This is a genomic window from Bradyrhizobium sp. LB8.2 (assembly GCF_040548035.1).
Classification (GTDB): domain Bacteria; phylum Pseudomonadota; class Alphaproteobacteria; order Rhizobiales; family Xanthobacteraceae; genus Bradyrhizobium.
Genome location: NZ_JBEPQV010000005.1, coordinates 167,577 through 223,087 on the forward strand (window position 1 = coordinate 167,577; position 55,511 = coordinate 223,087).

Annotated in this window: 56 protein-coding genes, 1 tRNA gene and 1 pseudogene (2 of these 58 cut by a window edge); 16 read left to right on the top strand and 42 right to left on the bottom strand. The window is 61.0% G+C overall.

Going from position 1 to position 55,511, the window contains the following annotated elements:
- Positions 1-572 carry the 3' portion of an invasion associated locus B family protein gene (locus ABIB06_RS08960; RefSeq protein WP_247345826.1) on the top strand. Its footprint begins 1 nt before the window's first position, so 572 of the gene's 573 nt are visible here — the last part of the coding sequence; the start codon is cut by the window's left edge — 2 of its three bases fall inside, at positions 1-2; the stop codon is at positions 570-572.
- A gap of 191 nt (positions 573-763) precedes the next feature.
- Here the strand turns inward: ABIB06_RS08960 and ABIB06_RS08965 are convergent, their stop codons facing one another.
- Positions 764-3,052 carry an arylsulfatase gene (locus tag ABIB06_RS08965; RefSeq protein WP_354046726.1) on the bottom strand — a complete coding sequence of 763 codons (2,289 nt, stop codon included), beginning with the start codon at positions 3,050-3,052 and terminating at the stop codon, positions 764-766.
- A 107-nt stretch (positions 3,053-3,159) separates the two neighbouring features.
- On the opposite strand from ABIB06_RS08965, the gene ABIB06_RS08970 reads away from it, so the two are divergent.
- Complete coding sequence (locus ABIB06_RS08970) at positions 3,160-3,846, top strand: TetR/AcrR family transcriptional regulator (RefSeq protein ID WP_354046724.1); 687 nt, start codon at positions 3,160-3,162, stop codon at positions 3,844-3,846.
- On the opposite strand, the gene ABIB06_RS08975 is transcribed toward ABIB06_RS08970, so the two are convergent.
- The 6 genes from ABIB06_RS08975 to ABIB06_RS09000 all read right to left on the bottom strand — a co-directional run bounded on the left by ABIB06_RS08975 (position 3,828) and on the right by ABIB06_RS09000 (position 9,047).
- The gene (locus ABIB06_RS08975; RefSeq protein WP_354046722.1) at positions 3,828-4,547 is read right to left on the bottom strand and encodes an ABC transporter ATP-binding protein; all 720 of its coding nucleotides are present in this window, start codon (positions 4,545-4,547) and stop codon (positions 3,828-3,830) included. The genes ABIB06_RS08970 and ABIB06_RS08975 overlap by 19 nt on opposite strands.
- On the bottom strand, positions 4,544-5,311 hold the full coding sequence (locus ABIB06_RS08980) for an ABC transporter ATP-binding protein (RefSeq protein ID WP_354046720.1): 768 nt from the start codon (positions 5,309-5,311) through the stop codon (positions 4,544-4,546). The genes ABIB06_RS08975 and ABIB06_RS08980 overlap by 4 nt, the downstream gene beginning before the upstream one ends.
- Positions 5,301-6,272: a branched-chain amino acid ABC transporter permease gene (locus ABIB06_RS08985; protein ID WP_354046718.1), complete on the bottom strand. Its 972-nt coding sequence runs from the start codon at positions 6,270-6,272 to the stop codon at positions 5,301-5,303. The genes ABIB06_RS08980 and ABIB06_RS08985 overlap by 11 nt, the downstream gene beginning before the upstream one ends.
- 13 nt (positions 6,273-6,285) lie before the next feature.
- The gene (locus ABIB06_RS08990) at positions 6,286-7,149 is read right to left on the bottom strand and encodes a branched-chain amino acid ABC transporter permease (protein WP_247345807.1); all 864 of its coding nucleotides are present in this window, start codon (positions 7,147-7,149) and stop codon (positions 6,286-6,288) included.
- A 64-nt stretch (positions 7,150-7,213) separates the two neighbouring features.
- Positions 7,214-8,467 (bottom strand): ABC transporter substrate-binding protein, encoded by a 1,254-nt coding sequence (locus tag ABIB06_RS08995; RefSeq protein WP_354046716.1) that lies wholly within the window; start codon positions 8,465-8,467, stop codon positions 7,214-7,216.
- Between the two features lie 217 nt (positions 8,468-8,684).
- Positions 8,685-9,047, bottom strand: a complete 363-nt coding sequence (locus ABIB06_RS09000) for a DUF1428 domain-containing protein (RefSeq protein WP_247446782.1) — start codon at positions 9,045-9,047, stop codon at positions 8,685-8,687.
- A gap of 297 nt (positions 9,048-9,344) precedes the next feature.
- Here ABIB06_RS09000 and ABIB06_RS09005 point away from each other — a divergent pair.
- A tRNA-Gln gene (locus ABIB06_RS09005) sits at positions 9,345-9,418 on the top strand.
- A gap of 238 nt (positions 9,419-9,656) precedes the next feature.
- Here the strand turns inward: ABIB06_RS09005 and ABIB06_RS09010 are convergent.
- Both ABIB06_RS09010 and ABIB06_RS09015 read right to left on the bottom strand, forming a co-directional pair.
- Positions 9,657-9,833 (bottom strand): hypothetical protein, encoded by a 177-nt coding sequence (locus ABIB06_RS09010; protein ID WP_354069091.1) that lies wholly within the window; start codon positions 9,831-9,833, stop codon positions 9,657-9,659.
- Positions 9,834-9,848: 15 nt separating this feature from the next.
- Positions 9,849-10,868, bottom strand: coding sequence for a hypothetical protein (locus ABIB06_RS09015; RefSeq protein WP_354069089.1), 1,020 nt, complete (start codon positions 10,866-10,868; stop codon positions 9,849-9,851).
- Positions 10,869-11,276: 408 nt separating this feature from the next.
- On the opposite strand from ABIB06_RS09015, the gene ABIB06_RS09020 reads away from it, so the two are divergent.
- Complete coding sequence (locus ABIB06_RS09020; protein ID WP_354069087.1) at positions 11,277-11,636, top strand: hypothetical protein; 360 nt, start codon at positions 11,277-11,279, stop codon at positions 11,634-11,636.
- Between the two features lie 880 nt (positions 11,637-12,516).
- Here ABIB06_RS09020 and ABIB06_RS09025 read toward each other — a convergent pair.
- The 7 genes from ABIB06_RS09025 to ABIB06_RS09055 all read right to left on the bottom strand — a co-directional run bounded on the left by ABIB06_RS09025 (position 12,517) and on the right by ABIB06_RS09055 (position 20,703).
- The gene (locus ABIB06_RS09025; protein ID WP_354069085.1) at positions 12,517-12,759 is read right to left on the bottom strand and encodes a hypothetical protein; all 243 of its coding nucleotides are present in this window, start codon (positions 12,757-12,759) and stop codon (positions 12,517-12,519) included.
- Between the two features lie 1,339 nt (positions 12,760-14,098).
- Complete coding sequence (locus tag ABIB06_RS09030; RefSeq protein ID WP_354125574.1) at positions 14,099-15,385, bottom strand: hypothetical protein; 1,287 nt, start codon at positions 15,383-15,385, stop codon at positions 14,099-14,101.
- A gap of 890 nt (positions 15,386-16,275) precedes the next feature.
- Positions 16,276-16,785 (bottom strand): ribonuclease H family protein, encoded by a 510-nt coding sequence (locus ABIB06_RS09035; protein ID WP_354125575.1) that lies wholly within the window; start codon positions 16,783-16,785, stop codon positions 16,276-16,278.
- 241 nt (positions 16,786-17,026) lie between these two features.
- On the bottom strand, positions 17,027-17,740 hold the full coding sequence (locus tag ABIB06_RS09040; protein ID WP_354125576.1) for a recombinase family protein: 714 nt from the start codon (positions 17,738-17,740) through the stop codon (positions 17,027-17,029).
- Between the two features lie 934 nt (positions 17,741-18,674).
- Positions 18,675-19,364 (bottom strand): DUF3800 domain-containing protein, encoded by a 690-nt coding sequence (locus ABIB06_RS09045; protein WP_354125577.1) that lies wholly within the window; start codon positions 19,362-19,364, stop codon positions 18,675-18,677.
- A 371-nt stretch (positions 19,365-19,735) separates the two neighbouring features.
- Positions 19,736-20,284: a hypothetical protein gene (locus tag ABIB06_RS09050; protein WP_354125578.1), complete on the bottom strand. Its 549-nt coding sequence runs from the start codon at positions 20,282-20,284 to the stop codon at positions 19,736-19,738.
- A gap of 203 nt (positions 20,285-20,487) precedes the next feature.
- The gene (locus ABIB06_RS09055) at positions 20,488-20,703 is read right to left on the bottom strand and encodes a hypothetical protein (protein WP_354125579.1); all 216 of its coding nucleotides are present in this window, start codon (positions 20,701-20,703) and stop codon (positions 20,488-20,490) included.
- Between the two features lie 365 nt (positions 20,704-21,068).
- Here ABIB06_RS09055 and ABIB06_RS09060 point away from each other — a divergent pair, with 365 nt between their 5' ends.
- From ABIB06_RS09060 to ABIB06_RS09070, 3 genes are read left to right on the top strand one after another with little or no spacing between them, the layout of a single operon-like run.
- Complete coding sequence (locus ABIB06_RS09060; protein WP_354125580.1) at positions 21,069-21,590, top strand: helix-turn-helix domain-containing protein; 522 nt, start codon at positions 21,069-21,071, stop codon at positions 21,588-21,590.
- A gap of 15 nt (positions 21,591-21,605) precedes the next feature.
- Positions 21,606-21,821, top strand: coding sequence for a hypothetical protein (locus ABIB06_RS09065; RefSeq protein WP_354125581.1), 216 nt, complete (start codon positions 21,606-21,608; stop codon positions 21,819-21,821).
- Between the two features lie 5 nt (positions 21,822-21,826).
- Positions 21,827-22,267, top strand: a complete 441-nt coding sequence (locus ABIB06_RS09070; protein WP_354125582.1) for a hypothetical protein — start codon at positions 21,827-21,829, stop codon at positions 22,265-22,267.
- A 246-nt stretch (positions 22,268-22,513) separates the two neighbouring features.
- Here ABIB06_RS09070 and ABIB06_RS09075 read toward each other — a convergent pair whose 3' ends face one another.
- The 4 genes from ABIB06_RS09075 to ABIB06_RS09090 form a co-directional block, all read right to left on the bottom strand.
- On the bottom strand, positions 22,514-22,708 hold the full coding sequence (locus ABIB06_RS09075; RefSeq protein ID WP_354125583.1) for a hypothetical protein: 195 nt from the start codon (positions 22,706-22,708) through the stop codon (positions 22,514-22,516).
- A gap of 40 nt (positions 22,709-22,748) precedes the next feature.
- Complete coding sequence (locus ABIB06_RS09080) at positions 22,749-22,901, bottom strand: hypothetical protein (RefSeq protein WP_354125584.1); 153 nt, start codon at positions 22,899-22,901, stop codon at positions 22,749-22,751.
- A 126-nt stretch (positions 22,902-23,027) separates the two neighbouring features.
- Positions 23,028-23,471, bottom strand: a complete 444-nt coding sequence (locus ABIB06_RS09085; protein WP_354125585.1) for a hypothetical protein — start codon at positions 23,469-23,471, stop codon at positions 23,028-23,030.
- A 93-nt stretch (positions 23,472-23,564) separates the two neighbouring features.
- The gene (locus tag ABIB06_RS09090; RefSeq protein ID WP_354125586.1) at positions 23,565-24,470 is read right to left on the bottom strand and encodes a DUF4258 domain-containing protein; all 906 of its coding nucleotides are present in this window, start codon (positions 24,468-24,470) and stop codon (positions 23,565-23,567) included.
- Between the two features lie 400 nt (positions 24,471-24,870).
- On the opposite strand from ABIB06_RS09090, the gene ABIB06_RS09095 reads away from it, so the two are divergent.
- Complete coding sequence (locus tag ABIB06_RS09095; protein WP_354069752.1) at positions 24,871-25,038, top strand: hypothetical protein; 168 nt, start codon at positions 24,871-24,873, stop codon at positions 25,036-25,038.
- Here ABIB06_RS09095 and ABIB06_RS09100 read toward each other — a convergent pair.
- Together ABIB06_RS09100 and ABIB06_RS09105 are read right to left on the bottom strand one after the other, a co-directional pair.
- Positions 25,035-25,793, bottom strand: coding sequence for a hypothetical protein (locus ABIB06_RS09100; RefSeq protein ID WP_354069750.1), 759 nt, complete (start codon positions 25,791-25,793; stop codon positions 25,035-25,037). The genes ABIB06_RS09095 and ABIB06_RS09100 overlap by 4 nt on opposite strands.
- Positions 25,780-26,388 (bottom strand): hypothetical protein, encoded by a 609-nt coding sequence (locus ABIB06_RS09105; RefSeq protein ID WP_354069748.1) that lies wholly within the window; start codon positions 26,386-26,388, stop codon positions 25,780-25,782. The genes ABIB06_RS09100 and ABIB06_RS09105 overlap by 14 nt, the downstream gene beginning before the upstream one ends.
- Positions 26,389-27,066: 678 nt before the next feature.
- Between ABIB06_RS09105 and ligD the strand changes: the two genes are divergently transcribed.
- The 4 genes from ligD (at position 27,067) to ABIB06_RS09125 (ending at position 29,004) form a co-directional block, all read left to right on the top strand.
- Positions 27,067-27,963 (top strand): non-homologous end-joining DNA ligase, encoded by an 897-nt coding sequence (gene ligD, locus ABIB06_RS09110; protein WP_354069746.1) that lies wholly within the window; start codon positions 27,067-27,069, stop codon positions 27,961-27,963.
- 18 nt (positions 27,964-27,981) lie between these two features.
- The gene (locus ABIB06_RS09115) at positions 27,982-28,182 is read left to right on the top strand and encodes a hypothetical protein (protein ID WP_247551471.1); all 201 of its coding nucleotides are present in this window, start codon (positions 27,982-27,984) and stop codon (positions 28,180-28,182) included.
- A 13-nt stretch (positions 28,183-28,195) separates the two neighbouring features.
- Complete coding sequence (locus ABIB06_RS09120; RefSeq protein WP_354069741.1) at positions 28,196-28,600, top strand: hypothetical protein; 405 nt, start codon at positions 28,196-28,198, stop codon at positions 28,598-28,600.
- A 281-nt stretch (positions 28,601-28,881) separates the two neighbouring features.
- Complete coding sequence (locus ABIB06_RS09125) at positions 28,882-29,004, top strand: hypothetical protein (protein WP_354069739.1); 123 nt, start codon at positions 28,882-28,884, stop codon at positions 29,002-29,004.
- Between the two features lie 207 nt (positions 29,005-29,211).
- On the opposite strand, the gene ABIB06_RS09130 is transcribed toward ABIB06_RS09125, so the two are convergent.
- From ABIB06_RS09130 to ABIB06_RS09160, 7 genes are all read right to left on the bottom strand, one after another.
- Positions 29,212-30,597 carry a site-specific integrase gene (locus ABIB06_RS09130; protein WP_354069737.1) on the bottom strand — a complete coding sequence of 462 codons (1,386 nt, stop codon included), beginning with the start codon at positions 30,595-30,597 and terminating at the stop codon, positions 29,212-29,214.
- Between the two features lie 317 nt (positions 30,598-30,914).
- The gene (locus ABIB06_RS09135) at positions 30,915-31,886 is read right to left on the bottom strand and encodes a Bug family tripartite tricarboxylate transporter substrate binding protein (RefSeq protein ID WP_354046714.1); all 972 of its coding nucleotides are present in this window, start codon (positions 31,884-31,886) and stop codon (positions 30,915-30,917) included.
- A gap of 59 nt (positions 31,887-31,945) precedes the next feature.
- On the bottom strand, positions 31,946-33,076 hold the full coding sequence (locus ABIB06_RS09140) for an iron-containing alcohol dehydrogenase (RefSeq protein WP_354069735.1): 1,131 nt from the start codon (positions 33,074-33,076) through the stop codon (positions 31,946-31,948).
- A 16-nt stretch (positions 33,077-33,092) separates the two neighbouring features.
- Positions 33,093-34,127 (bottom strand): 4-hydroxythreonine-4-phosphate dehydrogenase PdxA, encoded by a 1,035-nt coding sequence (pdxA, locus tag ABIB06_RS09145; RefSeq protein ID WP_354046710.1) that lies wholly within the window; start codon positions 34,125-34,127, stop codon positions 33,093-33,095.
- Positions 34,124-35,230, bottom strand: a complete 1,107-nt coding sequence (locus ABIB06_RS09150; RefSeq protein ID WP_354069733.1) for a four-carbon acid sugar kinase family protein — start codon at positions 35,228-35,230, stop codon at positions 34,124-34,126. Before ABIB06_RS09150 ends, pdxA begins: the two co-directional genes overlap by 4 nt.
- On the bottom strand, positions 35,227-36,672 hold the full coding sequence (locus tag ABIB06_RS09155; protein ID WP_354046706.1) for an FAD-binding oxidoreductase: 1,446 nt from the start codon (positions 36,670-36,672) through the stop codon (positions 35,227-35,229). Before ABIB06_RS09155 ends, ABIB06_RS09150 begins: the two co-directional genes overlap by 4 nt.
- Before the next feature lie 22 nt (positions 36,673-36,694).
- Positions 36,695-37,615 carry a dihydrodipicolinate synthase family protein gene (locus tag ABIB06_RS09160; RefSeq protein ID WP_247345730.1) on the bottom strand — a complete coding sequence of 307 codons (921 nt, stop codon included), beginning with the start codon at positions 37,613-37,615 and terminating at the stop codon, positions 36,695-36,697.
- Positions 37,616-37,736: 121 nt separating this feature from the next.
- Here ABIB06_RS09160 and ABIB06_RS09165 point away from each other — a divergent pair, with 121 nt between their 5' ends.
- Positions 37,737-38,570 carry an IclR family transcriptional regulator gene (locus ABIB06_RS09165; RefSeq protein WP_247345726.1) on the top strand — a complete coding sequence of 278 codons (834 nt, stop codon included), beginning with the start codon at positions 37,737-37,739 and terminating at the stop codon, positions 38,568-38,570.
- A gap of 6 nt (positions 38,571-38,576) precedes the next feature.
- On the opposite strand, the gene rnz is transcribed toward ABIB06_RS09165, so the two are convergent.
- A complete protein-coding gene (rnz, locus tag ABIB06_RS09170) occupies positions 38,577-39,488 on the bottom strand; it encodes a ribonuclease Z (RefSeq protein ID WP_354046704.1) in 912 nt (303 codons plus the stop codon).
- A 445-nt stretch (positions 39,489-39,933) separates the two neighbouring features.
- Here rnz and ABIB06_RS09175 point away from each other — a divergent pair.
- A pseudogene (locus ABIB06_RS09175) lies at positions 39,934-40,140 on the top strand (amidase); the annotation flags it as partial.
- A gap of 194 nt (positions 40,141-40,334) precedes the next feature.
- Here ABIB06_RS09175 and ABIB06_RS09180 read toward each other — a convergent pair.
- The 3 genes from ABIB06_RS09180 to ABIB06_RS09190 form a co-directional block, all read right to left on the bottom strand.
- Positions 40,335-41,540: a calcium-binding protein gene (locus ABIB06_RS09180; protein ID WP_354046702.1), complete on the bottom strand. Its 1,206-nt coding sequence runs from the start codon at positions 41,538-41,540 to the stop codon at positions 40,335-40,337.
- Positions 41,541-41,776: 236 nt separating this feature from the next.
- Positions 41,777-42,979, bottom strand: coding sequence for a calcium-binding protein (locus ABIB06_RS09185; protein WP_354046700.1), 1,203 nt, complete (start codon positions 42,977-42,979; stop codon positions 41,777-41,779).
- Between the two features lie 272 nt (positions 42,980-43,251).
- A complete protein-coding gene (locus ABIB06_RS09190) occupies positions 43,252-43,857 on the bottom strand; it encodes a TetR/AcrR family transcriptional regulator (RefSeq protein WP_247345715.1) in 606 nt (201 codons plus the stop codon).
- 200 nt (positions 43,858-44,057) lie between these two features.
- Here ABIB06_RS09190 and ABIB06_RS09195 point away from each other — a divergent pair, with 200 nt between their 5' ends.
- Positions 44,058-45,314 carry an efflux RND transporter periplasmic adaptor subunit gene (locus ABIB06_RS09195; RefSeq protein ID WP_247345712.1) on the top strand — a complete coding sequence of 419 codons (1,257 nt, stop codon included), beginning with the start codon at positions 44,058-44,060 and terminating at the stop codon, positions 45,312-45,314.
- Positions 45,315-45,465: 151 nt separating this feature from the next.
- The gene (locus ABIB06_RS09200) at positions 45,466-48,654 is read left to right on the top strand and encodes an efflux RND transporter permease subunit (protein WP_354069730.1); all 3,189 of its coding nucleotides are present in this window, start codon (positions 45,466-45,468) and stop codon (positions 48,652-48,654) included.
- Here ABIB06_RS09200 and ABIB06_RS09205 read toward each other — a convergent pair.
- The 9 genes from ABIB06_RS09205 to ABIB06_RS09245 all read right to left on the bottom strand — a co-directional run.
- Positions 48,651-49,379 carry a sulfite exporter TauE/SafE family protein gene (locus ABIB06_RS09205; protein WP_354046696.1) on the bottom strand — a complete coding sequence of 243 codons (729 nt, stop codon included), beginning with the start codon at positions 49,377-49,379 and terminating at the stop codon, positions 48,651-48,653. The genes ABIB06_RS09200 and ABIB06_RS09205 overlap by 4 nt on opposite strands.
- 14 nt (positions 49,380-49,393) lie before the next feature.
- Positions 49,394-49,570 carry a hypothetical protein gene (locus tag ABIB06_RS09210; RefSeq protein ID WP_354046694.1) on the bottom strand — a complete coding sequence of 59 codons (177 nt, stop codon included), beginning with the start codon at positions 49,568-49,570 and terminating at the stop codon, positions 49,394-49,396.
- On the bottom strand, positions 49,563-49,820 hold the full coding sequence (locus tag ABIB06_RS09215; protein WP_354046693.1) for a hypothetical protein: 258 nt from the start codon (positions 49,818-49,820) through the stop codon (positions 49,563-49,565). Before ABIB06_RS09215 ends, ABIB06_RS09210 begins: the two co-directional genes overlap by 8 nt.
- Positions 49,821-50,038: 218 nt before the next feature.
- Positions 50,039-51,157, bottom strand: coding sequence for a helix-turn-helix transcriptional regulator (locus ABIB06_RS09220; protein WP_354046691.1), 1,119 nt, complete (start codon positions 51,155-51,157; stop codon positions 50,039-50,041).
- A 112-nt stretch (positions 51,158-51,269) separates the two neighbouring features.
- Positions 51,270-52,388 carry a helix-turn-helix transcriptional regulator gene (locus ABIB06_RS09225; RefSeq protein WP_354046690.1) on the bottom strand — a complete coding sequence of 373 codons (1,119 nt, stop codon included), beginning with the start codon at positions 52,386-52,388 and terminating at the stop codon, positions 51,270-51,272.
- 441 nt (positions 52,389-52,829) lie between these two features.
- The gene (locus ABIB06_RS09230; protein ID WP_354046688.1) at positions 52,830-53,078 is read right to left on the bottom strand and encodes a DUF6894 family protein; all 249 of its coding nucleotides are present in this window, start codon (positions 53,076-53,078) and stop codon (positions 52,830-52,832) included.
- Positions 53,079-53,123: 45 nt separating this feature from the next.
- Positions 53,124-53,225 carry a DUF3455 domain-containing protein gene (locus ABIB06_RS09235; RefSeq protein ID WP_354046977.1) on the bottom strand — a complete coding sequence of 34 codons (102 nt, stop codon included), beginning with the start codon at positions 53,223-53,225 and terminating at the stop codon, positions 53,124-53,126.
- 23 nt (positions 53,226-53,248) lie between these two features.
- Positions 53,249-54,220 (bottom strand): AraC family transcriptional regulator, encoded by a 972-nt coding sequence (locus tag ABIB06_RS09240; protein WP_354046686.1) that lies wholly within the window; start codon positions 54,218-54,220, stop codon positions 53,249-53,251.
- Between the two features lie 219 nt (positions 54,221-54,439).
- A protein-coding gene (locus ABIB06_RS09245) for a helix-turn-helix transcriptional regulator (RefSeq protein WP_354046684.1) crosses the window boundary here: on the bottom strand, positions 54,440-55,511 show its 3' portion. The gene runs 86 nt beyond the window's last position; only the last 1,072 of its 1,158 coding nucleotides appear in the window; its start codon lies beyond the right edge, outside the window; it ends in the stop codon at positions 54,440-54,442.

The window sequence follows — 55,511 nt, forward strand, 5'->3', positions numbered from 1 at the left end:
TGTCCATGCAATCCAGACTTGCCGCCCTTGCCGCCGCGCTCCTGTTGTCGACGGGTGCCGCGTATGCCCAGCAGGGCGCCAAGAAGAACGCAGCTCCCCCTGCCCCGGCGGCACAGCCCGCACCGGCTCCGACGCAACCGCAGGCTGAGGGCTCTCCGGCGCAGCAGGCCGGCTGGGTCGTGCGCTGTACAAGCGTCAGCCGCGATGCGCCGCTCGAATGCGCGATGGAGCAGAACGCGGTGCTGACCAAGACCGGCCAGACCATCGTCCTGATCAACATCCGCATTGCGCCCGACACCCGCACACCGGTGGCGCTGCTGCAATTGCCGCTCGGCCTCAACCTTCCCATCGGCGCCAAGCTCCAGGTCGACGAGGGCAAGACGGTCGATCTCCCCATCCAGACCTGCGAGAACCGCGGCTGCTACGCCTCGACCCCGATCGCGCCGGACCTGCTTGCGACCTTGCGGTCGGGCAAACAGCTCAAGGTCTCCTTCCAGAACATGGCGAAGGAAACGATCGCGATCCCGATGCCGCTCGGCGATTTCGCGGCCGCTTACGACAAGATCAAGTAGCGCGCTTCTTTTTCGCCGATTGCCGCAGGAGTTTTCCTTGCGGCCCATCCTTCGAGACGCCCGCTTCCGCGGGCTCCTCAGGATGAGGTTTCAGCGCACGGCAAATCCCAAACCCTCATGGTGAGGAGCCCGCCAGGGCGGGCGTCTCGAACCATGAAGGCCGAGCGCTCTCGCAGCCCGCAAGCCTGCCGTTACTGCCGAGCCATCTGCGCGTTGCCGACGGCGTCGCCGTCGAGCTTCTGGTCGTTGTGCATGGTCACGCTGACGCGCGAGAGCCGTCCTTCGAATTCGAACGGCGCCTCGTAATGCGACACCGGGCTGCCGCGGTCGCGGCCGATGTCGAGGCCGGACCACGAAATCAGCGTGTGGAATCCGAGCTGGGTCTGCAGCGATCCCGCCTTCTCACCGTCGATCAGGAGCGTGTAGTCGGTGACGCCGGTACGCGAGCCCTTGGCCGGCGGCTCCTTGCGCACAAGACGCTCAACGTGAACGCCGAGCCGCCGCGCGCCTGACGGCACCTTGCGCTCCGAGCGGACGATCTGGTGACTGCCGCCGATGTTGAGGTCGTGCACGAGATGGCCGTCCTTGACGTAGAGGCTATAGCCGGACGTCGCGTCCCCATGCGAGATCAGCACGCCGTCGGCACCCGCCTCGTCGATCTCGACATGCGCCTCGATCGTGTAGCTGCGGCTGCGCACATCAGGCGCGACATCGGTCGGCACATGACCCATGCCGGCATGGAAGACGAAATGATGGCGCGCACCATGGAAGCGCGCGGCATTCTCCGCAAAGCGCGGCCCGAAGCGGTCGTCGAGCGGCAGCACCTTGTGCTTCCCGGCTTCCTCCCACCATGCCGCGATCATCGCTGCCAGGCGCTCCGGTTCTTTCGCCGCAAGATCATCGGTCTCGGAGAAATCCTCATCGAGATGGAACAGCTCCCATTTGTCGCTATCGAACGGCGTGCCCGATGGATGGAAGGCGACCGCCTTCCAGCCGCCCTGCCAAAGGCCGCGATGGCCGAACATCTCGAAATATTGCGGCGAGCTCCTTGAAGGAGCGGACGCGTCCGCGATCGAACGCGCAAAGCTCTCGCCTTCCAGCGGCATCTGCCGGCAGCCCGCGATCTCGGCGGGCGCCTCGATGCCGATCAGCTCCAGCAGCGTCGGCGTGAGGTCGGTTGCGTGCACGAACTGGTGCCGCAGCTCTCCCTTGGCCGCGATCTGCTTCGGCCAGTTGATGACGAAGGGATCACGGATACCGCCGCCATGGGTGTTCTGCTTGTAGCGCCGCAGTGGCGTGTTGGACGCCATCGCCCAACCATGCGGAAAATTACTGTGGGTATCGGGCCCGCCGATGTCATCGATACGGCTCAGCTTCTCCGCGATCGGCTCCGGCTTGAAGTTGAACGGACCCATCGCGTTGACGAAGCCGAGCGGTCCGCCCTCCTGGCTGGCGCCGTTGTCAGACATCACGATGATGACCGTGTTGTCGCGGATGTTGGCCGTCTCCAGGAATGAGACAAGGCGCGCAAGATGACGATCGGAATGATCGAGCATGCCGGCAAAAGCCGCCTGCAGGCGCGTGAAGACGCGACGCTCGTCGGCCGAATGATCTTCCCAGGCCTTCACGCCGTCATTGCGCGCCGGCATCCGCGTTCCCTCCGGCACCAGCCCCATCGCCTTCTGACGCGACAGCCGCTGCTCGCGCTCGATGTCCCAGCCGTGTGAGAACGTCGCGTCGTAGCTCCTGATGATCTCGGCCGGGGCCTGGTGCGGCGCGTGGCAGGCCCCCAGCGCCACCCAGGTGAGCCACGGGATGTCGGGACGATCGGCGACGTGATCACCGATGAAGCGGATCGACTGGTCGATCAGGTCCTCGGTCAGATGATAGCCATCGCCAGACGTCCCCGGGGGATCGATATGCGTGTTGTCGGAGACGAGCTCCGGCGCGTACTGGTCGGTCTCGGCATCGAGAAAGCCGTAGAAGCGATCAAAACCGCGGCCGAGCGGCCAGCCGTCGAACGGGCCGGTGGCGCCGCTTTCGGTCAGCGGCGTCACGTGCCATTTGCCGACCATGTAGTTGCGATAGCCGTGGGTGCGCAGCATCTCGGCGAGTGTCCCCGCCTCGCGCGCGATTTTGCCGCGGTAGCCGGGATAGCCGGAATCGAAATTGGCAAGGCATCCGACGCCGACGGAGTGATGGTTGCGCCCGGTGAGCAGTGCCGCGCGCGTGGTCGAGCACATCGCGGTGGTGTGGAAGCCGGAGTAACGCAGCCCTTCGGCGGCGAGCCTGTCGATGGTCGGCGTCTTGATCGCGGAACCATAGCAGCCGAAATCGGAGAAGCCGACGTCGTCGAACAGCACGACCAAAATGTTCGGCGCGGCCTCGGGCGGCCTCGGCGCCTCCGGCCACCAGGGCTTTGAGTCCGCAACCGTCTTGCCGACGGTGCCGCGGAACGGCGTGTTGCTGCCTGCGCTCATCTGATCCTCCCTGTCGGCTGGCCTGGATGGCCGCCGACGGCCATGGTTGACCTGCGGCTCGTCCCCGCCTAAACTATAATCCGAATTATGGTTATGATTTGACCCAGATGCAAGCGCGGAAGCAGCCAGGTTCGGAACAGCCCGGGTTTCGTGATTTCGACCTGCCCGGCGTCGTCCCGTCGCGCCAGAAGCGCAGCCGCGAGACGACGCTGGCGCTGCTGCGCGCCGGCGCGGAGATGCTGCGGAGGCGCAGCCTCGCCGAGCTTTCGATCGAAGCGCTCTGCACCGAAGTCGGTGCCACCGTCGGCGCCTTCTACAGCCGCTTCGAAAGCAAGGAAGCCTATTTCAACGCGCTGATGGCACTGGCCGCGCGCGACGGCGAGCAGCGGCTGGCCGAGATCAGGCGGCCGTCGCCCGATGCGGGCCTCGACAAGCTCTGCCAAATCATCGTCAGCGACATCATCATCTGGATGCGCAACCACGAGGGTGTGCTGCGCGCAGCGCTCCAGCATGACGACACCCGCCCGGACAAATGGACAGCATTCAAGGCTCTTGCGAAAGCGACCACCGAACGCGCCACCCCTCTCCTGCTGCCGGCGATGGGCAAAGGGCGTAAGGCCGCCAAGGTCCGCACCATCGCGTTCGGCTTCCAAATCGTGCTGGGCACGCTGGTGAATGCGATCCTCAATGATCCCGGGCCGCTGTCGCTCGGGACGAAGGAGATGGAGACGCGGCTCGCCGGCTGCCTGTTGCTGCTGCTTCAGGCGAAAATCAGTCAGTCCACCCCAAGATAAGCCTTCTGCACCTGCGGGTCCTGCGCGAGCGCTGCGGCCGTGCCTGACAGCACGCTCTTGCCGACCTGGAGCACGGTGGCGAAATCCGAGACTTCCAGCGCGAGCTCGATCGATTGCTCGGCGAGCAGGATGGTCAGACCCTCGCGATGCAGGCGGCCGAACGTCTCGTACATGGATTCGACGATCGCCGGCGCAAGACCGAGCGAGGGTTCATCCAGCATCAGCAGTTTCGGATCGCTCATCAGCGCGCGGCCGACCGCGAGCATCTGCCGTTCCCCGCCGGACATGGTGCCGGCGCGCTGGTTGCGGCGCTCCTTCAACCGCGGAAAGAACTCGTAGACGCGCTCCAGCAGCGTGGCCCGGCGCGACTTGTCGTGCAGCGGCGTTGCGCCGAGCAACAAATTGTTCTCCACGCTCTGCTGCACGAACAGCCGCCAGCCCTCCGGCGACAACGCCAGCCCCTTGCGCACGATCGCAAACGCCCTCTCGCCGGCGATGTCCTCGCCGCGAAAGTGGATCAATCCGGAATGCACGGGAATGAGGCCGGCGATGGCGTTCAACGTCGTGGTCTTGCCGCCGCCATTGGAGCCTAGCAGTGCGACGACGCTGCCTTCGGGAACCTCCAGCGAGACGTCGGAGACGCCGATGAGATCGCCGTAGCGCACCTCCAGATGCTCGATCCTGAGCAACGCCCCGCTCATAGGTCCGGCCCGCCCATCAATTCGACCGGCGTGTGGCCGGCGGCCGCCTTGGCCGCGCGCTTGCCGAGATAGGCCTCGATCACCGCCGGGTTGGACGTGACCTCGCGGGGTGACCCACGGGCGATCTCCTTACCCTGGTGGAACACCATCACGCGGCTCGCGAGCGACATGATCACTTCCATGATGTGCTCGACGATCACAAGCGTAATGCCGGAACGGTGGATATCGCGGACGAGGTCGATGGCGAGCCTCACTTCATGCGCGTTGAGACCGGCCATGGCTTCGTCGAGCAGCAGCACCTTTGGCTCGGTCGCGAGCGCGCGCGCGATCTCCAGCCGCTTGCGGCCGGGCGTGCCGAGCGAGCGCGCCGGTGCATCCGCAAGCCTGATCATGCCGACCCGCTCGAGCACGGCGCGCGCCTTGGTCTCGGCCTCCTTGCGATGCGCCGTGCGCAGGAAGGCGCCGATCATGACGTTCTCGAGCACCGTCATGCCTTCGAATGTCTGCGGCACCTGGAAGGTGCGGGCGAGCCCAAGCCCGGCGCGCAGCTCCGGCGTGAAGTCGGTGATGTCGCGGCCCTCGAACAGGACGCGGCCAGACGTGGTCTTGAGATCGCCGGTGAGGCAGTTGAAGAACGTGGACTTGCCCGCGCCGTTGGGGCCGATCAGGCCGAGGATGTCGCCCTGCTCCAGCGTGACGGAAGCATCGTCCACTGCCTTGAAGCTGCCGAACGCCTTGGTGATCCCGCGCGCCTCAAGGAGCATGGCCTGCTCCTGTATCCTTGCCGGATTTGCTGCGGCGTGTGAACAGGCTGAGCAGACCGCCCGGCTGGAAGCGCGCGATCACCACGATGATCGCGCCATAGAGCACGAAGGTGAGCCCGGCGCCCTTGCCGCCGAGCCAGCTGTTGGAGATCTCCTCCAGCGGCACCAGGATCGCGGCGCCCACCAGCGGTCCGAACAGCAGCCCTGCCCCGCCCAGCGCCGCCATGATCAGAATTTTCACCGAGATCAGGATGCCGAACCCGGACTCGGGATCGACGAAGCCGAACATCATGGCGTAGAGCGCGCCGGCGACGCTCGTCAGCGCCGCACTCAGCATGTAGGCATAGAGCTTGGTACGGCTCGCAGGTGCACCGAGCGAGCGCGCGGCCCGTTCGGAATCCTTGATCGCGCGCAGGTAAAACCCCATCCGGCTGTTGGTCATCCACCACGTGATCAGAAGCGTGATCGCGAGGATGAGCAAGAAGAGATAATAGTACGGCAGCGACGACAGGAACGAGAGATCGAAGATGTTGCGCGGGACAGTTGGACCAGAGAGCCCGACGGCCGCGCCTAGCCAGTCGGTGTTGGTGACGATCAGCCGCATCGTCTCGGCGACCGCGATCGTCGCCATGCTGAAATAATGGCCGGACAGACGCAGCGTCGGCACACCGATGATCGCAGCCAAGCCCACGGCCAGCACGATCCCGCCGGGAATGCCGAACAGGGGCGACAGGCCAAATTTTACATAGGCCCCCATCGCGGCATAGGCGCCGCAGCCGAAGAACACGACGTGTCCGACCGAAACCTGGCCGGCATAGCCGCCGACGATGTTCCAGGCCGACGCCGCAATCGCATAGAGCAGCACCAGTGCGCCCAAGCGCTGCTGGAACGGCGAGGACAGCAGCAGCGGATAGGCGATCGCAATCGCTGCGACGACCGAGAGCCAGATCAAGCGCCGCATCACAGCTTTCTCATCACATCTTCCCCATTAGGCCCTGTGGCCGGAACCAGAGGAAGAGCAGGAACAGGACATAGACGACGATGTCCTTGTAGATCGCGCCGATCAGATAGCCGGATAGTGACTCGATCACCCCGATCAGGAGCCCTGCGACGAGCGCGCCGGGCACGCTCCCAAAACCGCCGAGCGACACCGTGACGAAGGCGACGATGCCGAGCGTCTCGCCGACGGTCGGCACGATGTAGAAGAAGTTCGCAATCAGCGCGCCGGCAAGCCCGGTGGCGCCGGCCGCAATCGCCCAGGCGATCGCCTGCATGGTGTCGGGCCGGATGCCCATCAGCTGAGCCGCTGTTTGATCCTCCGCCACCGCCAGCATTTTCGAGCCGAGCGAGGTCCGCGTCAGCAGCAGATGTAGCCCGAGCGTCACGAGCAGCGCGACCACGCCAGCAAGCAGCCGCGAGGCCTCGATGCGCAAGCCGGCAAACGCATAAGTGCCGCCCACGATATTCGGGGGCATCGACAGGAAGTTGGCGCCGAACCACCAGAACACGGAATAGCGCAACAGCAGCGCCAGGCCGAAGGTGCCGAGGATCTGCGCCAGCATCGGCCCCTTCATGATGTCGCGGATCAGGGCGAAATAGACCACGACACCGACCGTCGCGAGCACCAGCGTCGCCAGCGGCGCGCCGAGGATCGGCCCTCCGCCCAACAGCGTGTAGACGACGTAGGCGACGTACATGCCGAGCATGACGAAATCGCCATGCGCGAAATTGACGATGTTCATCATGCCCCACACCAGCGTGAGGCCGGAGGAAAACAGGGCGTAGACGGCGCCAAGCAGAAGCCCGCCGACGATCACCTGCACGAGTACAAAGGACATGAGCCGCGTTGCTCTGATCAAATTATCATGGGAATGGCGGAGCGCGCAGCCCCGCCTTTAAATCTCACCAGCCCTTGTAAGGCAGCACAGGCGCCTTCTCGGCATTTCCCTTGGGCCACACCGCGGTGTAGTTCTCGCCGTCCTGGAGCTGGATGATGAGGCCGGAGGCGAGCACGTTCTGGCCCTTGTCGTCGAACTTCACGCCCTTGTAGCCCATCATCAATTGCTCGGGCTTCAGATCCGTCGCCTTCAGCGCGGCCTGGATCTTGGCGGGATCGGTCGAGCCGGCGCGGTCGATCGCATCGGCCAGCACGAAAAAGCCCTGCATCTGGCGGCCGACCGTGTCATCCATCTCCTCGCCGCTCTTCTTCTTGTACATGTCGGCGATGATGGCGGACGGCGAGCCGGATGGACCCACCGCCCAGGACGAGCGATTGAAGACGCCCTGCGAAATCTTGCCGACCGCCTTGATGAAGGACGGATCGGAATAGCCTGCGTCGTCGGCGAGCAGCACGGGCGGCTTGTAGTCGAGCGACTGCATGGTCTTGGCGAACAGGATCGCGTCCGACGTGTAGCTGATCATGATGATGACGTCGGGCTTTTTCTCCTTGAGCTGGAGCACCTGACCCTGCAAATCGGTCGCATTGACGGGATAGGCGACGTCAATTGCGATGGCCTGCCCCTTGTCCTTGAAGGCGGCGCTGATGGTGTTGGCGACCGAGGTGCCGTATTCGGTGTTGTCGTGAACCAGTGCGATTGCATCGGTCTTGGCACCCTGCGCCTTGATGTCGGCGAGGAAGTCGACATAGGCCTTGGCGAAGTCGGTGGCGATCGGCGTCGTGCGGAAGAACCATTTGAAGCCGCGCTCGGTGAGATTGGCGGCGACCGACTCGGAGTTCAGGAAGGGAATGCCGTATTTCTCGGCGATCGCGCTCGAGGTCAGCGTGACGCCGGACTGATAGGAGCCGAACAAAGCGGCCACCTTGTCCTCCGTGATCAGACGCAGCGCCTGGTTCTGGCCCGTCGCCGGGTTGCCCTGGTTGTCCGCGAACACGATCTCGATCTTGGCGCCGCCAAGGCCGGAAAGGCCTGCGTTCTTCGCCAGCGGCAGATTGCCGAGCTCGGGATGGGCGTTGTTGATGATGTCCATGGCGACCTCGAGCGCCGCCTTGGCATGCGCGCCGATCGAGGCGGTGCCGCCGGACATCGGCAGGATCGCGCCGATCTTGACGACCTTGTCCTGCGCTCGCGCGCCTGAAGCGAGCACAAGGGACATCGCGGCCGCGCAAAGCAGCCCCGTGACGTGCTTCAATCTCATGAAATCAGACCTCCCAAAGGGTTTCCCCAACCAGGTTTTTTTTGGAAAGCTCGGCTAAGCGCCCGCCTCCGTTTGATTATGCCTGGTGATGAGAGGATGGCATGCCAGCCCGATACCGGCAAGGTGAAACGAATTGCCACGATGCTGCATAAGCAACACCGTTTATAGGGTGGGTTAGCGCCAGCGTACCCACCCTACGAGGCTGCGCAGCGTGCGCTCACCCCACCACGTCGCTCGCCCTCAGCAGCGTCGTGAAGCCGCCATAGATCATGCGCTTGCCGTCGAACGGCATGCCGTCCAACTTCAGCCGGGGGTCCGCCATCACCTTCTTGTTGACGGCGTCGCGAGTTTCCCGGTCGCGATAGACGATCCAGGAGAACACCACGATCTCGTCCTCCTTGGCCATCACCGCGCGCGGAAACGAAGTGAGCTCGCCATAGGGCACGTCGTCGCCGATGCATTCGACATAATCCAGCGCGCCGTGCTCCATCCAGATCGCGCAGGCCGTTTTCGCCAGCGCCTTGTAGGGCTCGATCTTGTCCTTCGGCACGGCCAGCACGAAACCATCGACATAGGGCATCACCGATCTCCTTGGGTTGCATGTCCAAGGACGATGCAGCGGGCGCCGATCCGACTGGGAAACGTGATTTTCCGATGAGGCAAACCGTCGCGCGCCGCTGCGGCGCGCCGCCGGAGCCTGAGATCCGGCCGCTCACGCCCCCGATTGGACCGCAAAACACACCTGCACCGGAGCGCTTGCCAGCCCACAGCCGAGCGGGTAGAAACCCTCCACGCCTGAGCCGTGATTTGCGCGATAAGCGCCGTCGGCCACGGCCGGACAAGTCAACAAGTCATTGAATTTGTTCGGCTATTCCGTTGGGGAATGGTGTAACGGTAGCACAACAGACTCTGACTCTGTTTGTCTAGGTTCGAATCCTAGTTCCCCAGCCATCTGTTGCACTATGGCGTAACCTCTTCAAATCTCTGAATTGTTTTAGGCTGGGCGCCTGCTGTACCCCAACGCCGCCCCTAACGCTTGCCCCTAACGGATGTCTGAATTTTTAATGTCCGATGCAGACCGCGATTGCGACCGCCTTGCTGATATCCTGCAAAGTGGCGAGCTACCTGACCTTGCGGAGTTCGCGCGTCTCTTGGGCTTAGGGGACGAGTATTTGCCACCAAGGAAAGACTATCCCACAAACCCGCGATGCAGACACTGGAGCGGCTTCGTGCTGACCTTCACGGGCGCATCTTTAGCAACAAGGCTGAGGGGAAAGCCCTGCGGCAAAAGTTGCAGCAGGTTGAGGCTGTCCTGAAAATGCTCGACCAGACCTAAAGCGTCCGGGCATCCGCCGTGTGATTCCAAGGCGCATCCCGAATCCTAGTCGATCTCGACAGATTTATCTCCGCCTTTGCCCTTCAGCGAAAAGCGCCTGACTTTGATCCCGAGGTACGAAATCGCTCGATCCAAGTCTTCTGGGACGCTCTCGTCAGAGGGAAGCACGAGAAACTTAGTCACTTGCCCACTGCCGTTCGTTGCGTGCGTTACGAGCTGTCCGATCGCGGTGTAAAGCATCTGTCGTCCCACGCCAGTCTTTACTTCGTAAACTTCCGAGAGAATCCCGTCTCTCTTCACGAACAGATCAATGAGGGTAGAGTTGAACACCTTCTCACCGCGTGAAAGCTTGGATGTCCTCTCTTCATAAAGCCTCTGCACAATATCACCATGGTAGGTGAGGTATTCGAAGTGGTCGTCTCGTGCGCCGCGTTTCTTGCCGGAAAACTCTCTGCTGTAGCGGTCAAATTCTTCTACTCGCCGCTTAAATTCGGCCGTTTGCAATGCGCCCTGCGCTACTTGGTCCTTGAAACTGTAGACGCTCCCGACGAACGCTTCGATGCGGCTAGCTAAATCGGCGCCGTTGATTTTGGCCACAGCTATGCCCATTCGTCGCCCCTTACCCTGGTCCATAACTTCGACAAGCTTTGCTTTTGACCAAACAAGAAATGCAGTCTTGCCAATCCCGGGACGGCCACCGCCTATTCTGCCGCTGTGCATCAGGAAGAGGTCGCCGGTTGCAGTATCTTCGGCAAAAAAACCGGACACTTGGGCGCCAATGCTCACGGTCGGTATGTTGATTTCGACCGTTATTGATTGCGCATGGTTTTCAGGCTGATACACACCGAATGCATTCCAATAACGGGGGATTGGAGCGTCTTGCGAGGCGCCACCGAACGCAACCCAAAGTCGGCCCGCCCCAGCCGAAAACAAGGGCAAATCAAAATTGCCGCCGGGGAAGCCGATGGTGTGAAGTCCATGCGGCCTGAGAGCGGCCTTTAGATTTCTTTCTAACGCCGCCTGAGCGACCTTCTTCTGCTTTGTGTCTTCCAGCACGACCAGCATGACCGTCGCTTTCCCTGACGATGAACGATTCCTTAGCCAACATTACCTTACGTTGAGGGCGCGCCATGAGGCAATCCGTCTCACCAAGAGCGTCCCATGGCTCGGTAGGGTGCGTTCCGCCTTCAACGCCGACTGTTGCATCGGCGCGAGCACATCCGTCAGAATCCTTGTTGAGCGATACGCGTCGCTCCGGGGCGTGGAAACCCTGAATAAGCGGTTGGTGTCGCCGGGTTTGGCACCGAGTCCTTGACCGTTATGGTCGGGGAGCCTGCGACGTATGTCCAGGTTCTCCGGAACTAAAAGTCGTAGGGACCGGCTTGTTCGGTTTTCCAACTCCCCGATCACCAGGGGTCAAGAGGCAATTGCTTACGGGGGCGCACCGTGGGCCAGCCTCCGGGAGTTGGAACGATGGATGCGACGGCAACTGCGCTCACCGAGAAGAAACAGGCTGCTGCTGGCCGGACCGCCTCGTTGCTTTGGATCGCGACCGGCATTTACTATTTCGCGACGACCGAGACGGCGTCCTTCCTGTCTTGGCAAGGGGCAGTGTTCTTCATCGGCGGAATGTTTGGTGCTGCGCTCATATTCGGAGCTGCAAGTCACTATCTCTTCGCTGCACATCGGGACTTCTATCTCAACCGTGCACGCAGCAGGCCCGTGCTGGCGCTCCTAATGGGTATTGCAAGTCTGTTTCTCAATGTGTTCGAGATCGCGGTGCCGATACTGGCTGCGAGGTGGGCCTTCATGGGACTATTCGGTCTGATCTAATATCGCGGCAACACCTCGTAGAGCGTCGCTCATTCATGTTGGCCCGTTTCAGGGTGGAAGACGAGGCAGGCATCATCGGGGTGGTGGCGGAAGGCCCAAGAGTCTCGGGCTGTCCCAAAAGGATTTGGCCTTAGAGGCGGTGTTCGCACCTATGTCAGTCCGGTCTAAAGGGGCAACCGCAATTGCACCATCGTTGTGTTGGCGCGCCCGGCGCGTGCTCTAACGATGTTTTCGCTCCAACGAAGAAAATGCGGGGCTGATCCCAAAATTGTGCCCGGTGTCAGGCAGGTGACTTTGAGCACGGACCGCGAGGAGTAGTGTCTGTCGCCTGTGGCGGGACGCGTGCTCCTGTCACCTTTCGTGACCCGATCGAAGATTCAATTGATCACGTAGTCTGGTGGTGTTTAGACTAGATCGTTCTCTGGGGTTGGGCCTCATGCTTTTTCAGGTTCGGAGGATCGGCAATGCTTCTTGCGAGGACTGTTTTTCTGGCGTCGCTAGCATTCCTCACTTCCATGAGCTTGGCGTCGGCTCAGGAGTGCGGTGGTTCTGGGTCAAACGGAATGACGAACTGCACCAGAGGTGATCCCAACGTGCCGCTGGTGCCCAGGCCATTCAACCCCCGCCCGGCGGGCGCGGATACGGTTGGTCCAGGCAGCGCGGCGCCAGCTAGTGGGCCACCCCCGCAGGATCGTGGCAAGATGCGTGGTAAAACGCCACCCGGCACTATTGCTAGGTGAACCAGCGCCGCTCGTCGATGCGCAATTTTTTAGTACTGAGGGCGCGTAACGACGAAGCCCCCGCGTGCCGTTAAGAACCGCGTAATTCAACCGGCGTCGGAGACTTGTGATCGCACAGTTTGTCTCCCGTGAGGAAGGGCCTATTGACCGCGGGTGGTCCGTACATTCACGCCACCCTTATTGACACCGAGGGAAGTATCTTTGTTGATCATCAGCCGATTGTCGTGCGATTTGTCGCGCATCATTTCTTTGTCGCGTTCTTTCTGCTGACGCTCCGTAACTTCTTTGGCGTTCTTCATGTTGTTGTCGAGAGTTTCTTGGGCAGTCTGGGCATGCGCTGGCAGCTGCATGGCCAGAAAGAACAATGCAAGTATCAATCGCATTACCACCTCCCGCTCTAGTTCTTTCCCCCGTAGCTGTTAGGCCCCCAATAGGAGCATCTAGCTGGGCCCATACCGGTCGCCGAACAAGTCTTATTGATACCTCGTGGAGAACCATCAAAGTTGTAGAACGAGTGCTTCCCATCGGGCGTAACGACTTCCTTTGATCCGTCTGGATGCGTCGTTGTTGTGCTTGTCGGTCGGCCGACAACGGCCACCTGAGCGAAAGCTAATCCCGGTATTGATGCGGTGAAGACGAAAAGCGACAACGTCGCTGCAGAACGCGCAACTGCCTTGTTCATATACATTCTCCTAGCACCAACGTAATCGTGGATTGCTGTGGAGTGTCAAAAATAAAGAACTATCTTTAGTCCAGATCGCGCCCAGAATGTGGTGGCATTGTCCTACAACTTGGTCGGGGAGGCAAGTGCTTTGACTTGTCCTGCTGGGCGATGGCCTGGTTCGACCCTCAGCGGCCAAATTCGAAAATGGCAGGGTTTGGCCCAGCTCTCGTGCAAGCGCAGGCTTGTCTTTTGGCAGAAGACGATATTAACTTCAGGTTGCATTTCAGCGGGAGGGGCATATGAGAAAATTAGCAGTTGCGATCGCAATACTTGTCGTCAGTGTCACCACTGCATCGGCTGAAATTTGCAGCTTCGCATACATTTCGGATTGGTGGTGGCATACGGGTGGCCAAAAGGTCTGCATGACTCGAAACAATCACCCCACCCGATCGGTATGGGTCAAGTACGTCACACAGCCTCCTCGCCAGTATCCGGCGCAAACCTTGGGGCCCGGCGTGACGGGCCGCGTGGGTGCTTGGGACGAAGGTGTGGACGCCCGATGCGTGCTGATTGAGTGCCTGTTCGCAGATGACAAACGGAGTCGGCAACGAGGGAATCGGCCTGTCGATTAGAAGTACTCGGTCAATTGCATGTCGCCTGATGGTCCTCAGCAGACCTTCCTGGTGCTGAGGCAGATGTCAGCTTCTAACCAGGGCAGACTCTTCGGACGCCCGGTTTGCATCGCACTGGCCTATTAGAGCGATTCAAGAGGTGACCACAGCCAACCAAGTGAGCCCCAGCCCCGTATATTTCCCAATTGAGCGTCCTAAGCCAACCTGCACAGCCAATCAGTTCTAGCGACCTCGATGAGACTCTTGGCCCCTCATAAGTGACGTCGATGGAGGGCGTGCCGATGGTCTAATAAGGAGGATGGTGAGCAATCACCCTCGCTCGAAGGCAACAAATAAAGGAGAGAACTTGGAAGCAACCCCTTATGCCTCTAAGTCTCCCCCTCTGTTGCTCCTCCATTAGCGGAGGCATAAGAAGTTAAGTCATTGTCAAGACTGCCAGAATACCGTCGAAACAATCGCGCCTGGAGAGGCCGTCCCTCGCTCAAAATGGGCTTGCATCGCCCTCGCTGCAAAGTCGGCCTTGGATTCCGCGACAAGCACGGCATCGTGGAGCGGCAACGCTGTGATCCCGGCTTGGGCCAGATAAGTCGTGACCTCGATGATCATGTCGCTCTCAATGCGCATCAACTGAAATCCCAGGCCAGCACCGAACAAATGCTTGATCGGCGCGTGCTTCTCTTCAAGCATCTCAATGGCATCTCGCAATTTGGTGCCGGTGGGAAAATGCTGGCGCGTGTCTTCGGGCCAGTTCCTTAGCGGTCCATCTGAGAACACCATCGCGTTCATCAGCTTTTTCCAACCATCGCGTCCGGTGCCATCTCCGGCCACATCATAGATATCGCTTTCGGGCTGGGCTTCCCTGGCTCGTACGTAGGCTAGGCGCGGGAATAGCTGCCGATAATCCACGTTCGCGATGTGCTCGCCGTCAATACGGATGCGGCCTCGCTCGGCTCTCTCCATCGACATCCAAAAGCCGCCCGCGAGACGGCCGCCGTGTTGCCATGTGCCATTGTTGAAGATGCGGCGCAGTGAGCGGCGATAGGGTGCAATGATATACCCATCCTTGCCTAAGGAGAGGCCGGTGTCCTGGCCCGTTACCTCAACGTCCGCCTCGCGCAGGAATTTGTTTAAGCGTCGGACTTGGTTCGCAAACTTGCGAGATTGGGCAGTCTCCCGAAACGCGATAGGGGCGGCGTGTCCATGTTCATCCTTTCCTTCCTTCAAGATTATGAAGATGGGGTCATCAATCTGTTGGACGCTTTGCCAGTCTGGCGGCGCAAGCGGGAGATGCTGCGTAAGACTATCCGTTGGTCCGATAAGCGACGGCATTCTTGACTTGGCGGAGATCCTATAGCCGCGCCGCGCCTCCGTGATAAAGCCCAACGATGCCAATAGGTCGATCGCTGTCAAGAAATGCTGACCATAGACAGGGTTCGCCCTGGTGCTGCCTTGCCAGAGAAAGCCGTGTGAGCGGGGCACAGCCAGCTTGGCATTGGTGCCGGTGGCCTTCAGAAGGATGAGATTGCAGGCCAGCGCCTCCACGGCCGCATAGAAATTTTTGCGGTCGGCGTCCTTCCGCGCTCGCTCACGGAGGCCGGTCGCTGTTTCGTGCTCTAGCAGCGTGTTCGATAACCGACTTACTGCGCCCAGAAGCTCGTCGCTCTTCGCGCGAAGCTGCGGGTCGAACCACATAGGCTTGGGCTCAGGATTCATTGTAAGCGCAGCCTGTCTATCGTCTATGTTCAAAGTGATCGGCTTCGACCTTCAACATGTGCGTACCCTTCAAGTCCGACCAGATGTCTCGGGAATGATGCTGCATTCGAAAAACCGACGCCAAATAGTCAATCAGCCAGCAGCACAAGCTGAATGCCGCCCATAGCGCTTCCTATGCGCCAAGACGCCCGCGAGGTGCTTCTCAATGACCCACTCGCAGGGCTCTTCAAGCATCCGACCCATCAAGCGGAGCACGGGACCAGATGACTTTGGATAGGCACGGGTTCTGGACCGATGCTCGCGGCCCTGAGAGTCATAGATCACCCATCCTGTGCCGCTGGCCAAACGGTGGACTGCTTTGCAAATTTGGACCGTGCGGAACTCCTTTGTCCGGTGGGACGCAGGGTCGTCCTCGATCAGCGCCGACACGGCGAGCACAATTGAGACGACGCGCTCGGGCGGAATGCCTGCGGCTCTCAGCCTGGCGATACCGATCTTTGCCCGCTTCGCTGCCGACATCCCTTTCAGCCGCGTGGCAATCTCAACCGGCCCGGCTTCCGCTAAGGTTAGCCGCACGGCCTCGATAGCCGACGCAATGAACCGATCGTTCGCAGCCCGTAAGCGGACATACGAAGTCGCTGCGGACAGATACGGCTTTAACTCCGCAGCGGTGTAGGTGCCGTGCCAGTGGCTCCCGTGACGTGCCCGGTGCTCGACATGAGGTCGGCAGTGGAACGGAGCTAACCCGGTACCAGCCGCTCTCATGGTGGGGCGGCCGCAGCCCGGAATCGCGCACGAAGTGAATGTGTCGGAGGCGTTAGCGTTTACCCGCTTGGAAATAGCCTGCGTCCGCGCGTCTCTTGGATTGAGCGTCATGACAGGAGGCTCTCTTAGCGCGTTCGAGCCGAACGAACTTTGGTTCTCATGGCACGCCGAATCGACTTGTGCTGTCCCTTTGGCCAAGGGCGCACGATGATGTAATGGTCACGCTCCTCGCAAAGCTGCAGGAAGCGAGCCCATGCATCTGGATTTTTCGTCACTTCCTTTAGATTTCGGCGCCAGCCTCGCTCGCGCCAGGCTTCGGCGTATTCGACCCCATCGCTAATGTATGTGCCAGCCGCATAGACGATGACGAAGCTATTGGCTTCAAGGGACTCCAAGACCCCGATCAGCCCAGCAGCCAAAGCTCGCTTCTCGTCGCTGAATTTGCGGCGGCTGATTTTTGGGGGAGATCGATACTCAATCTCGCCGTCAGTGCTCCGTATCAACCAACTGCATACCGACTGCCCAGGCGAGCCATCAGGCTTTGGGTCATCGGTTGAGGCTATCCACGCTACATAATCTCCGGCCGGGAGATCGGGTTCAGCCGCGCGATACGGCCAACGTTCGATGGACTTCATAGTCATTTCCTTTCGCGCATGCGTATGGCCCGCAATGGCGGAGCGTCCGCTACGGAATTATTGGCTTGGTTTCCTGGGGGACACAGGATGAACGGCCCGGTGACCGTTCTTCCCCCGCGAGGCGAAATGACTATTCGTTAAATGTAAGAATCAAGCGCAATCAAACAAGACCAGTTCTGCGATTTTCAGACGCCAGGGAGATGATCAAGCCGCAGGGCGATTCCAAGAAGTGTGCCAACCTTTAGCCTCTTCTCTGGAGCTCCCGCGTGGCTCGCTGCAGCCGAGCCTCGATGCGGATGATCTGTGGCGCCGACCACTCTCGGTGTCCTCGCGCGGTTGGAATACCGCGTTCTGTGAGTGCTCGGGCTATCTCAGTGGGCGACTTGTGCCCAGCAGCCCGCACCTCCTCAATCAAAGGAGCCAAGTCATTGGCCCGCCGTTGAGCAATAGCGGCTTGTCGATCCCTCCCGCTTGCGCGCGCCTTGCTGGACAGGGTGCTTCCGCGATTGCCTCCAAGGCTTTGTCCTCTGGCCTTTGCCGCTTCTAAGGCTGCCTTGGTGCGCGAAGAGATCAGGCCGGCCTCTAGCTCGGCTACCGCCGCCATCTGTTGCAGCATGAAGCGGCCCGTTGGTCCCTCCATCGCGGGGAGGTCAGCGAACCGGACATCAACACCTGCCTCCAAGAGGCGGGAGAGGAAGGCTACTGAGCGAGTGAGGCGATCCACCTTAGCTACCACTAGGGCCGCTTGATGTACCCGTGCTGCCGTTAGTGCACGCTCCAGCGCCGGCCTATCACTTCGCCGTCCACTCTCTACCTCAGTGAACTCCACGACCACCCGAGCTGTCCGACCACCAAGATAGGTCGCAACGGCAGTCCTCTGTGCTTCAAGACCTAGGCCCGAGGCCCCCTGTTTGCGCGTGGAAACGCGGTAGTACGCGACGAACTTGCCCTTCATTGCCGTGATCCTTCGCTCACGCTCCTCAATTACAACTTAGTCAACGAGCGTTGACACCATTGTTAGTGGCGGTCTGAGCCTCCGACAAATCAAGATGAATGCGGCTTATTGACTCACGCGAAGCAAGCGATCGCACCAGCCTTATTCGATTGCGTGTCCGCACGCACCGCGTTTCGCACGTGACCAGGTGCCGCGTTTGTTGCTTTGAACTTAGATTTCAGTTTCCAACCGGCTACACGGGGGAAACCGGCGAGTAGTCGCCACAAGGTCACTTCTGAGATGCGGGACCCTTTCCGTAATATCGGCCGGGCTTTCTAATTGCTCTCGCGTGTTTCAGATATTTGCGCTGCGAAATGGCTTTGAATCAGAGAATTCGTTCTCGACTGTTGGTTTACAAAACCACTTTGCAGTACGTGCACCGTAGTGCTTTCAAGCTCTTAGCGCCTCCTGCATCGGCAGGACAGGGCACTAAAACTCACTACGGTGCGCAAGGTCGGGGACAGTTCGGGGATAGTGTATCCGAAATGGAGAATTCCATTCTCCTCGGGTTTCTCGGCATGGGGTAGCGCAGAATCTAGCCCGCATACAGCTCTATCCGTCGCCCCGTGTCTTGAGCCCCAAGCCTCTTTGAACGCCCACCGGGCAGGCGGCGTGGGGTCTAAGGTCCGCGCAGCGGATTGGCCTTCCGATAACTCATACCGCAGGCGGCGGGACAGGGATTTCAGTCTCATCATCAGGCTTGCACGGCTGAATGGTGTAGCCGTCTTCCAGAACCGTCTTCGACGCAGCCTGGATGCTAATCCACGGAATAGAAGACGGCTGGCTACACCGCACTCGCAGCGGCCTTCTTCTCATGCCTGTCGCTGTGAAAGCACGCACCGAAGCAGAACTTTCAACCAACGATAAGCCAAATGCGAATCGCGCAAACATGAACTCAGTTAAGCGGCCAGACTTTGTAGCGTGTCGGAAATAGATTGAATTCCTTCAGAACGCCCGAGTAAGCATCAGCAAACCCACCCTTCCGACTGCCGTAGAGGTGCGAGACTGTGTACAGGTAGATGTCGGCAAGCTGGATCATGCGGGAGTGGTGCGATCGCGCGAAGTGCACCGAGTCCACGATACTGGTGATCTTGATGCCCCAATCCCACGGCGTACCTTTTGTTCGGTAACGGGCGAAGTCCGCGATCATGTTCTTGAACTCCTGATTGTCCAGGTCGCCGATCAGGATTGTCCGCTCTGCTTGATTCATCGCCATCTCGACACGCTCGCAGAAGTGGGCGAACGCGATCTCCGCGATTTTGTGCTTTGCCTTTAGTTTTTCGTAATCAATGGCCACGTAGACCCGCTTCACAGGCGCGTTCGCCAGGATCTCGGTCAGGCGCTTCAGGACTGCTAGGCGTTCCGGAAAATCCATGTTGCCGAAAGGCCCCTTCTTGAAGTGGATCAAGCGAGCGTGGAAGCAAGTCTCCGGCGTAAGGTCTGCCGTTTCAAACAGCTCGATGGCAAGGTTATTCAGTTGGCTTTCAATCTCCATGATCTTGTCCATGGGCACGCAGATGCCGCCAACGAAATAGTAGTTCTGGCCCTGTGATGGCTGGGACTTCACTTCGTCGAAATAGGTCACGTACACAGCACAATCTCACGGGTTAGCAGGGAAGAATGCTCAGAACAGTTACACCGGCCTGAAGCAGAAACTTCCAGTCGCATGTTGTCCAGGACGGCAGTTCGATCGACTAAGCCCGCACACCGCAAAGGCCCCCACGACGGGGCCTTGTTGTTTGGCGAGTTGAGGACGGCGGATAGGACAAACGGCCAAAGCTGCTCCTGGTGCCCTCTCCTTGTTCCCGTTGCTGGACACGGTGGACGGGTCCATTCAGCCTACGCGGGGTAAAATACCCTCACAGCCGTTTCCCGACTTTGGACTTTCCCGTGCGAGAGGTGATCGCCCGGCCGGGACGGTACAATTCTGCGCACAGCAACACAGAAGCTGGCAACTTAGAACAGCATCTTGATGTCCTGCGTCAGCGTTTGCCAGAGTATTAGGGCCACTCTCCAGAATACGCCTGCTGACGGAACAAGAAGGCAGACAAAGCCGATGGAGTACAAAACCGCGACCACGACGCGGGATATGGGATGAAGCTCGTCGAGGTATCTGTAATGCAGATGCAAGTATCCGATATACATCTCTCGCTTCTGTGCCTCTGTCTCCGTCTGCCCGCTCGGGTTTGTCTTTTTGTAGCGCTCCCTGATTCCCCAATACTCTTTGAAGTACTTATCGTTGTTGTGAGTGAACGCTTTCTCGATATCAACCATCGGAAAGTCGCCGCTTACATCCTTCACTGCTGAAACGTAGGCATTGGCAGAGCCGTAGTATTTGACAGCGTTTGGACAGCGCCACGAGTAAATAGCGACTGCCGCCGCGATAGCGCAGAGTCCGAAATATATGAGCAGCAACCTGGGCGAGACAGACACCTCGTTCGGCGAGCCGCCCAGCTCACGAATGACATGCAGATACTCCGCGATCTTTGCGTTGAAGATGATCAAGTAGCCTATCAAGGGAATAAGCACCGTCATACGGGCTGCTGGCGAGCTGCTAACCGCCCAAAAACGCGACCACACCACGGGGCGTAGGTGAAGCAATGAGATGCGATGCGTCATCCGTCCAAAGAACGTGCGTTTCATAAAGTCGTACCCTTGCGCAAGCTCTAAGCCGGCCACGTGTTCTAACTGCCACTTCAGTATGTTTCTCACCCAAAAGCCGGGAGACCGTACTTCAACACGAGGCCACCGGCCACACTCGCAGCAGCAATCAGCCCGCTCCACCAAAAGGACCTAGGCTTAGCCGCTTTCATCGACAGCCAGTACAACAGCGCCCCGAGGAACGGCCCATAGTTCTTGCTGAAGTCGCCATTGCGCTTCAACACCTCGATGAGATTTTCATTCCGCAGTTCTTGGTCAGACACCGCCGACCTCCTGAGTTCTCGCCGAACGCCTTCACTCACTTCTAATGCCGCAAAGCCGCGGGAATACCCGCCACCACTCAGGTTATCCCCGCATATAGCATCCCGAGCATTTATGTTCCCTATACGTTCTCGGGCGGACTCAATCACTGTTTTCCCGACGGCACAAGCGAAAATTCGTTTTTTTAGAAATTGTGATTGCGACGACCACATCTCCTCGCAGGTGCCCGCACGCGTTCGCTCCTGACTATCACCGAACGGCCCATCCGGTACAATGATAGGGGTGCATGAGCTAAAAACCGTCAGACCTGTCTAAATCAATAGAGGACCGCTAGGCCGGACGTGTTTTTTCTGCTTTGTGGGTCGTCATGGAGAACGTCGAGCCCATAGACACCATTCCCCGGGACCTGACGCGTGTCAGGGACAGATGGGGAATCGTGGCTGATCCCGGATATCTCGCCCTACCCTTCGTCATCCTTCTTTTCCAAGGGAAGCTGGGGCTCCGGCCGGACGACCTCAACGTCTTGATGAACTATCTCGCCCATTGGCACGCCGCGGACCGGATGCCCTTTCCGCACAGCATCACGATCGCTAAGCGCATGGGGGTTAGTCCGCGGACGGTTCAGCGGTCCCTGTCACGCCTGCAGAAGGGTGGCTTTATCCGGAAGATGAAGAAGCGGCACCCGAAGGACCCGGTTGCCTACGACATGAACCCACTGGTCGAGATGCTCACGCCTTACGCCGAGTCGCGGATCAGGATGACCGCGCCGACCGAGTTCGAGTCCAACCTGGACGATGCATTCCTGCGGGCCGTCAGCCGGATGAGCGCTTCCGAGATGTTCAAGGACGTTCCCGCGCTCGTGAAGAAATCAACGGCGGACGAATTATAGGAGTCAGCGTGCCTGATGAGTGAACCGGTACCCACGAAGCCCAAGGCGACGCCCACTGAGTCGGACCTCAGCCAGGTGATGGCGCACGGGCCGGCCTTGTCTCAGGCCTTCGGTCCACGGCTCGGCGCGCTAGTCTTGATGTTCGGCCTTGCCAAGACCCGGTACGGTTCGTTTGGTATCGCGACGATCATCACCGCAGTTGGTGGCATCGTCTACAATTTTTTGAAGTAGAGCTGATGGCCAAGAAGATCGTCTACCGCTACGACAAGGACTTGTACGAGGAAGGCGAGATCCTCACGCCTAAGCACGATTCGTTCGGCATGCTGACTGACACTGAGAAGGTCGTGGAGACCGCCATTCGCGCCAGGCTGCCTAATGGCCAGAGCATCCGCGGCGGCTCCCTGTTCGCGTGGGAGAGCGAGGCGGTTGGGAAGCGGATGTGGCCGCTGAGCAAGAAGCCGTACCTCTACGAGCTGGAGGTCGATGATGCTGATATCCGATTCCGCGGCGACTTGAACCACTACAACAACGCCAAGGACGCCGTTAAGAAGGAGCGGTCGCCGGAAGAGTTCGTGGCGGCTTATTGCGACGGCAAAGACAGCGACCCTGCCGTCAATGGCGCTCCCCGCATCGAGCTGCTGTTCAGCAAGGCCAAGGTACTCAAACGTCATAGCTGAAGCCTCCCTGCGTTAAGGGCTTCAAAGTCAGTAACGATTTTACTCATGCAAGGGTCCTCCTTGAAGGCAGCATAGGCTGGGCAAGCCGCCGTTCAACGAGTCCTGAAGGGCATGACAGGGCAAAAGAAAAAGGCCCGAAGGCCCTCCTGGCTTATCAGGCGCCTGAGTCGGACACGTCCTCACTTTGGGGCGGCGAGGCCCGGCACTTATTGCAGGAATCCTCTCGCAATTATCTCCGATTGACGATCACTTCAGTTCCGTGAACAGGTAGGTATCAAACAGCGCAGCCTCCTCCTTGCTCGCGAACAAAAACACGGTTTGGTCGCCGACGAACTCATAGTCCCAGTCGTCTCCGGAAACTTTGCGCACGGTCTTAACCCACAGATACGCTTCCCTGGTCGGAACAGGAGCCGCCTTTTCCAGATATTTCGCGGTCGTCATTTTCTGATAAGAAGCGCATCCGGCTCTAGTTTCAACTCCTTCATCTCATCCGCATCCAGTGCGGCATCGAGCCACGACAGGACCAGGTCAGCTTACGGTTCTTCTTTGAACGGTTGGTCGGTTTTGGTTTCACCCGCGTCTTCAACGCCGCCGCCACCTTTGGCGTCCACATCACGTCCGCTTGCTTGCTCAAGGCTTCTATCCGGGCAAGCTCACTAGCGACGTGAATTTTCCATGACCAACGAGAAGCCATAATGAATGGACGACACCACTAAAGGGCGAAACACACAGCCTGCCCAGCTGTAGAAAGTAGCGGAAGCTACTTCCTGAAAAAGGCCAATATGCCGAAGACACTGCCGATTAGTGCGAGCCCTAATGTCACGCGCGTCTGCCAGAACTCCCATCTAGCTTTCTGCTCTGTTCGAATATCGCTCCGCACAATTTTCACCCCTTCCGGGGTCAAGAGTCTAAATCCGAACATTTTGGATTCAAACCACGCCTTTTCATCATCGATTGCGGGTAACGGCACGATGAGGCGCCGAGCTTGTTCGCGTAAGTGCCGGGTTGTCAGTTGGTCAATTTCCTCGTCCCACTCTTCCAGTTCAAATTGCTCGTCATGGCGAAGCTCGTCGCGCGCGTCGGCTCCCCCTTTTGACTTGAGCAGGGCTTCCCACTTGGACTTGTATGCACGCACTGTCTTCTCTCGCTCGCGCTGCAGCTTTCCTAATGACCGGCGATATACGATTTCATCGAGAAAAATCATTTGAGGCCTCCCAGGGGTCTGAGGCCATTCATATCCAGCATGTTCTTTGGGCCGTCTATGTTCAAAATGATGTTCAGTGACAGCGTGTCGCAGTTAGCCCATATCCTCGAAGACCGATAGCACCACGATGGTGTCCTTGAAGACGGCAAACACGACCTTGAGGTTGTCCGCGCCATGTACGAGATACTGGTTGCTTTGACCACGCACTTTGGCGGCAGTCAGCGTTCCATTGCTCAAGTTTCTCAATATCGTCTCAGCGATATCGCTCGCCATTAAGCCTCGCCTTTCCATGGAGCGCCTGGCGTGGTCGGTAAAGCCAGGGGACTTAGTTTTGTTGAAGATTTTGCCGACTTCAAAGTTCCGGATGTTTAAGTCGGGAGCCTGAGCCTGTTCAGTGTTGGCAAACACCTTCATGTACCTTTTCAGGAATTGTTCGTTCGTAAATCGGCCCTTTTCAACAGATTGAGAGAGCAATCGCAACATATCGTCTAGAGCTTTCCCATCGCGGCTCTTCTGCAAGTTTACTTTGAGAGTTGGAAGGCTGCGCCCGATACGCGTCAGCGCTATCGCGGCCGAGCGCCCTATGAGGATAGAACCGCTCTTCTCGCCGTTGCACTTCCCGCAGGATGGAGCCAAGTTTTCGTGGCCCAGAATGTCAAAATCCGGAGGCAAACCAATTTCAGTGAGGGCTGCTAATCTGGTCTCCGGCTCCCCATGATGGAGATGCTCCGGGACAATGTGGTCAACCTCCATGTCTGCGAACAAAAGCTCATGAGAGCAGTGGAAGCACTTCTTGCCGTGCGTCTCCCACAGGGCCTCACGAAAACTATTGCCAAAACTCTGCTTTGCCATCACCCCGCCCTGCCAGACCTTACAAGCAGTGGTCGAGACAGGGAAGCGGGACTTCACTTGTGCAGAATGCGCAGGATGGCAACTCCGTTCTGCACAAAGAACTTCCAGTTGCGGGCAACGAAGCGGCGCGCTTTCAAAAGGGTCCAAGGCTAGCCTCCATCGTGGCGAGAATCCGATCTCTCGCGGGATTGACAGGCCGCCTGCGGGAGAGAGTGCTAAGGTGCGAACCGGAAGTCCTCCGGACTCCCACCCAGGTGTCACGCGATTCACGTCGCCTGGCGCCATTGCATGATTCTCGGATGCGACGCGAAGCCGGGCATATACGGGACGTCCCGGTGAGACGGCACGACTCACCTATCTCCAGAGATACCGAGCCTGTCGTGGATGGTCAGGCCAAAGTCAGAGTTGTGAGACTTATTCGCCCTATTCAAAGCTAAGGGGATGTCCCGCTTATCCCCCAATTCACAGACGGTCACCCTTGACGAATGCGGGACCGCCGCCCTGAACCCGCCCTCGGTTGAGAAGTTCTCTCGGTAGAGGATCCCACATGCCCTACGCATTGTTCGAAGACGACCAGAAGCTCAGCAAAGAATTCCCGACCGAGGAAGAGGTTTGGACTCACGCCGAAGAGGCCGGTCTCGTCCATGTCGTCGAGGGGTCAAATCTCGTTACGTTCAATGCCGACTCGGTAGGGGCTTTGATAAGGTTCGATTAGGTCAGCGCCAACACCACGTTGTTGACCAGCTCGCTCACCGTATCGTCGGCTTGATGCTGAACCACAACCACGGCTGATGGATGTGCAACGATGTTTCGTCGGTCCAGCTTGTCCTTCAATATTTTGAAGATATTGGAATTGATAAGGTTGGCGCTGTTGCAAATCTCGATGACCTGCGACTCCTTTAGCTCGTCCATGAACTCATCGTATTTGCTGATTTTGAGCTGCGTCATCTTTTGGTACCGCTTTGAGATGGCAGCATTGAAAGCGTCCAGCCGGACCTGGTCCTTCAGAATCCAGTCCAGCAAGTGGGCGTAAGCGAGATTCCAGGTCATGACGATGCACGCCCGGAACGCCTTCGAGCGGTAGCAGGTCAGGGCCTCCTGAAGGAAAGCTCGCTCTTCAACGGAGGGTACTTTCCCCGGCAGGTCGGTTAGGATTTTATCTACTGCAACCACGCTTTGATGAACGCCGTACTTTGCATCAAACTGATTTCGCACTGGACGCGTCAGCTTGAAGCCCTGCTTCTCGCGAACCAAGTCTGGCGTGTTGTAACTGGCCATTCGCATCAGAGACTGGCCTATGTTCTCTTTGGTTACGAGATGAAGCGTCTTGTAACACGCGCGAATGTGGTCGGAGTGGAAGTGCTCCTTCCCCTCATGCGTGTGAAGGTACCAACCGATCAGCTTGATCTTTTCCCTTGGTGGCAGCTTGTCAAAGCCCACCACCTGGTCCACGAATTCACTCAGCGTCATTGACAAGCTTCTTATTCACGTAGTCGAGCCCGATGTGATTGATTTCGTAGTGACCGCGTTCCGGTGTCGTGAAGAACTTGCGCCCCTTCAGCTCGCGCAACGGCTGACCGAAGTCGTTGATGGCGGTGGACCAACCGATTGACCGGAAGCAGGTGTAGATATGTCCATCAGTGACGATGGGCGTGCTGCGGTGTTCGGCAAGCCAAGCGGCGGCGATCATGAACTTCTTATGCTGGCTGCCGTCGTCCTTGCCCTTGGCGAAGTCCGCAAATGAGACCGGCGCGTGCATTTCGATCTCGACTATGTCGGGAGCCTTGACCTTGCGCACCGTCTTCTGGCGCGGCGCAGTCGGCGTCACATCGACAGTATCGAGTTCATCCTCAACCTCGTCCAGCACCTCAACTTCGGCAGGCTCGGAGTGGCCGTTTGCTGGAGTGGAGGCCGGAAGCCTCCTCACCACGGGCGCACCTGCCGGGCCACGCAAGGCGTTAGTGATCGCCTGCGTGACCGACTGAATCTGGTCGTCCGCAATCTCGGCGTCGAACATAATGAACTTGATCCGGGAAGTCCCGGTCGGCTTCGTCGGCTTTGCCATTACTCGGTTTCCAAACTAAAGGGGCGAATCGCACGTTGTTTCTTGCCCATCCCGTATCCATGGGTTGTGAGCACCGAGCAAGGGGAAGTTGCTTTTTTGTTCCGTTTATCCGACCTATCCCCCGCTTGACTCTATAGTTCTTGTTTTGTTCTGATGGGAAAAACCCTAGGTTCGCCCATGCCCACACCCGAATACGTCCGGTCCGAGATTGAACGGATGCGCGCCCAGATCGGCCGTCATCGAAAGGAAATCCTCCAGCTCCAGCGGGCCGGGATAGGAACCGCATCGGCTGAAGCTCTGCTCGCCCGCATGCAGGACAAGGTGGACCAGCTCTGTGCTCAACGGGATGATATGAAGAGCGCCGAGCCACGGGAAAAGAGGACCCGAGTGCTAGGAGGCCGGAAGTGGTGAGCGAGCGACTTGCACGACCCGCCCGACTTCTTGAAGTCGTTGGACAAGACGCGGGGGCTCTCCACCTGTGAGGGTGGTGCCGGGGGACATCGAGGCGATCCAGGTGGCCATCGACCAGCACGCTGAGGCAGCCATGGGCAACCGCCGCACAGCATCGCTCTCGCCCGGAGGAACAGCGATACTCCCTGAGTGTTAGGGACTCGCGTGTAGTTGATGGATAGACTGCCCGCCGTTGGCCCCAGCGGCGGGTTTTTGTGAGTTGCGTGAGTGGCGAAGCGTATCAAGGCAGTGATACCTGGGTTCATTAAACCCCAGCTGGCGACCCTCAAGATGAAAGCGCCCGCGGGCGAGGGCTGGATTCACGAAATCAAATATGACGGCTATCGGGCTCAAATCCACGTCGATCGGGGTGCGGCAAAAATCTTCACGCGCAACGGCCACGAGTGGACCAAACGGTTCTCGGCTATTGCCAGCGCCTTCATGCTGAAAAGTCAGACCATCTTCGACGGCGAGGTTGTCGTCGTGCATGGGGGTCGCACCAATTTCTCCGAGCTGCAAGCGGATCTGGCCAAAGGTCGGCAGGAACGGATGCTGTTCTACGCCTTCGATATCCTCTTTCACAACGGAGAGGACCTTCGGAGCAAGCCGCAGCTCAAGCGCAAGGAGCTTCTGAAAGAGCTGATAGACATGCTCGACCCTCCCGTTCTGTACAGCGACCATCTCGAAGGTGAAGGCCATGAATTATTCGAGGCCGCTGCGAGGCTGAACTACGAGGGCATCGTATCCAAGCGGGCCGATGCGCCGTACCGCTCCGACCGCAACGAAGGCTGGCTGAAAATCAAAGCTGTGCAGAAGGGCAAATTCCCCGTGGTCGGGTTCATCAAGGATCCTACAGGTGTGGCCGCGCTCTACCTGGGCAAGAAGGAAGGGAAGGAACTGGTCTACATGGGCAAGGTCGGGACCGGTTGGTCGCGCACGGTTTCAAGTGAGATCCGCGAGAAGCTCGATACCGTGGTGAGCCCAAAGGCCAAGCTCACCCGACCCATCAAGAAGCCCAAGGCGACGTGGGTTGAGCCCACGTTCTACGCCGACATCGAGTACCGTGATATCACGTCAGAAGGGCTGCTGCGTGCCAGCTCATTCAAGGGGTTGAGCAAGAAGTAGGGATGTAGGGGGCGAAAGATGAGCACTCGATTGCTGATTTTGATTTTCGGCGGCGGCGCTTTCGCCGTCGCCGTTCACGCTAACGACCTATCGGCGATGTATATTGCCCTGTTTGCAAGTTTTATCATCTACCTGCTCCATACGTTGGAATTCAAACTGAACAAGCTTCTCGACCACTACGGCATCAGGGTCTGGGATAGCGATATCTCGAAGGACTGATGCGGGGGCCGGGATGGACTGGGGACTTATTCTGGTGTTGGCGATTTCCGGCGGCATCTTTCTGTGGCAACGCTCGAAAAACGTCGAAACGGCAAAAATCGCCAATCAGCGCCTGAAGCAGGATGGTCGCCTGTACGAGCACATCAAGGCAGGGATGCGGGAGTACCACTTCCGCGACGGTGAGCAGCAATTCTGGCGAGTGAACGAGAACAGGCAACGGCTATTTGAGACCGCCGATCTGATAGCCTTTCATGTGACACACGTCATCGAGAGCCGCGTAGGTTTTTATTTTAAGGACCTCGGAGAGTATGGGCTCTACAGCGCCTTTGCGGGCAACGGTGATGAGTTCATCGAGAGCTATTACCGAACCGATGCCGCTTTTCAGAAGGAGGGTATGCTGATCCCGCCGGATGACTGACGCGCCGGTTCTCCACAAGGCTGCGGGTCGTGATCTACTTCACGTGACGCCATTGTAAAACTTTTCGATTGACGGATTTTGCCAAATATACGGACAGAATCCTCAATCCTTTCAAATACTCAGCGCGACCGTTGCGCGTCTGGATTTCGGCGATAGAGTTTTTTGGTGCCTCAAGTGTGAATCAATTTCCTTGCAAGCCTCCGGACTTCTGATCTTATGAATCTTGGTCGGACGCGCTGATTCACAGCAGCTCATAACCAGTCAAATGGAGAGCTGTGCCAATGTCTGACCATCCCGAGTTGCATGTTAAATTTCTGGGCCTGAGCCTCAGCGCTAAAGGTGCGCTGGCGATCTGTGCCGCCATGACGATTGTTCTGTCGGTGCTCGCCTTCTACCGGTTTTGATTGACGCTCGTTTGCAATCGTCTCACGATCCAAACCATGCAAACACCTCAACCTGTGAAGGACGGCGGAGCTTTTACAACGAAGAGCCGTACCTGTTCGCGTGCCAGCTTAACGCGTGGGCGCGGTAAAAGTGCTTAGCCCTCGTGTCATCGGACGCGAGTGTTCCGTTGCTTCAAATGCCCTTGGCCATCTAAGGGTACGTCTTGCTTAGACAGGCAGCTTGATTGATTCCACGCAAGCTCTCTTCAGCCGCTTTAGCTGGGCGTTGGAGTAGAGCCCAAAAGTGATGCCGACCTCGCTCTCATGGCCCATGATGTCCGCCACAACGTTCTCCCGGTGACCAGCATCCTCAGCCTTCGTCGCGAACCAACGCCTAAAGCTATGGAAGTTGACCTTGGACCTCCGCGCACCCGGTCGCTTGTCATGCACGCCAAGTTTCTTGCGATAGTACGTGAACCGCTTCGAGAGGGCCATTGTCCGATTGCCATCCCAGCCGGTGTCCTGGAAGTCGGGAAAAAGATAGGCAGTTGTATCGCGCTTGCCCATAAGTTTCGTGATCATAGGTCGAAGCGTCGAATGAATGGGAATGGTGCGAACCCCAGCCGCAGATTTGCTGCGAGTGACGCTGAATGTGTGGTCGCTGCAATCACAAATGCGGAGCTGTCCGATTTCATCGAGGCGCATCCCAGACAGGGCGGAAATCCTCATGGCATTCGCCATGTCGGTGTCTGCCGGGCCCGCTAGGAGGATGCGCATCTCATCATCCGTGAATGGCCGCTCGGGGCCCATCGGACCATCCGGGGCGATCCTGTGTGCCTTGGCTTTGGGCAGCGACTTGCGCATCCACGGGTTCGACTTCACACCAAAGCTCTTCTCCAGCCAAGTCCAATACTGCCGCAGGGCGGATAGCTTCTTGTTGGCAGTCTTGAAGTGCATGCCAGCCTTGACGAAAGCCTCATCGCGGAAATCGGCGGCGACCCGATCGGTAGTGGTCTCGACGAAAAAACCTTGGCTTGCCTTCGTGCACCAGTCCTTGAACTGTGTGAGCGCCGTGCGGGCGTCGGCCTTAGTGCGCTCGCTATACGTTGAGGCAGCAAGCCATCGTTCAACGTAGAGGTCGGCGGGGGTGACCTTTGCGGACGCTAGTTGGACGAATTGAGAGGCCTGTCTGGTGGCCGCCCGAGGCTCTGCAAAGGGCTCGTAGTCGTCCCGCGTCCCGCCAGTTGCCAGATCGATTTCTTCGGCCCGGTCTGTGATCTGATACATGAGGTCATTGCGCCGCGCGGCATCGGCCCGGACGAATTCCTCCCGGAGGGCCATGGCCTCCAAGAGAAGCGGGTCTTGATCCTCGGGGCCGGGCGTCCGGTGTTTGGCGATCTCGGACTTCAAATCCGCAACGGCGTTCCAGCGAGCTATACGGGCCATCCGGAGGTCCGTGGTCTCTAGAGACTTCAGGAACCGCTTCTTGCCGAGGGCCCGCCGTAGAGTCCGAGGGACCTCAGCGACGGCATACCAAGTCGTTCCTTCGCCCCGGGGCTGCGTAAGGTAGCGCCGATCACCGCCGCCTTTTTCCGCTCGCAAAATAACGTTCACTTAGCCTGCCCCTAACGGTGTCCCCAACGGGGCGCCCCCAACGCAGGCACTTATATAGGTCTGATTTCGCAGTATTTCTAGATCTCCTAAAGCACCCGCGTAGGGTCCTAGTTCCCCAGCCACTCCAGGTAAGCCGCTCACAAACAGATCGTCAGAGGTGGCGCTCTTCGTCGAGCGCCTTCATCCTCTGCATCTCGACAGGATGCGACGAGCGAGCTTCGCGCATACACGAAGCTTTGGCGGGACCGGCGCGACAGGCGCCAAGCCGCGATCCGGCCCAAGCCACTTCGAACGTTGGCAGACGGTCGACCTGGCTCCTAATCCAGCTTGATGTTTGCGGCTTCGATCACCTTCTTCCAGCGCGCGGTTTCGGCGGCGATGTAGGCCGCGAACGGTTGGGAATCCACCGCGACCGCGGCAGCGCCGAGCTCAGCCATCTTCTGCACTGTCTCCGGCTGCTGCATGAAGGCGCGGATCTCGGCGGAGAGCTTTTCGACGATCGGCTTCGGCGTCGCCGCGGGGACGAAGAAGCCGTGCCAGGCCACGGCCTCGAAGCCGGGCAGGAATTCGGCAACGGCGGGCATTTCCGGATCGAAGGCAGCGCGCTTGGGCGTTGCGGTCGCAAGCATCGCGAGCTGGCCGGTCTTCACCTGCGGCAGCAGCAGCGGCACGTTGTCGAAGGCGAGATCGATCTGGCCACTCAGCAGATCCGTCAGCATCTGGCTCGAGCCCTTGTAGGGCACGTGCACCATCTTGGTGCCGGTCATCTGCTGAAACAGCTCGCCGGCGAGATGCTGCGAGGTGCCCACGCCGGCCGAGCCGAACGAGACCTTGTCCGGGTTCGCCTTCAGAAAGGCGATCAGCTCCGGCACGGTGCGCGCCTTGATCTTGTCGGGGTTGACGACGAGAACGTTGGGCACGACGCTGATCTGGGCGACCGGCGCCAGATCCTTGTCCGGCTGGTAGCTGAGCTTCGGCCCGTAGAGCGTGGGGTTGATTGCGAGCGCGGACGTGCTGGCAAGCCCGAGCGTGATGCCGTCAGGCGCAGACTTCGCCAGCCGCGTCACGCCGAGGATCGAACCGGCGCCGCCGACATTCTCGACCACGAACGGCTTGCCGAACTTCATCTGAAGATGGTTGGACACCATGCGGGCAAAGATATCCGCTGTACCGCCGGCAGCGAAGGGAACGATCACCGTCACCTGCTTGGACGGATAGCCGTCCTGGGACTTCGCCGGCGACGTCGCCAGCAACACGGTTGAGGCAAGAACAAGCCACATCGATCTCATCGAAGTTTCCTCTGCATTTCCTGTTGTTGATTGGTTGCCGCGCGCGTACGTGGAAACGGCTAGAACGCGATCTCGTACATGCTCAGGATCGCATCCCGTCCGAGGTCGCGCGGATTGTTGTCGAGCAGGCGGCGAATGGCGTGCGCCTCGTCGGCCATCGCGCCGAGATCGTCCCGGGGCACGCCGAGCGCAGACAACCGCATCTCGATGCCGAGATTCCTGCAGAACCCATAAGTCGCCTCGAAGGCAAGCTTCGCATCACTCTGCGCCGGCAGTCCGAGTGCCGCGAGCACCGCCGCCGTCTTCGCCTCGGCCGCCGGCATGTTGAACGCCAGCGTGTGCGGGAAGATCACCGCGCAGGCGAGCCCGTGCGCCACATGATGGCGCGTCCCGAGCGGATAGGCCACCGCATGGCCGGCGGTCGTGTTCACCGGCCCGAGGCAATAGCCGCCGTACAGCGAGGCCAGCGCCAGACCCGCGCGCGCCTCGCGATCCCCGCCGTCAGCGACCGCGCGCTTGAGATATTGGCCGACCAGCCGGGCGCCTTCGAGCGCGTAGAGATCGATCGCCGGATGCGCCTTGCGGCTGGTATAGGCCTCGACGCAATGCGCCAGCGCATCGACACCGGTGGCCGCAGTGATCTCCTTCGGCACGGTCATCGTCAGGTCCGGATCGACGATGGCGATATCGGCGAGCATGAAGCGGCTCTGCACCGCCTGCTTGTTCCGGCTGACGGGATCGGTGACCAGTGCGCGGGTGCCGGCCTCGCTGCCGGTGCCCGACGTGGTCGGAATCTGCATCAGCGCCACGCTGCGGCCGGCCACCTTCTCCGGACCGACGATATCGGCAAAAGCCACCTCGGAGGTACAGAGCACAGCCACCAGCTTGGCGAGATCCATCGCACTGCCGCCGCCCAAGCCGATCACGAGATCGGGCTTGACCTCGCGCGCCATCGCCACGGCCTTGTCGAGATTGGGCAGGTCCGGCTCGGGCTTGACCTCGCCGAACACCTTCACTGCACCCGGCAGCGCCAGCCTGTCGACGCGGCGCGCGTTGAACGGGTCGGAGATCACGAGCGGTCGTTTGGCGCCGATGCGCTCGGCGAAGCGCGCCGCTGCGGTGATTGTGCCGCAACCGAATTCGAGGACGGCGGGGCGAAGAATTTCGATGGGCGTGAAGGCGTTGGTCATCGTGGGCTCGATCTCGTCACTTGGATGCGGAGGCGCCAGCGGCCAGCCGTTCGGCATAGTCGATGGCCTCGATCAAGCTGTGCTCGTTGGCTATGCCCTTGCCGGCGATGTCGAAGGCGGTGCCGTGATCGACTGAGGTGCGGATGATCGGCAGGCCCAGCGTGATGTTGACGCCGGAGAGCTCCTGCCAGCGGCCAGTCGCGGGATCGATCTGGAAGCCGAGCAGTTTGACCGGGATATGCCCCTGGTCGTGATACATCGCCACCGCGGCATCGTACTGACCGGCGCGCAGCTTGACGAAGATCGTGTCGCCGGGCACGGGACCGACGACGTCGAGGCCGTCAGCGACCGCTTTCGCAATCGTCGGCGCGGACACATCGATGTCCTGGCGGCCGAACAGGCCACCCTCGCCGGCGTGCGGATTGAGCGCGGCGATGGCGATTTTCGGCTTGGCGATGCCGAGCCGCAGCAATGCATCGTTGGTGAGGTCTATGACCATGCGCAGGCGCTCCGGCGTCAGACGCTTCGGCACGTCCTCCAGCGCCACATGGGTCGAGACATGGCTGACGCGCATGTTGCCGTGGGCGAGCAGCATCACCGAGCCGCGCACACCGGTGAGATGCGCCAGCATCTCGGTATGTCCAGGGAAATGATAGCCGGCCTTGTTGAGGGCTTCCTTGTTGAGCGGAGCCGTGACGATGGCCGCGGTCCGTCCCGCCTGCGTCAGGCGCACGCTTTGCTCGATCGCCTTGTAGGCGAAGCGTCCGCCGTCCGCGCTCAATACGCCGGGCTTGATCGGGTCGCCCTCGACGTCGGCCTGGAGGAAGCAGAGGTTCGGCCAGTCACGATCCTCAGCGCTCACTTCCGGGATCGCAATGCCGGCACCGAGCGTAGCTTTTGCGCCATCGAGCGCCGCGCCACTGCCGATGATCAACAGACGCAGATTGCCCGTCGCGATCCGGTCCTTCAGCCCGACGCAGGCCTTGACGATGATCTCCGGCCCGATCCCGGCCGGATCGCCCATGGTGATGGCAAGATGGCGAGAGGTCATGTCGGACTCTCCTTGTTGAGCAAATGATTGATGTGGAGCAGATCGCGCCAGAGCTCACTGGTGCCAAATGCGCCTGATTTCGAGATGACATCGACGCCGGCCCAGCGGCCGCCCTGCAAGATCGAGCGCGGCAATCCCGGCACGATACGTCCTGTCACCTGCAGCGCATGCGCGCCAAGGGCAACGCATGCGGCCTTCAAAGTCTCCCCGCCGGCAACGATCAGCGTGCCCGGCGGTTCAAGCGCTGCGATCAGCGCCGTCATCTCGCGAGCGATCCGCCGTGCCGCCTCGGCGCGGGTCAGACCGTGGGCGAGGGAGAACTTGACCAGCGCCACGCCGTCATCGGCCAGCTTGCGTTGGACGTGCGTCGTGCCCTCACCTTCCGCAAGCGCGACGGCGGCATCACCGCAGGCAGAAAGCTGGGAGGCGGTGGCAGCCTGATCGGAGCCGAACAGCCCCAGCACCGGCAGCTTCAACCGGCGCGGCGCATCGGCGCGATGGCTGCGGGCGAGCGCGCCGGCCAGCCCGCCGCTTCCGCACCAGAGCACAGGCCCGGGCATGCGCCGTCCCATTTCGACGACACGATCGAGCTCGATATCGCTCTCGGCATCAAAAACCTGAACGCCGCCTTGCGAGAGCGTATCGGCCCGGCCCTGCCGCGCTTCGATGCCCTCGAGTTGCAATTGGGTCAGGAGATTCTCTCCGACCCGATGCCAGTCGCCTTGCACCGTGCGCGCAAATTGCTGGCCACCCACGGTGTGGCGCCCCTGATAGTGGAAGGCAGGCGCGACCACGCACGACGCCCAATGGCCGCTACGCAGGCAGGCGCCGAGCTCGGCGGCCCATGCGCCGCGCAGCAGGCTATCCACCTTCTTGTAGGCGATGGTCGCCTCGCGGAGCAGCGGCGCCAGCCGTCCGACGATCTCGATGCTCTCGGCCTTCGACCGCTCGCGGCTGCCGCAGTCGATCGCGAGGCTTCCGGAATCCTGTGGAGCGGACGCTTCCGGCCAGGCGACGTTGAACGGTCCGCACAGGCCGACGAACTCCGCGGCAGTATCGAGCGCGCCGGTGAGATCGTCGGCAAGCAGGCGGACGCTTGTCATCGTCGCGTGCCTCCGACATTGAAGATCTTGCCGGGGTTCATCAGGCCCTTGGGATCGAGCAATTGCTTGATGCCGCGCATCAACTCGATATCGAGGGGATCGGCGACGCGGGCAAGCCGGCCACGATTGGTGATCCCGATGCCGTGTTCGGCACTGATCGCCCCGCCCTGCACTGCGGTCTCGTCGTCGACGATCTCGTTGATCTCAGCCACCATCGCGGCTGTTGCGTCCGGATCCTGGCAACGCGCGCGGTCGATCAGGGCGATCACATGGATATTGCCGTCGCCGATATGGCCGTGCATCGCGACGCGCGCATGCGGCACCGCGGCGTTGATCCGGGCCTCGACATTGGTGACGAAGGCAGCCTGACGCTCCAGCGGCACCACACTGTCGTGCGACACGACATAGCCGCTGCGCTTGTTGCCTTCGGAGACGCTGTGCCTGACCGCCCAGATCGCCTTCGCCTGCGCGAGGTTGGACGCCAGGATGACGTCTTCCGCGAGCCCTGCCTCCATCCCGGCTGCGAGCACCGTGGCGAGCGGCTCATCGAGATCGACGCCCGCGAGCGTGTCGGTCAGCTCGACGATCAGGTACCACGGCGTCGTCAGCTCGAACGGGATCGTAACATGCGGCACGGTCTCCGCGATCACCTCGATCTGCGAGCGCGACATGATCTCGAGGCTGCCGAGCCGGTCGCCGACCGCATCGCGCAAGCGTCGCATGATCTCAAGCGCCTGCTCGACGCCCTGCAATTTGAGGAGCGCCAGTGCCGAGCTGCGCGGCGGCGAAAACAGTTTCAGCACGGCTGCGGTGACGATGCCGAGCGTCCCCTCTGCGCCGATGAAGAGCTGTTTGAGCGCGTAACCGGTGTTGTCCTTGCGGAGCGCATGCAGGCCGTTGAAAATTCTCCCGTCGGGCAGCACGACCTCCAGCCCGAGCACGAGATCGCGCGTCGGCCCGTAGCGGAGCACAGCCGTGCCGCCGGCATTGGTCGAGATGTTGCCGCCGATCTGGCAGGAGCCTTCGGCACCGAGGCTCAAAGGGAAGTAGCGATCCACGGCACGGGCCGCATTCTGCACCTCGGCGAGGATGCAGCCGGCCTCCACGGTGATGGTGTTGGCGAGCGGACTGACGTCGCGGACGGCCCGCATGCGGTCGAGCCGGATCACGACGTTGGCCGTACGCTCGTCCGGCGTCGCGGCGCCGCACATGCCGGTGTTGCCGCCTTGCGGTACGATCGCGAGCTGCCTTGCCGCGCAGAACTTGACGACGGAGGCGACCTCTGCGGTCGAGCCGGGCTTCACGACGGCGGCGGCGCGACCGTGATAGCGTCCGCGCCAGTCCACCACATAGGGCTCCTGGTCGGGTCCGGACGCGATGACGTGCTTGTCGCCGACGATGGCGGCAAGCCCGGTCAACGCATCACGGTAAGAGTCGGACATCGGATCGCCTCGGAGCGTCGCGCTAGACGACGGCGACGAATGCCGCCGCATCCGCGAGCAGCTCTTTCACCTGCCCCGGCGGCAAGGATTCCAGCGGCGGCCGCAGGCGCTGCCATGCGGCATGGCCGGTGCGTTCGGCCGTCAGCGCCTTCAACGACGCCATCTGCGGAAAACGCGAGACCAGTTCGCGCGCCTTGACGATGCGTGCCTGCGCCGCCTTCAGCGCCGCGTCGTCGTCGCTGTCGCCAAAGTGCTTGTAGACATAGGCAAGGTCGCGCGCGATGAGATTGGAGGTCGCGGTGATGCAGCCCGCGCCACCCTTGCGCAGCAGCGGCAACAGCAACGGATCAGCTCCGACCAGGACCGAAAAGCCGGGGAAGCGTTCGACCATCGCGGTCATGTTGGCGAAGTCGCCGGAGGAATCCTTGATGCCGGTGAAGGTGGACGGATAAGCCGCGCGCAGCCGCTCGATCAAGGCATGCGAGATCGGCTGCGCCGACATTTGCGGGATATGATAGAGCACGATTTTGAGCCTGGCATCGCCGATGCGCTGCACGACTTCGCTGTAGGAGGCGAAGATGCCGTCATCGGTGACACCCTTGTAATAGAACGGCGGCAGCATCACCACGGTATCGACGCCGACCGAGAGCGCGTGGCGCGTCAGCGCGATGGTCTCGCTCAGCGCGGCAACACCGGTGCCGGGCAGAAGTCGCTGCGGCGCGATGCCGGCGGCGACTACCGCCTCCAGCAGTGCGATCCGCTCGGCAGCCGAGAAGGAGTTCGCCTCGCCTGTTGTGCCGAGCAACGCGATGCCGTCGCAGCCTTCGTCGAGCAGGTAGCGGCAATGCGCGACGAAACGCGCATGATCGGGGGCGAGCTCGGCGTCGAGCGGCGTCAGCGCGGCGGAGAACACGCCATGGGGGTGCAGTGATGATGTCGACAAACTTCCTCCGGGCGTCAAATCGCTGTTGTTCGGAATGCGAACTTTTGTTACTGGCTTGACCTGTCGTAAAATCAGCTTGCCGCCACGTCAAGGGCGACATGTCATGGCAAGGCATTAGAGCATGGCCAAGGTCGAAAAGAAGGCCGCAAAGCGCGCATCGCAAACTAGCGCAAAGAATCCAAAGAATCACGTCGCCTCCGTCGGCAAGGCCTTCGCGGTGCTCAAGAGCTTCACCAGCGAGGCCTTCGAGCTGACCCTGAGTGAGATTGCCGCACGCGCCGATCTCGATCGCGGAACGGCGTTCCGGCTGATCCAGACCCTGGTCGAGCTCGGCTATGTCCAGGTGGTTCCGCAAAGCCGCCGGTTCCGCCTCGGGGTTGCCTGCCTCGACCTTGGCTACACCGTGCTGTCGCACGGTTCGTTGCGGCCGATCGTCGAGCCGCTGCTGCGCGATCTCGTACCTGATGTCGGCGATGCAGCCTCGCTCGGGATCCTCGACGGCGGCGACGTGATCTATCTCGCGCGCATAGGCGCGGGCCTCGACCGGCACAAGATGGATCGCCGTCCGGGCACGCGCATTCCCGCCTACAGTGCCGCGCTCGGTCATGCGATGCTCGCGCATCTGGCACGAGACGAGCAGATCGCGCGACTGGAATTGCGGCCCCGCGTCAAGCTGTCGGAGCGCACGCTGACCGATCTCGATGCCTTGCTCGCGCGGCTCGATCAGGTGAAGAAGAAAGGCCATGCCGTCTCCGACGGCGAGAATGCCTATGGCCTGCGCACGCTGGCAACGCCGATCTTCGACGCCCAGGGTCTTGTGATCGGGGGATTGAGCGTCACCGTCGATGCGATGCGCATGGACATGCCGACCTTCCGCGACCAGGCGCTGCCAAGACTGATACAGGCGACGAAAGAGGTGCAGGACCTCGCGATCAAGTCGGGATTGACGAGATGAGTGACGTCAAGCCGGTGAGATGACGATGTGGTCGAAGTCGGCGGCGATCCGCGTGTTCGGAAAGATCCTAGTCGCCTCGGCCAATAGCTCTTCGTCCCGATAGCGCCCCGACATGTGGTTCAGCACGAGTTGTCCGACGTTGTTGGCGGCCGCGAATGCTGCCGCCTCGCGCGCGGTGAGATGGCCATAGTCCCGCGCGGTCGATGCGTCGCGATCGAGGAACGTCGCTTCGATCACCAGCAGATCGGCGTCAGCGACATGTTTGGACAGCCCATCCGTGGTTTCGGTGTCGCCGATCACGACGAGTTTCTTGCCGCCGCTCGGCGGCCCCAGGACGTCTTCGGGATCGATGGTTCGGTCGGCGATCGCGACAGGCCGTCCTGCGGCCAACTCTCCGCGCAACGCCCCATCCGGCACACCAAGGGCTGCGAGGCGATCGGGCTGAAGGTGACGACGGGTGGGACTCTTGAAGGAGAAGCCAAAGCTGTCGGTGTCGCGGTGGCGGACCGGAAAGCAATCGACGGTGAAGTCGCCGGCATCGATGACCTGTCCTTCGGTCAGCGGTGCGAATTCCACCGGGATCGGCGCCCTGCCCGCGCCCCACAGGCCCGAGAGCATGCGGACGACGATGTCGAGCGTACCCTGCCCTGCATGGACGGTCATCACGTCGGAGTTCTGGCGTAACCCCAGCGTCGAGAACAGACCGGGGATGCCGAGCACGTGATCGAGATGGGCGTGCGTCAGCAGGATGCGGTCAAGCCGCCGAAAGCCGGCGCCGCTGCGCAGCAACTGGCGCTGCGTGCCCTCGCCGCAATCGACCAGAATACGCTTGCCCGCTGCCTCGACCAGGAGGGCCGGATGGTTGCGCTCCGCCGATGGAACGCTGGCCGAGGTCCCAAGGAATGTCAGGGCGAACATGCTCGTCAGTGTCCAGGCTTCACTGTCCCCAATGCCACGCGAGCAGCAGCGCGTACAGGCCCATCGATCCCACATGAAGCGCCGGTCCCGCAGGACGCTCGGTAAAAAAACGCGAAAACAACCCCATGCACAGTACAAATCAGCACAAATCATTGAAGAATTTCGCACCCCATTGCGCGACCCCCGCGAGCGAAGGCGGTTTGACTCGTCGGGCAAAACAGGCGCAGAATTGTACGATCCCGGATTGTGAATCCGCAAGTCGCGCCGCCGCCATTGCCGGTTCGAAAGGCACGTCCGACCGCGACCATGTCCCGCCGACGGGCGAGCAGATCTGGTTCCCGTTGCGCGGCCTCCTCATTCCATTCCCGAAATTGCATGTTCGATACCAGGATCGATTTGCAGCCGAACGACATCGACACGGCGATGCGAGACAATGGAGATCGTGATGCAACCGGGACTGGCCGCAGATGCCACTGACTGGGACTACGGTTCGATCAGCACACTGCTAAGCGCCCTGTACGCACGCAAGGTTTCTGCGTCGGAGTTGCTCGCGCACACGATCGCGCGCATCGAGGCAGTGGACGGGCGGATCAATGCCGTCATCGTTCGTGATTTCGATCGCGCAAGAGACGCTGCGCGTGCCGCCGATGCCAACGGAAGACGCCGTGCGTCGGCCATTGAACGATTGGCCGCATGGGGGCCGACGCCGGCAGCAGGCTGAGCGGCCCGCCGCCGGTGTCAGCGGACGAGTGGCGCGTGCTGAGGGGATCTCCAGGACGAGGAAGTGTAACCCGCATCTCGCCCCGCTGTAGGCGGGGCAAGATGGTTGCTCCCGGAGCAACTCGCTCAGATGAGGAAGTCGGTCGGGTGCAGGCTGGCGGCGTGAACACCGTCCAGCGTGATGGTGTCGCTCGCCGACAGATGAATCACGGCATCGCCGGCGGTATTATCGCTGATCAGGCTCGACAGCGCCGTCCAGTCCGCAAACCCATAATCACCCACATTGATCAGGTCGTGCTCGGTCGCGGTGCTGCCGACCGCCTTGTTGCCTTGATCGAAGTCAGTGATGAGGTCATTACCGGATCCGGTGTTGAAGACGAAGGTGTCGCTGTTTCCTCCGCCCGAAAGCTCGTCATTGCCGGTGCCGCCGTTGAGGATATCCCTGCCGCCGGTGATCGAGCCCGGCGTCGCGGGGTTATAGACCTTCGCATCGCCATACAGGAAATCGTTGGTCGCTCCGCCGGTGAGGATATCGTTGCCGCCATCAGCATTGCCGGACATGGTCGGAGCATCGCCGTAGAGCGCTGGGTTCGTAAGCTGGAGGGTGTCAGGGCCACCGGTCTTGAGGGTGAGAATGTCATCTCCCCCTTGGGTATTGTCGGTCAGTGAGGTCGCCGAATCTCCGTACGCAAATCCGCCGGTCCAGACAATGTTGGCGCCGAAGGTGAAGGTGATGTTGTCGTTACCGCCAATGGCATCGCCGCTGATGGAGCCGATAGCATCGCCGCTGGCTATCGCTGAGCCCTCCATGGTGTTCAGACTGATGTCGAGCGTGTCATTGCCGCCCTGCGCCGTGCCGCTCATGGAACCGCCGGCATCGCCGGCGTACACATTGTCGTAGTCTCGCCAACCCACCGCGCCGATGATGGTGTCACTGCCGCCGTGCGAACTGCCCGACATGTCGCCAGCAACATCGCCGAAAGCATGCACGTTGGTGTACATCGAGCCGTTCTCGACATCGATGGTGTCGTTGCCGCCCCTGGCGTCGTCGGTCATCGCCTGGGCGTCGCCGACCACGAGGGCGGCGTTCCAGCCATAGTTGAAATTGACCGTGAGCGTGTCGTTGCCGCCGTGGGACTGGCCATGTAGAGTCGTGTTGTCGTCGCCGAAGATCGTGACCTCTGCTTCGGGCTGGGTGATCGTTGCGGTCACGCTGTCGTTGCCGCCCCAGGTGTCCGTAGCGGTGGGAAAGTTGGGATCTCCGTTAACGGTCTCGATTTGACCAAACTGGTCGAGCAGGACGTCGATGGTGTCGTTCGGCAGATGTTGCATGGCGTAACTCCCAGTTCATTGTCGGAAGCGGGTTGACGCCGGCAAACTTCTTGCGCGACGCGCTGTGACCACGCTTCACCGTGACGAATCTACTTTCGGTAGACGGCGGAAATTTGCAGGAATCCGGGATAGAGTTTGATTGCGATGAAGATTGGTGGAACTCGCGGCGTGCCGTCGCAATCCCGATGTCGCCCGGCGCTTTGCGGAGCAACACCGCCGCTTTTGATTCAACTTCGTCAGATGATGAAGTCGGTCGGATGCAGGCTCGCGGCATGGACGCCGTCGAGCGTGACCGAATCGTTGGCGGAGAGATGGATCACGGCATCGCCGGCGGCGTTGTCGCGGATCAGGCTCGACAGTGCGGTCCAGTCTGCAAAGCCGTAGTTCTGTACGTCGATCAAGTCATGTTCCACCGCCGTGCTGCCGATGGCCTTGTTGCCCTGATCGAAGTCGACGATCGTGTCGTTGCCGGAGCCGGTGTTGAAGGTGAAGAAGTCGCTGTTTCCCCCTCCCCACATCCGGTCGTCGCCGGCCCCGCCGTTCAGCGTATCGATGCCACCGGTGATCGAGCCTGGTGTTGCCGGTTCATAGATTCGCGCGTCGCCATACATGAAATCGCGGCCCGCGCCGCCATTGAGGATGTCGTTGCCGCCATGGGAATTGCCCACCATGGTGGACGCATCGCCATACATCTGCGAAACGGCATTCGTGTACTGTCCGTCGAGCTTGGCGGTGAGCACATCGTCGCCGCCCTGGGCGAAATCCATCAGGGATTCCGCCGAATCCCCGAACAAGGTTCCGCCTGAGATGGCGCTGTCGCCGTTCAAGGTTATGGTCAAGTTGTCGTTGCCGCCATGCGCGAGACCCCTCAGGGAACCGATGGCGTCACCGCTTACAGTCGCCCCTCCGTCCATCGTGAGCACGCTGACATCGAGTATGTCGTTGCCGCCGCGCGAGGTGTCTATCATGGAACCGCCGGTGTCGCCGGCAAACAGGTTGGCGCCGCCGCGCCACGCGACCGAGCCGGTAATGTCGTCATTGCCGCCTTGCGCGTTGCCCGACATGTCGCCAGCGGCATCGCCGAAGGCCGAGATCGTCGTATAGACGGTGCGGCCGGCATCCGCGACGATGGTGTCATTGCCGCCCTTGGTGTCGTCGATCATCGCCTGGGTATCTCCCACCACGAGGGCGGTATTCCAGCCGCCACCGATGTCCGCGATGAGCGTGTCGTTTCCGCCTTGCGAGTGACCAAGCAACATCGTGTGGTCATCGCCGAAGATCGTGAGTTTTGCATTGAGCGCGGCGACCGTCGCCGTCACGGTGTCGTTGCCGCCCCAGACGTCCTTGGCTGCGGGAAAGCCGGGGTCTCCGTACACGGTCTTGATTTGACCAAACTGGTCGAGCAGGACGTCGAAGGTATCGTTCGGCAGATGCTGCATGGCGTAACTCCCATTTCATTGTCGGAAGCGGGCCCTGACGCCTGCAGAACTTCTTGCAAGACGCGTTGTTGACCACGCTTCACCGGGAGCAATCTACCTTTGGTAGATGGCAGAGATTTGCAGGAATTCGGGAGAGAGTTTGATCGCATGCGTGGAACCGCGGCGGCAATCTCGTCGAATTGCTCGAACGCGAATTCGGCGGCTTCGTCCCGCCACCACCGCTGCCTGCTACGCAATCCGCGAGATGAGTGAGGCCGCGACGCGGGCAGACATCACTTTCCGTCGGCCGACTGCGCTTCGACCGCCTGCACGGCGACACTCGCTACCTGCTGCAACGCCTCGCGGTCGGAGCCCGAAGACGCCATCACGCCCATGCCGACGGACACCGCCGAGACATAGCGCGCGAGCGCGGCAGGATCTGAGGTCGGCTTGAGGTCGCCTTCGGCCTTGGCGCGAACAAAACGGTCGCGGAGCTGGTCCTCGTTCTGGGCGCGACGGGTGGCGAGCTCGAAGGGGACGCTTTCTGATCCAGTGCCGCAGGCGATGCCGCCTTGCACAAGCAGGCAGCCCGGCGGATTGGCGGGATCGGTCTGCCTGTCGGCGATGCCCGTCAGCATCCGCTCGGCGACCTCGCGGGCGGTCGGCGCTGCCACCACCTCGTCCATCCAGACGCCGCGCAGTTTGGTGTAGCGGTCGAGCGCGGCTTTCAGCAGGCCCTCTTTGTTGCCGAAACAAGCGTAAAGGCTCGGAGGATTGATGCCCATGGCCTCGGTGAGCTGGGCAATCGTGGCGCCCTCATAGCCATGGCGCCAAAACACTTCCATCGCCTGGTCCAACGCCGTCTCGGCGTCGAATTCGCGGGGGCGTCCCATGCCCATGTGCCTGTTCTCCTCGGAATTCGCCGTCTGCCGGAGACTAACGCCAAATCCTATCTAGTTGTTCTAGCTTTATTTTCCTGCCGTCTTCCAATTCTTGCGGTAGGCCGCTACAATTTTCTTAGTGAATGGTACATAAGTATCTTGCACTGCGGCATCCAGCTCCACATCTGTAGCGAACACTACATATCTGGAGCGCGCAAATGCATCCCTCCCAAAATTCTGCCCAAAATACCGTCCGCACCGGCCGTTTTCGCCGCCTCCTTGGCGGTGTCGCCATCGTGGGCACCCTCGCCGTGGCCGGATCGATCGCGACCGGCCACTACTTCCGTTCAGCCCAGGCGACGGCAACGGCCGCCGCGGCCGAGCAAGCCGTCTCCGTCACCGTCGCGATGATCGAGCCGCGGCAGACCGTGCTGTGGGACGACTTTTCCGGCCGTCTGGAGGCCATCAACCGCGTCGAGCTTCGCCCGCGCGTGGCAGGCGCGATCATGTCGACCAACTTCACCGAAGGCACGCTGGTGAAGGCCGGTGACATCCTGTTCAAGATCGACCCGGCGCCTTACGCGGCGGAGGTCGACAAGGCCAACGCGCAGCTCGAGGCGGCGAAAGCCCGCGTCGTGTTCACCCAGAGTGAGCTCGAGCGCGGCGCGCAGCTCGTCGGCAACGCCGTGGTCACGCGGCGCGACTACGACCAGCGTGAGAACGCCAACCGCGAAGCCATCGCCAATGTGAAGGCGGCCGAAGCAACGCTTCAGACCGCAAAGCTCAATCTCGACTACACCGAGGTGCGCGCCCCCGTGGACGGCCGCGTCGGCAAGATCGAGATCACCGTCGGCAATCTCGTCGCCGCCGGCACCGCCTCCCCGGTCCTGACCTCGCTGGTCTCGGTCAATCCGATCTACGCGTCGTTCGATGCGGATGAAGAGGTCGTGCTGCGTGCGCTGAACTCGATCGCGGATGCTTCCGGCCAGCGCGGCAAGCTCGACCAGATCCCGGTTGCGATGGCGACCTCCGGTGACTTGTCGGCGAAGGGCCACATCCAGCTCATCGACAACCAGGTCAACGGCCAGAGCGGCACCATCCGTGTCCGCGCGGTGTTTCAGAACGAGGACGGGCGTCTCATCCCCGGTCAGTTCGCCCGCGTGCGCATGGGCCAGCCGAAACAGCAGACGCTGGTGATGATCGACGAGCGCGCCATCGGCACCGACCAGGACAAGAAGTTCGTGATGGCGGTCGGCGACGACAGCCGTGCAGTCTACCGGCCGATCACGCTCGGCGGCTCCGTCGACGGCTTGCGTATCGTCACGGCGGGGCTGAAGACCGGCGACCGCATCATCGTCAACGGCCTGCAGCGCGTGCGGCCGGGTGCCTTGCTCAAGACGGAGATCGCGGCGATGGGTGCGCGCGGGCCGCAGCAGGCATCCAACCACAGCAACCAGGACGTCGTGCAGCGTTAGCGTTCTCCGTCATTCCGGAGCGCGCGGGCAGCGCGAACCGGAATGACGAAATCGTTGAACTACCAGGACATCACTTCTCAATTCCGGGTTCGCGGGCTTTGCCCGCGCCTAGGGATGACGGGACAGTCGTCTCTCGCGCAGGGGCAAGGCCATGAATCTCTCAAAGTTCTTCATCGATCGTCCGATTTTCGCCGGCGTGCTGTCGGTCCTGATCTTCCTCGCCGGCCTGATCTCGCTGTTCGCGATGCCGATCTCGGAATACCCCGACGTCGTGCCGCCCTCGGTGCTGGTGCGTGCGACCTATCCCGGCGCCAATCCGAAGGTGATCGCGGAGACGGTAGCGACGCCAATCGAGGAGCAGATCAACGGCGTCGAGAACATGCTCTATATGTCGAGCCAGGCGACCACCGACGGCGCGATGACGCTGACGGTGACGTTTCGGCTCGGCACCGATCCTGACAAGGCGACGCAGCTGGTGCAGAACCGCGTGCAGCAGGCCGAGCCGCGCCTGCCCGCCGTGGTGCGCCAGCTCGGCATCACCACCAAGAAGTCATCGCCCGACCTCACCATGGTCGTGCATCTGCTGTCTCCGAACAACCGCTACGACATGACGTATTTGCGCAACTACGCCGTGCTCAACGTCAAGGACCGGCTGGCGCGGATCGACGGCGTCGGCGACGTCCAGCTCTACGGCGCCGGCGATTATTCGATGCGGATCTGGGTCGATCCGCAGAAGGCCGCCGAGCACGGCCTGACCGCAAGCGATATCGTCAGATCGATCCAGGCGCAGAACGTCGAGGCCGCCGCCGGCGTGGTCGGCTCTTCCCCCAACGTCAAGGGCATCGACCTGCAACTCTCCGTCAACGCCGAAGGGCGGCTTGCGAACGAGGAGCAGTTCGGCGACATCGTGGTCAAGACCGGCACCCATGGCGAGGTGGTGCGGCTGCGCGACATGGCGCGCATCGAGCTCGGCGCCTCCCAATACGGCCTTCGTTCGCTGCTCGACAACAAGCAGGCGGTGGCGATCCCGATTTTCCAGGCGCCAGGCTCCAATGCGCTCGAGATTTCCGACCACGTTCGCGCCACAATGGCCGAGATCAAGAAGAACATGCCGGAAGGCGTGTCCTACCAGATCGTCTACGACCCCACCCAGTTCGTGCGCTCCTCGATCGAGGCTGTGATCCACACGCTGCTGGAGGCGATCGCGCTGGTGGTGCTGGTGGTGATCCTGTTCCTCCAGACATGGCGCGCCTCGATCATTCCGCTGCTGGCGGTGCCCGTGTCGATCGTCGGCACCTTCGCGGTGATGCACGTGTTCGGGTTCTCCATCAACGCGCTCAGCCTGTTCGGCCTGGTGCTCGCGATCGGAATCGTCGTCGACGACGCCATCGTCGTGGTCGAAAACGTCGAGCGCAACATCGAGGGTGGATTGTCGCCGCGCGATGCGACCTATCAGGCGATGCGCGAGGTGTCCGGCCCGATCATCGCGATCGCGATGGTGCTGATCGCGGTGTTCGTGCCGCTCGCCTTCATCTCCGGCCTCACCGGGCAGTTCTACAAGCAGTTCGCGCTGACGATCGCGATCTCGACCGTGATCTCCGCGGTCAACTCGCTGACACTGTCGCCGGCGCTGTCGGCCTTGCTGCTGAGGGGTCACGACGAGCCGAAGGACCGGCTGACGATCATCATGGAAAAGGGCCTCGGCTGGTTCTTCCGCGGCTTCAACAAAGCGTTCACACGCTCGTCGGAGAATTATAGCGGCACCGTCACCAAGGTGATCTCAGGCAAGGCCGCCGTGATGGGCCTCTATGTGGTCCTGGTCGGCGTGACCGCCTTGCTGTTCCAGCAGGTCCCGAGCGGCTTCGTACCGGGTCAGGACAAGCAATATCTGGTCGGCTTCTCGCGTCTGCCTGATGGTGCAACGCTCGACCGCACCGAAGATGTGATCCGCAAGATGAGCGACATTGCGCTGACCCAGCCCGGTGTCGAGAGCTCGGTGGCATTCCCGGGCCTGTCGATCTCGGGCTTCACCAACTCCTCCAATGCCGGCATCGTGTTCTCGACGCTGAAGCCGTTCGAGGAGCGCAAAGGTGCATCGCTGAGCGGAAATGCAATCGCCGCCGACCTCAACAAGAAGTACGCCGGGATCCAGGAAGCCTTCATCGCCATGTTCCCGCCGCCGCCGGTCAACGGGCTCGGCACCATTGGCGGCTTCAAGCTGCAGATCGAGGATCGCGCCGGTCTCGGCTACGAGGCTCTGAACGACGCGACCAACGCGTTCGTAGCCGCAATGCAGAAGGCGCCGGAGATCGCCGGTGTGTTCTCGAGCTTCCAGGTTAACGTGCCCCAGCTCTTCGCCGACATCGACCGCACCAAGGCGCTCCAGCTCGGCGTGCCCGTGACGGAGGTGTTCAACACGCTCCAGATCTACCTCGGTTCCTACTACGTCAACGACTTCAACAAGTTCGGCCGCACCTATTCGGTCTATGTCCAGGCCGATGCGCCATTCCGCGCGCGGGCCGACGACATCAGGCAGCTGAAGGTGCGCTCGTCCTCCGGCGACATGGTGCCGCTGTCGGCGCTCATGACTATCCGCCAGAGCGCAGGCCCTGAACGCGCGATCCGCTACAACGGCTTCCTGTCCTCCGACATCAACGCGGCGGCTGCGCCCGGATTCTCTTCAGGCCAGGCGCAGGAAGTCGCGACGCGGATTGCGGCGGAGACATTGCCGCCCGGCTTTGCCTTCGAATGGACCGACCTGACCTATCAGGAGTTCATCGCCGGCAATTCCGGCCTCTGGGTATTCCCGCTGGCAATCCTGCTGGTGTTCCTGGTGTTGGCCGCGCTCTATGAGAGCCTGACCTTGCCGCTCTCGATCATCATGATCGTGCCGATGGGCTTGCTGGCCGCGATGTTCGGCGTCTGGATCTCCAAGGGCGACAACAACGTCTTCACCCAGATCGGCTTGATCGTGCTGGTCGGACTCTCGGCCAAGAACGCGATCCTGATCGTCGAATTCGCGCGGGAGCTCGAATTCGCAGGCCGTACGCCGATCCGGGCTGCAATCGAGGCGAGTCGCTTACGACTGCGCCCGATCCTGATGACGTCGATGGCGTTCATCATGGGCGTCCTGCCGCTGGTGCTCTCGACCGGCGCGGGCTCGGAGATGCGGCGTGCCATGGGCGTCGCCGTGTTCTCCGGGATGATCGGAGTTACCGTGTTCGGCCTGTTCCTGACACCGGTGTTCTATGTGCTGCTGCGGACCGTTACCGGCGTGAAGCCGCTGACGCATCACGGCAGCGACACCAGCGCGACGCCGGTGCAAACCGTCGGGCACTAGACCAGGGAAATCCCCGAGAGCAACAACAGCACGAGCACGGTCTTGCGAAAGACCGTCTCGTTGACCCTGTGGAAGGCGATCACGCCGAGCGCGGAACCTGCGAACAGCGCCGGCAGGCTGACCGCGAGGTCGACGAAGACTTTTGACGAGAGGTCCTGGTGTCCGACCAGCAGGACGATCGCGAACAGCTGCATCACGGCGATGAACGGCTGTACCAACCCGCGCTGCTCGCTCTTGGGCATGCCGCGCATGTCGCACCAGATCGTCGGGATCGCGCCGGGCATCGCGGTCAGCCCGCCGACCAGCCCTCCTCCAAACCCGATCAAAGCGACCCAATGCCGCCCGACCGCCGCGCCGGCCGTCACCAGCGTCGGCCGGAGCAGCATGTAAGCGGCATAGAGCGCGACGATGAGGCCGAAGCCGCGCCGGAGCAGATGCGTGTCCGCGGACTGCAACAGCGAGACCGCGATGGGAACGCCGATCAATCCGCCGACGATCAGCATCAGACTGCCCTCCCAGCGGATGTTGCGCCGAAGTGCCCACAGATTGGTGGCCTGCACGCCGATACTGCACGCCATCATCAGCGGCACGGCTTCGAGCGGCTGAAAAACCCTGAGCAGAATGGCACCCGCCACCGCCGAGAAAGCAAAACCCGAGAGCCCGGAGACGAAGGCACCGGCGAACACGGCAACGCTCAGCAGCATCAGAGTCGTGACATCAGGCACAATGCACCCTCCGGTCAGTCGTAGCGAATTTGCGAGACAGGGACACCGGCGCTCACGGTGCAAACGGCCGGCTCAAGTGGAATCGACGGATGCGCGTAAGCGCAAGATCGCTCCAGCACCGCGAGGCCAACCAGTTGGAGAGCGACGAGCGCCGCGGTCAGCGCGATCGCGACGACGCTGACGTTACGCACGCTCGAATTCGGGGTGACCGGTCTTGCGCTCGCGCGGATCAACTCCGTTGGCATTTTCAAAGGTATCCTCTTCGCGGGAGACGGGAATAATTTCATTCAAACACGGCGCTTCGTGCGGCTGCTCCAGCAGGTGGCGATAGCGCCGCAACGCGCGCCGCGCGTCGATTTCGCGCTGCGCGCGGAATGCCTCGCCTATGCGGGCGACGATATCGCGGAACCTGCTTGTCAGAATTGGTGACGCCGTTCGCATGACACTCTCCTCTCAACCTGCACGGAATTTCACTCCGCTTGCAGTGAGTTGCTTCACACAAATATCTGATACGTCGAACAACAGATCGTGTGACGTCTAGTAGAAGAGAACGCAAAAACTCGCGTCATTCGATCGAACGACGCGTGATAACTTTCTAATGATGCTTCTGATTGAACCTATTGCGAGCTGCGGCGACTCGCCTGCGCCTTGAGCGCGTCTCAGTGCACGAGCGGATTGGAGAATCCAGCTGCGAGCTTGACGAGATCGGCCTGACGGGAAACGCCGGTCTTGGCGAACACGCGATGCAGATGTGTCTTCACCGTCGTCTCCGCGATACCGAGCGCAACCGCCGTCTCCGGGACACCGCCGACATCGACGATCGACTGTAGGACCCTGAGTTCTGCAGGAGTAAGTTCGAAGGTGCGGTCGATGAGGCCGGCACATGAGCGGCCGTCGAGTTCCGCTTTCCAGATGAACAAGGCGCCCACGGCGGAACTGCGCTCCGCCGAACCTTCGCGCAGCAGCGACGGCAGCGCGATGACTTGCGCGACATAGTAGGAACCGTCATCCGACATCAGCGGAATTTTCCGCCCCGAAGAGGCCGCCAACGCGACCTCGCCCGTGTCACGGAAGATATCGCGCAGAGCCGAATTTACAGCGGGGGATCTCGCCACCAGCCGGCCTGCGATAGACCGCAGGACATCATCGACACCAAGGATCGTCTCCGCGGCCGGATTGCTATGGACGATATGACACGCCGAATCGAGCAGGATCACGCCGGCATTCAACTGGTCGACGACGTCGGCGAGCGCGATCGCGCGCTGCTGCTTCCGCTCGATCGCCCGGTTGATGAGCAGCGCCCGGCTCGCATGCGGAACCAGGAACTGGATCCGCGCCCGCTGCTCGGCGTCGAGCATCTCCCTGCCCGGGATCACGGTCATCAGCATCGGACACGGCGACTTCGACTGCTCCAGCACGACGTTCGCGACATCGATGCAGCCTTGGGGGCGCAGCCATTCCTGATAGAAGCGGCCACGGCGGTATTCGTCGAAATCCACTAGATCGGGGATATTGCGCACCTCGCCATAGCGCGGAAGCCGCGCAAGCGGGTCGTACCGCGCGTAGGTCTCGGCATAGAGCCGAATGTAGCGCGGATCGACCCCACAGTAATAATGCGTCGCGCCTGATTTGCTGACGGGGTCCTTTGAAATCAGACCGCAGGCCTGGCTGCCGATGAAGGCATTGAGCTTGACAACGACATCGCTCCACAACTCCGGGTTGAGTCCGGCGTCATAGATGGTCTCGATCAACTCGGACGGTTTTGGAGGTCGGGGCATCGGAACAGCCAATGGTGACACATGGAGATGGCGAAATGCTCTTCGCGCCCGCCGGCCATTGTGAGTCTATCACGGGAGCGAAAGGTTCAACCCTGAAGGCACAATTGGCAACTTAGTTGACGAGCGGATTGGAGAACCCCGCCGCAAGCTTGACGAGACCGGCCTGACGCGAAACGCCCGTCTTGGCGAACACGCGATGCAGATGCGTCTTCGCCGTCGTTTCTGCGATACCGAGCGCAACCGCCGTCTCCGGGATGCCACCGACCTCGACGATCGACAGGAACACGCGCAGCTCGGCCGGCGTGAGATCGAACGTCCGCGCGACCAGTTCGCCATAGGACTGTCCGCCAAACGACACCTTGCGCAGCAGCAGCGCGCCGACGGCGTCGACCACCCGCTCGCTGCCGTCCCGCAGCACGGACGACAGCGGCAGGATGTGCGCGACGTAGCGCTCGCCGCCAGGTGAAAGCAGCGGAAACGCATGGTCCGTTGCAGCCAGCAGCGCAATTTCATTGCGGGTCGCGAACGCTTCCCGCAGCGTCTGGTTGGCCTCCGCACTGCTGGTCACGAGTTGCCCGGCAACGGATCGAACCAGATCGTCGGCCGCGAGCAAGGCGCGCCCCGCGGAATTCGCGTGCACCACCCGGCAGAACGCATCGAGCAGAAAGATGCCGCAGGCAAGATTGTCCAGGACCTCCGCGAACGCGGTCGCCAGCGTCAGTTGCGAGGTCATGGCGCGGTTGATCAGCAACGCGCGGCTGGCGTGCGGCACGATCAGCGAGAGCCGCTGCTTCATCACCGGATCCACCATCCGGCGGCCCGACAGCACCGTCATCATCACCGGGCAACTCGCATTCGAATTCTCGAGCACGACGTTGGCCGCATCGCTGCAGCCCTGCGGCTTCATCCATTCCTGGTAAAAGCGCCCTCTCCGATATACGTCGAAATTGACGAGATCGGGAATGCTGGCGATCTGGCCGTGCGGAGGCAGGACCGTGAGCGGATCGAACTTCGAATGCGTCTCGGAATAGAGCTGGATGTAGTGCGGGTCCGCTCCGCAATAATAGTGCGTGACGCCGAACTTGCTGATCGAATCCTTGGAAAACAACCCGCAGGCCTGCCCGCCGACGAAGTCGCGGATGCCGGTGACGACGTTATTCCACAGCGAGGGATCGAGCCCGGCATCGTAGATGGCCTCGACCAGTTCGGCTAATTTCCGCGGTCCGTGCATGGCTATAAATGGCCTGAGCGATCAATATCACCAAGCGTACCACAGCCCAAACGTGCGGCATCCTCCGATCGGAGGACGCGCCGGCCGGGCGGATGGAGCCCGGCCGACGGGCGTCGCGCTCAAGCCGCCGGGGCTAATGCCGGCTCAGAACGCGACGCGAACGCCACCTTTCGCGGTGCCGGTGCGGCTCTGGTCGGACATCATCATGCCCTCGACCGCGCCGGCTGCGGCCAGACGTATCGATGTTGATGGCTCCGTTGAAGTTGACGAAGGTCGGTAGCGCGACGGAGTTCAACGATGACACCTTCGTGTTCGGCGCGACGAGATTGACATTGATGGTCGCATTTGACTTGGACGGAGGCGACCGGACCCCGGCTCACAACGAACAGAATCCGTTTCGTCAGCCACTGCTGCACAGTTGCGACACTGCCGCCAAAGGCACTACGCCTGGTCCCAGCCGGCCTTCTCCGCATTCTCCGACCAGACCGCGGCGCGGTAGATCTCGCGCCCGCTATTGTCCCTGACGCAGATCCAGGCGTCGCGATCGCGCAGATCGTCGCGCCACACAAAGAGATGGCTTGCCATCTCGTTGGCCACCACGAATGTTGTTTCGGCGCATTCGAACACCATGCCGCTAGGGTCGATTTTCACGATATTGCCGACCAGAAGGTCGAAGAAGAAACGGCGCATTCAACACTCCGGCTGCCGACGCCGCGCGCAACACTGCATCATGATCTACTCCGCGCGCCAGAACACGTAATCGGCCGAATACGGCGCGCTGCGATAAGCCCCGGCCTGTTCGCAAGAATCGCGCACCATGCCGCCTTGTGTGGTGATGCGCTGAAATCAGTCGCGCGCGGTCACGGCATGTCGCCGCTCCTGACGTCGCTGGGCGTAGCGCCATAAGTTCGACGGAAGCAGCGGTTGAAATAGGAGAGATCCCCGAAGCCGACATCGTAGGCGATCGAGCTCACCGTCCGCTCGGCATATCCGGGTTCCCGCAGCATGCGATGGGCGCGCTTGACGCGCTGGTCGATCAGGAAGGAGGAGAACGTCTTGCCGTCGGCCTCGAAAAGGCGCTGGAGATAGCGCGGCGTCACGCCGAGCTCCTGTGCAACCGTGGCCACCGACAGGTCCTGCCGCCAGCAATTGTTGGAGATGGAGACCTTCGCCTTCTGGAGTCGAGCCCCCTTGACGCCGCGCCGTCCGGCCAGTTCACGCGTCTCATGGGGCGCACCGAGCACGAGCGCCAGAAGATCGTGCAGATGTCCGACCCCCAGCTGCCGCAGATTGGGCGTCGCGAAGACTTTCTCCCGCACCAGCGTCACCGCGTAGTCGACCAGCAATCGAAGCCCCGTCGAGCTCCCCGGCATGACACGCATCACGACATCATCGACGTCCACGATCATCGGCGCCAGCACACGTCTCGGCACACGCAGCGAGAAGCAGCTGCCCAGCGACACCCGCTCGAACGTCGTGACGTCCTCCGCGCTGGTCAGGACCGCCTCTCCTGGGTGAAGGCTCAAATCGTGTCCTCGCTCGGATATCCCAAGCACGCCGGATCGATTCACGATCAGGGCGAGGCTGTCGTCGCCATCGGCCACGAGCTGCTTGGTGCGGATGACTCGCGCTCCGCACAATCCTCCGATCAACAGCTGGGCTTCCGGCAAGACGTGAGACGTGAAGCTCGCCGCGGCCGGCTTTCCGTCCCTTGCCTCGACCTCCGCCTTCAACACCCCGCGGCAGTAAAAATCGCGAAGTAGCGGGATGCGCTCGTTTTCGGGAATATCGTTGGTTGAAACATCGAGAACGGAAAAATCAAATTGGCTCACTGCAATCCCTCCAACCGACGAGCAGGTCCGGCCACACGCTGTCGTTTCCTCACACGCGCGTTCGATGCCGTCGCGCGGCGCTTGCTGCTCGTCACTTTTCTGGAGCGCGATATACGAAAGTATCAGATGGCGCGCGTCCTGCATTCGGAGGACCCGCGAGCCTGACTCATCACAATGGATTGAGATCGCTGCGCGTAACAACGAAGCGTGTGAAATGGATCACACGGCGTCTTCACCGCCGTTCGTTCGCCGCGCGAACGGAACGGCAAAGCCGGCTGCGATCTTGACCAGATCAGCCTGCCTGCCTGCGCCTGTCTTTTCGAATAGGCGGCCGAGATGTGTCTTCACCGTCGTCTCGGCGATGCCGAGCTTTGCCGCAATGTCGGGAACTCCGCCAATCTCGACGATGGCCATCAGCACGCGCAGTTCGGACGGCGTCAGCCTGAAGGCCACTGCGATCGCATCGGCTGCGAGCCATGGCGTCGTCGAGGCCTTTTGAACGAAGAGCGCCGTGACGGCAACATCTCGCGATAGACTGCGATCTCGCTTCAGGGGGAAAGCTTGGAGCAGATAGTGCTGTCCATCGACCGACGTCGCAAGCTCGATCTGTCGGCGAGCAGCGGAAAGAATTTCGCTGTCTGCATCGATTTCGCACAGGCTGCGGAATATTTTGTCGGCCTGGGTGTTGCGGGCCACGATCCGGTCGCCGACGAGTGCCAGCAGATTGGCATCGGCGAACAGCCGGCGGCATGCTGCGTTGGCATGCATGACCCGTCCGTCTGCGTCGAGCAGGCAAACCGCCGTGCTCAACCCGTCGAGGACATCGGCAAGGTCGTCTACGGTATGCGAGCGCGCCCTGATCTGCCGGCCCATGATTCTGGAACGCTGAAGGTGCGGGGCAAGCAGCCGCATGCGCTCACGCATCGGCTCGTCGACCGTTCCACGGGACCGGTGGCGCAACACCTGCAGGATCGTGGTGCGCGCGGCCGACTTCTCGAGCGCCACGGTTGCAAGGTCTATCGCTCCTTGCGGCTCCACCCACTCGCGGTAGAAGCTCGTTGCCATAAAATCCGCATGAGGCATGACGTCGGTCACGCCGATCGTCTGCTCGGCCGCGAGCGTGAGATGACGATCAATCAGGGGGTCGAGCTCGACATATCGGTCGCGATAAAGCTGACGGAAGCGGGATTCGGTCCCGAAATGCTGATGAATCTCGATCGAGAGCCCGGCTGAATCCCTGGAGAGGATGGTCGCGGCACACCCGCCAACGTAATGGGAGACCTGTTCCAGC

What these genes read in the sequence shown, in the direction of transcription:
- ABIB06_RS08965 (WP_354046726.1), bottom strand. Translation starts at nt 3,052, where the DNA reads ATGAGCGCAGGCAGCAACACGCCGTTCCGCGGCACCGTCGGCAAGACG.
- ABIB06_RS08970 (WP_354046724.1), top strand. Translation starts at nt 3,160, where the DNA reads ATGCAAGCGCGGAAGCAGCCAGGTTCGGAACAGCCCGGGTTTCGTGAT.
- ABIB06_RS08975 (WP_354046722.1), bottom strand. Translation starts at nt 4,547, where the DNA reads ATGAGCGGGGCGTTGCTCAGGATCGAGCATCTGGAGGTGCGCTACGGC.
- ABIB06_RS08980 (WP_354046720.1), bottom strand. Translation starts at nt 5,311, where the DNA reads ATGCTCCTTGAGGCGCGCGGGATCACCAAGGCGTTCGGCAGCTTCAAG.
- ABIB06_RS08985 (WP_354046718.1), bottom strand. Translation starts at nt 6,272, where the DNA reads ATGCGGCGCTTGATCTGGCTCTCGGTCGTCGCAGCGATTGCGATCGCC.
- ABIB06_RS08990 (WP_247345807.1), bottom strand. Translation starts at nt 7,149, where the DNA reads ATGTCCTTTGTACTCGTGCAGGTGATCGTCGGCGGGCTTCTGCTTGGC.
- ABIB06_RS08995 (WP_354046716.1), bottom strand. Translation starts at nt 8,467, where the DNA reads ATGAGATTGAAGCACGTCACGGGGCTGCTTTGCGCGGCCGCGATGTCC.
- ABIB06_RS09000 (WP_247446782.1), bottom strand. Translation starts at nt 9,047, where the DNA reads ATGCCCTATGTCGATGGTTTCGTGCTGGCCGTGCCGAAGGACAAGATC.
- ABIB06_RS09015 (WP_354069089.1), bottom strand. Translation starts at nt 10,868, where the DNA reads ATGCTGGTCGTGCTGGAAGACACAAAGCAGAAGAAGGTCGCTCAGGCG.
- ABIB06_RS09020 (WP_354069087.1), top strand. Translation starts at nt 11,277, where the DNA reads ATGGATGCGACGGCAACTGCGCTCACCGAGAAGAAACAGGCTGCTGCT.
- ABIB06_RS09025 (WP_354069085.1), bottom strand. Translation starts at nt 12,759, where the DNA reads ATGCGATTGATACTTGCATTGTTCTTTCTGGCCATGCAGCTGCCAGCG.
- ABIB06_RS09030 (WP_354125574.1), bottom strand. Translation starts at nt 15,385, where the DNA reads ATGAATCCTGAGCCCAAGCCTATGTGGTTCGACCCGCAGCTTCGCGCG.
- ABIB06_RS09035 (WP_354125575.1), bottom strand. Translation starts at nt 16,785, where the DNA reads ATGAAGTCCATCGAACGTTGGCCGTATCGCGCGGCTGAACCCGATCTC.
- ABIB06_RS09040 (WP_354125576.1), bottom strand. Translation starts at nt 17,740, where the DNA reads ATGAAGGGCAAGTTCGTCGCGTACTACCGCGTTTCCACGCGCAAACAG.
- ABIB06_RS09060 (WP_354125580.1), top strand. Translation starts at nt 21,069, where the DNA reads ATGGAGAACGTCGAGCCCATAGACACCATTCCCCGGGACCTGACGCGT.
- ABIB06_RS09065 (WP_354125581.1), top strand. Translation starts at nt 21,606, where the DNA reads ATGAGTGAACCGGTACCCACGAAGCCCAAGGCGACGCCCACTGAGTCG.
- ABIB06_RS09070 (WP_354125582.1), top strand. Translation starts at nt 21,827, where the DNA reads ATGGCCAAGAAGATCGTCTACCGCTACGACAAGGACTTGTACGAGGAA.
- ABIB06_RS09075 (WP_354125583.1), bottom strand. Translation starts at nt 22,708, where the DNA reads ATGACGACCGCGAAATATCTGGAAAAGGCGGCTCCTGTTCCGACCAGG.
- ABIB06_RS09085 (WP_354125585.1), bottom strand. Translation starts at nt 23,471, where the DNA reads ATGATTTTTCTCGATGAAATCGTATATCGCCGGTCATTAGGAAAGCTG.
- ABIB06_RS09095 (WP_354069752.1), top strand. Translation starts at nt 24,871, where the DNA reads ATGCCCTACGCATTGTTCGAAGACGACCAGAAGCTCAGCAAAGAATTC.
- ABIB06_RS09100 (WP_354069750.1), bottom strand. Translation starts at nt 25,793, where the DNA reads ATGACGCTGAGTGAATTCGTGGACCAGGTGGTGGGCTTTGACAAGCTG.
- ABIB06_RS09105 (WP_354069748.1), bottom strand. Translation starts at nt 26,388, where the DNA reads ATGGCAAAGCCGACGAAGCCGACCGGGACTTCCCGGATCAAGTTCATT.
- ABIB06_RS09115 (WP_247551471.1), top strand. Translation starts at nt 27,982, where the DNA reads ATGAGCACTCGATTGCTGATTTTGATTTTCGGCGGCGGCGCTTTCGCC.
- ABIB06_RS09120 (WP_354069741.1), top strand. Translation starts at nt 28,196, where the DNA reads ATGGACTGGGGACTTATTCTGGTGTTGGCGATTTCCGGCGGCATCTTT.
- ABIB06_RS09125 (WP_354069739.1), top strand. Translation starts at nt 28,882, where the DNA reads ATGTCTGACCATCCCGAGTTGCATGTTAAATTTCTGGGCCTGAGCCTC.
- ABIB06_RS09135 (WP_354046714.1), bottom strand. Translation starts at nt 31,886, where the DNA reads ATGAGATCGATGTGGCTTGTTCTTGCCTCAACCGTGTTGCTGGCGACG.
- ABIB06_RS09140 (WP_354069735.1), bottom strand. Translation starts at nt 33,076, where the DNA reads ATGACCAACGCCTTCACGCCCATCGAAATTCTTCGCCCCGCCGTCCTC.
- pdxA (WP_354046710.1), bottom strand. Translation starts at nt 34,127, where the DNA reads ATGACCTCTCGCCATCTTGCCATCACCATGGGCGATCCGGCCGGGATC.
- ABIB06_RS09150 (WP_354069733.1), bottom strand. Translation starts at nt 35,230, where the DNA reads ATGACAAGCGTCCGCCTGCTTGCCGACGATCTCACCGGCGCGCTCGAT.
- ABIB06_RS09155 (WP_354046706.1), bottom strand. Translation starts at nt 36,672, where the DNA reads ATGTCCGACTCTTACCGTGATGCGTTGACCGGGCTTGCCGCCATCGTC.
- ABIB06_RS09165 (WP_247345726.1), top strand. Translation starts at nt 37,737, where the DNA reads ATGGCCAAGGTCGAAAAGAAGGCCGCAAAGCGCGCATCGCAAACTAGC.
- rnz (WP_354046704.1), bottom strand. Translation starts at nt 39,488, where the DNA reads ATGTTCGCCCTGACATTCCTTGGGACCTCGGCCAGCGTTCCATCGGCG.
- ABIB06_RS09180 (WP_354046702.1), bottom strand. Translation starts at nt 41,540, where the DNA reads ATGCAACATCTGCCGAACGACACCATCGACGTCCTGCTCGACCAGTTT.
- ABIB06_RS09185 (WP_354046700.1), bottom strand. Translation starts at nt 42,979, where the DNA reads ATGCAGCATCTGCCGAACGATACCTTCGACGTCCTGCTCGACCAGTTT.
- ABIB06_RS09190 (WP_247345715.1), bottom strand. Translation starts at nt 43,857, where the DNA reads ATGGGCATGGGACGCCCCCGCGAATTCGACGCCGAGACGGCGTTGGAC.
- ABIB06_RS09195 (WP_247345712.1), top strand. Translation starts at nt 44,058, where the DNA reads ATGCATCCCTCCCAAAATTCTGCCCAAAATACCGTCCGCACCGGCCGT.
- ABIB06_RS09200 (WP_354069730.1), top strand. Translation starts at nt 45,466, where the DNA reads ATGAATCTCTCAAAGTTCTTCATCGATCGTCCGATTTTCGCCGGCGTG.
- ABIB06_RS09215 (WP_354046693.1), bottom strand. Translation starts at nt 49,820, where the DNA reads ATGCGAACGGCGTCACCAATTCTGACAAGCAGGTTCCGCGATATCGTC.
- ABIB06_RS09220 (WP_354046691.1), bottom strand. Translation starts at nt 51,157, where the DNA reads ATGCCCCGACCTCCAAAACCGTCCGAGTTGATCGAGACCATCTATGAC.
- ABIB06_RS09225 (WP_354046690.1), bottom strand. Translation starts at nt 52,388, where the DNA reads ATGCACGGACCGCGGAAATTAGCCGAACTGGTCGAGGCCATCTACGAT.
- ABIB06_RS09230 (WP_354046688.1), bottom strand. Translation starts at nt 53,078, where the DNA reads ATGCGCCGTTTCTTCTTCGACCTTCTGGTCGGCAATATCGTGAAAATC.